At 59.0% G+C, this 55955-nt stretch carries 57 protein-coding genes and 2 tRNA genes; 24 read left to right on the top strand and 35 right to left on the bottom strand.

Features of this window, described 5'->3' with window-relative positions; genetic code table 11:
* Positions 1-162: 162 nt before the first annotated feature.
* The 9 genes from ACEW8J_RS10515 to aroA all read right to left on the bottom strand — a co-directional run bounded on the left by ACEW8J_RS10515 (position 163) and on the right by aroA (position 8778).
* Positions 163-1650: an ABC transporter substrate-binding protein gene (locus tag ACEW8J_RS10515; RefSeq protein WP_373491587.1), complete on the bottom strand. Its 1488-nt coding sequence runs from the start codon at positions 1648-1650 to the stop codon at positions 163-165.
* Positions 1650-3191: an ABC transporter substrate-binding protein gene (locus ACEW8J_RS10510; RefSeq protein ID WP_373491586.1), complete on the bottom strand. Its 1542-nt coding sequence runs from the start codon at positions 3189-3191 to the stop codon at positions 1650-1652. The genes ACEW8J_RS10515 and ACEW8J_RS10510 overlap by 1 nt, the downstream gene beginning before the upstream one ends.
* A 155-nt stretch (positions 3192-3346) precedes the next feature.
* Positions 3347-3820 carry a TspO/MBR family protein gene (locus tag ACEW8J_RS10505; RefSeq protein WP_373491585.1) on the bottom strand — a complete coding sequence of 158 codons (474 nt, stop codon included), beginning with the start codon at positions 3818-3820 and terminating at the stop codon, positions 3347-3349.
* 108 nt (positions 3821-3928) lie between these two features.
* Positions 3929-4015, bottom strand: a tRNA-Leu gene (locus ACEW8J_RS10500).
* A gap of 96 nt (positions 4016-4111) precedes the next feature.
* Positions 4112-4393 carry an integration host factor subunit beta gene (locus tag ACEW8J_RS10495; RefSeq protein WP_373491584.1) on the bottom strand — a complete coding sequence of 94 codons (282 nt, stop codon included), beginning with the start codon at positions 4391-4393 and terminating at the stop codon, positions 4112-4114.
* A gap of 229 nt (positions 4394-4622) precedes the next feature.
* The gene (gene rpsA, locus ACEW8J_RS10490) at positions 4623-6326 is read right to left on the bottom strand and encodes a 30S ribosomal protein S1 (RefSeq protein WP_373491583.1); all 1704 of its coding nucleotides are present in this window, start codon (positions 6324-6326) and stop codon (positions 4623-4625) included.
* Between the two features lie 204 nt (positions 6327-6530).
* Entirely contained in the window at positions 6531-7175 is a 645-nt protein-coding gene (locus tag ACEW8J_RS10485) for a d(CMP) kinase (protein WP_373491582.1), read from the bottom strand.
* Positions 7172-7432, bottom strand: a complete 261-nt coding sequence (locus ACEW8J_RS10480) for a hypothetical protein (RefSeq protein ID WP_373491581.1) — start codon at positions 7430-7432, stop codon at positions 7172-7174. Before ACEW8J_RS10480 ends, ACEW8J_RS10485 begins: the two co-directional genes overlap by 4 nt.
* Positions 7432-8778, bottom strand: coding sequence for a 3-phosphoshikimate 1-carboxyvinyltransferase (aroA, locus tag ACEW8J_RS10475; RefSeq protein WP_373491580.1), 1347 nt, complete (start codon positions 8776-8778; stop codon positions 7432-7434). Before aroA ends, ACEW8J_RS10480 begins: the two co-directional genes overlap by 1 nt.
* Positions 8779-8961: 183 nt before the next feature.
* On the opposite strand from aroA, the gene ACEW8J_RS10470 reads away from it, so the two are divergent.
* The 5 genes from ACEW8J_RS10470 to ACEW8J_RS10450 all read left to right on the top strand — a co-directional run bounded on the left by ACEW8J_RS10470 (position 8962) and on the right by ACEW8J_RS10450 (position 10829).
* Positions 8962-9288 (top strand): TIGR02300 family protein, encoded by a 327-nt coding sequence (locus ACEW8J_RS10470; protein ID WP_373491594.1) that lies wholly within the window; start codon positions 8962-8964, stop codon positions 9286-9288.
* A 50-nt stretch (positions 9289-9338) separates the two neighbouring features.
* Positions 9339-9414 (top strand) — tRNA-Ala (locus ACEW8J_RS10465).
* A gap of 401 nt (positions 9415-9815) precedes the next feature.
* Positions 9816-10289, top strand: a complete 474-nt coding sequence (locus ACEW8J_RS10460; protein WP_373491595.1) for a helix-turn-helix domain-containing protein — start codon at positions 9816-9818, stop codon at positions 10287-10289.
* Positions 10172-10699, top strand: coding sequence for an ATP-binding protein (locus ACEW8J_RS10455; RefSeq protein WP_373491593.1), 528 nt, complete (start codon positions 10172-10174; stop codon positions 10697-10699). Before ACEW8J_RS10460 ends, ACEW8J_RS10455 begins: the two co-directional genes overlap by 118 nt.
* Complete coding sequence (locus tag ACEW8J_RS10450; protein WP_373491579.1) at positions 10683-10829, top strand: hypothetical protein; 147 nt, start codon at positions 10683-10685, stop codon at positions 10827-10829. The genes ACEW8J_RS10455 and ACEW8J_RS10450 overlap by 17 nt, the downstream gene beginning before the upstream one ends.
* Positions 10830-11437: 608 nt before the next feature.
* Here ACEW8J_RS10450 and ACEW8J_RS10445 read toward each other — a convergent pair.
* On the bottom strand, positions 11438-12598 hold the full coding sequence (locus ACEW8J_RS10445; protein WP_373491578.1) for an AI-2E family transporter: 1161 nt from the start codon (positions 12596-12598) through the stop codon (positions 11438-11440).
* A complete protein-coding gene (locus ACEW8J_RS10440; protein WP_373491577.1) occupies positions 12591-12827 on the bottom strand; it encodes a hypothetical protein in 237 nt (78 codons plus the stop codon). Before ACEW8J_RS10440 ends, ACEW8J_RS10445 begins: the two co-directional genes overlap by 8 nt.
* Positions 12828-13039: 212 nt before the next feature.
* Here ACEW8J_RS10440 and ACEW8J_RS10435 point away from each other — a divergent pair, with 212 nt between their 5' ends.
* The 3 genes from ACEW8J_RS10435 (at position 13040) to ACEW8J_RS10425 (ending at position 16776) form a co-directional block, all read left to right on the top strand.
* Entirely contained in the window at positions 13040-14224 is a 1185-nt protein-coding gene (locus tag ACEW8J_RS10435) for an NAD(P)/FAD-dependent oxidoreductase (protein ID WP_373491576.1), read from the top strand.
* Positions 14225-14326: 102 nt separating this feature from the next.
* Complete coding sequence (locus ACEW8J_RS10430; RefSeq protein ID WP_373491575.1) at positions 14327-16300, top strand: DEAD/DEAH box helicase; 1974 nt, start codon at positions 14327-14329, stop codon at positions 16298-16300.
* Between the two features lie 20 nt (positions 16301-16320).
* A complete protein-coding gene (locus ACEW8J_RS10425; protein WP_373491592.1) occupies positions 16321-16776 on the top strand; it encodes a YaiI/YqxD family protein in 456 nt (151 codons plus the stop codon).
* Here the strand turns inward: ACEW8J_RS10425 and ACEW8J_RS10420 are convergent.
* Positions 16773-18671, bottom strand: coding sequence for a DUF11 domain-containing protein (locus ACEW8J_RS10420; RefSeq protein WP_373491574.1), 1899 nt, complete (start codon positions 18669-18671; stop codon positions 16773-16775). The two genes, ACEW8J_RS10425 and ACEW8J_RS10420, sit on opposite strands and share 4 nt — an antisense overlap.
* 216 nt (positions 18672-18887) lie before the next feature.
* Positions 18888-19658: a 16S rRNA (uracil(1498)-N(3))-methyltransferase gene (locus ACEW8J_RS10415; RefSeq protein ID WP_373491573.1), complete on the bottom strand. Its 771-nt coding sequence runs from the start codon at positions 19656-19658 to the stop codon at positions 18888-18890.
* A gap of 107 nt (positions 19659-19765) precedes the next feature.
* Here ACEW8J_RS10415 and ubiA point away from each other — a divergent pair, with 107 nt between their 5' ends.
* The 4 genes from ubiA to ACEW8J_RS10395 all read left to right on the top strand — a co-directional run bounded on the left by ubiA (position 19766) and on the right by ACEW8J_RS10395 (position 23915).
* Complete coding sequence (gene ubiA / locus ACEW8J_RS10410) at positions 19766-20683, top strand: 4-hydroxybenzoate octaprenyltransferase (RefSeq protein WP_373491572.1); 918 nt, start codon at positions 19766-19768, stop codon at positions 20681-20683.
* Between the two features lie 95 nt (positions 20684-20778).
* The gene (locus ACEW8J_RS10405; protein WP_373491571.1) at positions 20779-21795 is read left to right on the top strand and encodes an aldo/keto reductase; all 1017 of its coding nucleotides are present in this window, start codon (positions 20779-20781) and stop codon (positions 21793-21795) included.
* 24 nt (positions 21796-21819) lie between these two features.
* Positions 21820-22755, top strand: coding sequence for an NAD(P)H-dependent flavin oxidoreductase (locus ACEW8J_RS10400; RefSeq protein WP_373491570.1), 936 nt, complete (start codon positions 21820-21822; stop codon positions 22753-22755).
* 26 nt (positions 22756-22781) lie between these two features.
* Positions 22782-23915 carry an NADH oxidase gene (locus tag ACEW8J_RS10395; protein WP_373491569.1) on the top strand — a complete coding sequence of 378 codons (1134 nt, stop codon included), beginning with the start codon at positions 22782-22784 and terminating at the stop codon, positions 23913-23915.
* Positions 23916-24200: 285 nt separating this feature from the next.
* On the opposite strand, the gene ACEW8J_RS10390 is transcribed toward ACEW8J_RS10395, so the two are convergent.
* Positions 24201-24581 carry a VOC family protein gene (locus tag ACEW8J_RS10390; RefSeq protein WP_373491568.1) on the bottom strand — a complete coding sequence of 127 codons (381 nt, stop codon included), beginning with the start codon at positions 24579-24581 and terminating at the stop codon, positions 24201-24203.
* Positions 24578-24979, bottom strand: a complete 402-nt coding sequence (locus ACEW8J_RS10385) for a VOC family protein (RefSeq protein WP_373491567.1) — start codon at positions 24977-24979, stop codon at positions 24578-24580. The genes ACEW8J_RS10390 and ACEW8J_RS10385 overlap by 4 nt, the downstream gene beginning before the upstream one ends.
* 362 nt (positions 24980-25341) lie before the next feature.
* Here ACEW8J_RS10385 and soxR point away from each other — a divergent pair, with 362 nt between their 5' ends.
* Positions 25342-25767 (top strand): redox-sensitive transcriptional activator SoxR, encoded by a 426-nt coding sequence (gene soxR / locus ACEW8J_RS10380; RefSeq protein ID WP_373491566.1) that lies wholly within the window; start codon positions 25342-25344, stop codon positions 25765-25767.
* Here the strand turns inward: soxR and ACEW8J_RS10375 are convergent.
* The 6 genes from ACEW8J_RS10375 to ACEW8J_RS10350 form a co-directional block, all read right to left on the bottom strand.
* On the bottom strand, positions 25764-26045 hold the full coding sequence (locus ACEW8J_RS10375) for a BrnA antitoxin family protein (protein WP_373491565.1): 282 nt from the start codon (positions 26043-26045) through the stop codon (positions 25764-25766). The genes soxR and ACEW8J_RS10375 overlap by 4 nt on opposite strands.
* Positions 25996-26277: a BrnT family toxin gene (locus tag ACEW8J_RS10370; RefSeq protein WP_373491564.1), complete on the bottom strand. Its 282-nt coding sequence runs from the start codon at positions 26275-26277 to the stop codon at positions 25996-25998. The genes ACEW8J_RS10375 and ACEW8J_RS10370 overlap by 50 nt, the downstream gene beginning before the upstream one ends.
* Before the next feature lie 322 nt (positions 26278-26599).
* Positions 26600-30037, bottom strand: a complete 3438-nt coding sequence (gene smc, locus ACEW8J_RS10365; protein WP_373491563.1) for a chromosome segregation protein SMC — start codon at positions 30035-30037, stop codon at positions 26600-26602.
* Positions 30038-30109: 72 nt separating this feature from the next.
* Entirely contained in the window at positions 30110-30853 is a 744-nt protein-coding gene (locus ACEW8J_RS10360; protein ID WP_373491562.1) for a thioredoxin domain-containing protein, read from the bottom strand.
* A gap of 32 nt (positions 30854-30885) precedes the next feature.
* A complete protein-coding gene (locus tag ACEW8J_RS10355; RefSeq protein ID WP_373491561.1) occupies positions 30886-31578 on the bottom strand; it encodes a DsbA family protein in 693 nt (230 codons plus the stop codon).
* Positions 31575-32258, bottom strand: a complete 684-nt coding sequence (locus ACEW8J_RS10350; RefSeq protein ID WP_373491560.1) for a DUF721 domain-containing protein — start codon at positions 32256-32258, stop codon at positions 31575-31577. Before ACEW8J_RS10350 ends, ACEW8J_RS10355 begins: the two co-directional genes overlap by 4 nt.
* Positions 32259-32285: 27 nt before the next feature.
* On the opposite strand from ACEW8J_RS10350, the gene ACEW8J_RS10345 reads away from it, so the two are divergent.
* Genes ACEW8J_RS10345 through ACEW8J_RS10330 form a run of 4 tightly spaced genes read left to right on the top strand, consistent with a single transcriptional unit; the run spans position 32286 to position 36683 of the window.
* Complete coding sequence (locus tag ACEW8J_RS10345; RefSeq protein WP_373491559.1) at positions 32286-33353, top strand: A/G-specific adenine glycosylase; 1068 nt, start codon at positions 32286-32288, stop codon at positions 33351-33353.
* The gene (locus tag ACEW8J_RS10340) at positions 33350-34693 is read left to right on the top strand and encodes a serine hydrolase domain-containing protein (protein ID WP_373491558.1); all 1344 of its coding nucleotides are present in this window, start codon (positions 33350-33352) and stop codon (positions 34691-34693) included. The genes ACEW8J_RS10345 and ACEW8J_RS10340 overlap by 4 nt, the downstream gene beginning before the upstream one ends.
* Positions 34694-34753: 60 nt before the next feature.
* Positions 34754-35659, top strand: a complete 906-nt coding sequence (nudC, locus tag ACEW8J_RS10335) for an NAD(+) diphosphatase (protein WP_373491557.1) — start codon at positions 34754-34756, stop codon at positions 35657-35659.
* On the top strand, positions 35646-36683 hold the full coding sequence (locus ACEW8J_RS10330) for a glutathione S-transferase C-terminal domain-containing protein (RefSeq protein ID WP_373491556.1): 1038 nt from the start codon (positions 35646-35648) through the stop codon (positions 36681-36683). The genes nudC and ACEW8J_RS10330 overlap by 14 nt, the downstream gene beginning before the upstream one ends.
* Here the strand turns inward: ACEW8J_RS10330 and ACEW8J_RS10325 are convergent.
* On the bottom strand, positions 36680-37093 hold the full coding sequence (locus ACEW8J_RS10325) for a DUF1489 family protein (RefSeq protein WP_373491591.1): 414 nt from the start codon (positions 37091-37093) through the stop codon (positions 36680-36682). The two genes, ACEW8J_RS10330 and ACEW8J_RS10325, sit on opposite strands and share 4 nt — an antisense overlap.
* A 153-nt stretch (positions 37094-37246) precedes the next feature.
* Here ACEW8J_RS10325 and ACEW8J_RS10320 point away from each other — a divergent pair, with 153 nt between their 5' ends.
* Positions 37247-37663, top strand: coding sequence for a hypothetical protein (locus ACEW8J_RS10320; RefSeq protein ID WP_373491555.1), 417 nt, complete (start codon positions 37247-37249; stop codon positions 37661-37663).
* On the opposite strand, the gene mgtE is transcribed toward ACEW8J_RS10320, so the two are convergent.
* Positions 37653-39062, bottom strand: coding sequence for a magnesium transporter (mgtE, locus tag ACEW8J_RS10315; RefSeq protein ID WP_373491554.1), 1410 nt, complete (start codon positions 39060-39062; stop codon positions 37653-37655). The two genes, ACEW8J_RS10320 and mgtE, sit on opposite strands and share 11 nt — an antisense overlap.
* 161 nt (positions 39063-39223) lie before the next feature.
* Between mgtE and ACEW8J_RS10310 the strand changes: the two genes are divergently transcribed.
* Both ACEW8J_RS10310 and ACEW8J_RS10305 read left to right on the top strand, forming a co-directional pair.
* Entirely contained in the window at positions 39224-39673 is a 450-nt protein-coding gene (locus tag ACEW8J_RS10310) for a peptidylprolyl isomerase (protein WP_373491553.1), read from the top strand.
* Positions 39674-39681: 8 nt separating this feature from the next.
* Positions 39682-40245 (top strand): carboxymuconolactone decarboxylase family protein, encoded by a 564-nt coding sequence (locus ACEW8J_RS10305; protein ID WP_373491552.1) that lies wholly within the window; start codon positions 39682-39684, stop codon positions 40243-40245.
* A gap of 3 nt (positions 40246-40248) precedes the next feature.
* Here the strand turns inward: ACEW8J_RS10305 and ACEW8J_RS10300 are convergent, their stop codons facing one another.
* Positions 40249-41127, bottom strand: a complete 879-nt coding sequence (locus ACEW8J_RS10300; RefSeq protein ID WP_373491551.1) for a LysR substrate-binding domain-containing protein — start codon at positions 41125-41127, stop codon at positions 40249-40251.
* 392 nt (positions 41128-41519) lie between these two features.
* Between ACEW8J_RS10300 and ACEW8J_RS10295 the strand changes: the two genes are divergently transcribed.
* Positions 41520-43799 (top strand): CDC48 family AAA ATPase, encoded by a 2280-nt coding sequence (locus ACEW8J_RS10295; protein WP_373491590.1) that lies wholly within the window; start codon positions 41520-41522, stop codon positions 43797-43799.
* Here the strand turns inward: ACEW8J_RS10295 and ACEW8J_RS10290 are convergent.
* A complete protein-coding gene (locus ACEW8J_RS10290; protein ID WP_373491550.1) occupies positions 43796-45157 on the bottom strand; it encodes an MFS transporter in 1362 nt (453 codons plus the stop codon). The genes ACEW8J_RS10295 and ACEW8J_RS10290 overlap by 4 nt on opposite strands.
* Positions 45158-45175: 18 nt before the next feature.
* Complete coding sequence (locus tag ACEW8J_RS10285; RefSeq protein WP_373491549.1) at positions 45176-45496, bottom strand: antibiotic biosynthesis monooxygenase; 321 nt, start codon at positions 45494-45496, stop codon at positions 45176-45178.
* Between the two features lie 105 nt (positions 45497-45601).
* Between ACEW8J_RS10285 and ACEW8J_RS10280 the strand changes: the two genes are divergently transcribed.
* The 3 genes from ACEW8J_RS10280 to ACEW8J_RS10270 all read left to right on the top strand — a co-directional run bounded on the left by ACEW8J_RS10280 (position 45602) and on the right by ACEW8J_RS10270 (position 49590).
* A complete protein-coding gene (locus tag ACEW8J_RS10280) occupies positions 45602-46228 on the top strand; it encodes a class I SAM-dependent methyltransferase (protein ID WP_373491548.1) in 627 nt (208 codons plus the stop codon).
* 109 nt (positions 46229-46337) lie between these two features.
* Complete coding sequence (locus ACEW8J_RS10275; RefSeq protein ID WP_373491547.1) at positions 46338-49250, top strand: M16 family metallopeptidase; 2913 nt, start codon at positions 46338-46340, stop codon at positions 49248-49250.
* Between the two features lie 43 nt (positions 49251-49293).
* Positions 49294-49590: a hypothetical protein gene (locus ACEW8J_RS10270; RefSeq protein ID WP_089134483.1), complete on the top strand. Its 297-nt coding sequence runs from the start codon at positions 49294-49296 to the stop codon at positions 49588-49590.
* Between the two features lie 75 nt (positions 49591-49665).
* Here the strand turns inward: ACEW8J_RS10270 and pal are convergent, their stop codons facing one another.
* From pal to ACEW8J_RS10225, 9 genes are all read right to left on the bottom strand, one after another.
* Positions 49666-50163, bottom strand: a complete 498-nt coding sequence (gene pal / locus ACEW8J_RS10265; protein WP_373491589.1) for a peptidoglycan-associated lipoprotein Pal — start codon at positions 50161-50163, stop codon at positions 49666-49668.
* 96 nt (positions 50164-50259) lie between these two features.
* Positions 50260-51600 carry a Tol-Pal system beta propeller repeat protein TolB gene (tolB, locus tag ACEW8J_RS10260; RefSeq protein ID WP_373491546.1) on the bottom strand — a complete coding sequence of 447 codons (1341 nt, stop codon included), beginning with the start codon at positions 51598-51600 and terminating at the stop codon, positions 50260-50262.
* Positions 51601-51610: 10 nt separating this feature from the next.
* On the bottom strand, positions 51611-52447 hold the full coding sequence (locus ACEW8J_RS10255; protein ID WP_373491545.1) for a cell envelope biogenesis protein TolA: 837 nt from the start codon (positions 52445-52447) through the stop codon (positions 51611-51613).
* Positions 52448-52462: 15 nt separating this feature from the next.
* The gene (tolR, locus tag ACEW8J_RS10250; protein ID WP_373491544.1) at positions 52463-52903 is read right to left on the bottom strand and encodes a protein TolR; all 441 of its coding nucleotides are present in this window, start codon (positions 52901-52903) and stop codon (positions 52463-52465) included.
* A gap of 14 nt (positions 52904-52917) precedes the next feature.
* Entirely contained in the window at positions 52918-53565 is a 648-nt protein-coding gene (gene tolQ, locus ACEW8J_RS10245) for a protein TolQ (RefSeq protein ID WP_373491588.1), read from the bottom strand.
* 64 nt (positions 53566-53629) lie between these two features.
* Positions 53630-54106, bottom strand: a complete 477-nt coding sequence (locus tag ACEW8J_RS10240) for a YbgC/FadM family acyl-CoA thioesterase (protein ID WP_373491543.1) — start codon at positions 54104-54106, stop codon at positions 53630-53632.
* 135 nt (positions 54107-54241) lie between these two features.
* Entirely contained in the window at positions 54242-54751 is a 510-nt protein-coding gene (locus ACEW8J_RS10235) for an SRPBCC family protein (RefSeq protein ID WP_373491542.1), read from the bottom strand.
* The gene (locus ACEW8J_RS10230) at positions 54738-55097 is read right to left on the bottom strand and encodes an ArsR/SmtB family transcription factor (RefSeq protein ID WP_373491541.1); all 360 of its coding nucleotides are present in this window, start codon (positions 55095-55097) and stop codon (positions 54738-54740) included. Before ACEW8J_RS10230 ends, ACEW8J_RS10235 begins: the two co-directional genes overlap by 14 nt.
* A 117-nt stretch (positions 55098-55214) precedes the next feature.
* On the bottom strand, positions 55215-55955 hold a 741-nt coding region (locus ACEW8J_RS10225; protein WP_373491540.1), incomplete at its 5' end, for a M20 family metallopeptidase.

The raw sequence follows: 55955 nt of genomic DNA, 5'->3' as shown, positions 1-55955 counted from the left end.
CCGGGAATCACAAAGGCCCGCTCCAATATTTTTTCCATCGCCTCGACGCGGGTTCGGATGGCCTGCGGATCGCGGCTGACGCCGGGTGCCTGTTCGGCGAGACGCCTCAGCTGTTCTTCGGAAATGGCCATGGGCACTCTCTGTTATATACTGGCAATACAGTCAGGATATGGGGATGCCGACCAACGGGTTCAATGGGTGCCAGCCGCGCGGATTGACGGCAAAGCCGCGCTGGCCTTGCCGGGCAATCGACCAGCGGATCGGGACGCCGATCGGGATGAAATTATAGTGATCGACCAGTATAATCTCGACTTCGGCATATAGTCTCGCCTTGATCTCCAGATTCGTCGCAGCGTCGGCTTCGGCGATCCGTGCATCGGCGTCATTCAGGCAGACCGAGGTTTTGGCGCAGGTGAACTGCTTTAAAAACCATTGGGCGCTGTCATAGGGCGCAATCTCGTCGATCAACTGCACATCGGCATCTTCATCGCTGCTGACCTTTCTCGCGTCGAGCCCCACTCGTCTAAGGTCAGACTGGATACGCTTGAACAGGATCGCAGCGCCAGGGGCATCGTGCAGTGCGATGGTCAGCGGGATGATCGGTCCCTCGGACGCCCTCCACCGGCTCACATGGTTTCTGGCAAAGCCGATCCGGTCCTGCATCGTCATGCCGGCCCAGTCGGGATAGGTGTTTATGCCCTCTACATCCAGCGCTTCGGGGATGATCTTGAGCCGGCTCTGCCAGGCGCTGACCCTGGGGAAGGATGTGAGCAAGGCAGGCCGGTTGATTGCCATCGCCAATATTTCCCGGTTGGCTGGAACCGCCCAGAAATCATTTGCGCGGATGAACCGCAGCCCGAACAATCCGGCGACCGGATCCAGCCGCAAGTCGCCGCTGCTGATGCCTGCAGCATCGATCAGCGGCAGATGATGATATCTGCCGTTCAGGACGATCTGGGCGCCGCCAGCGCGGTAGCGGGCGATGGCGGTTGCGGCCGTCTCGGCGCGCAGCGAAACCCAGCGGTCCTCTTCTTCCTCGTCCGCTTCCTGCTCGTCTTCCGAGGGTTCGTCAAACTGACCGAGCTTGATGCCATTTTCCTCATCCAGCAAGCGCATCGGTCCGGCCCCGTGGCCGGCTCTGAAAAGGCCCATTTCCGGCTGGGCAAGCAGCTGCAGGAAATTGGGGTGGGGGGCGTCCAGCTTGATCTCGATAACGCGACCGGTCATCGAGACGACCTCGTCCACGGCAGCGACATCATCGCGCAACCGGCTGTTGCGCAGTTCGGCAAAGCGCTCGCGGAGCAACCGGGCCACGCGTTCGGCGGTGACCTGTCGGCCGTCATCCCATCTGGCGTCAAACAAGCGGAAAATATAGCTCAGCCCGTCATCGGTGACGATCCAGCGCGCGGCGAGTGCCGGGACCACCCGGCCTTCCTCGTCGAGGCCGACCAGGCCCTTGGCGACGGCCGAGCGCATGGTCGAGGAAGCGAAACTCAGGCGGGTCCCGACCGGATTGATTCGCGTATCGCCCTCTTCCACCACGGTTACTCGCACCTGATCCTCGTCGCCCGCGAAGCCGCAGGCCCCGAGCATGGTAACGGCAGCGGCTGCTGCGACGCTGTTCAGAAGGAATCCGGGACGAAAGATCATCACGGCCTTATACGCAAGGTACGGCTGGGATGCACATTGGAAATATTATCTTCCCATCCGCCAATCCGCTCCGCCACCAGACTGCGGGTGACGTAGAAATAGAGCGGCAGGATCGGCATGTCGGCGATCAGCTGTGCCTCTGCCTGGCGCATCAGTTTCTGGCGTTGCTGCGGGTCCGGCTCGGCAATCGCCTGTGCCAGCATCCGGTCAAAATCTGCATTGGCATAGCCCGAATAATTGCCGGCACCATTGGCCTGCTGATGCACCAGCAGGAAATTTTCCGCGGTGGGCAGATCGGCAATCCAGCCCGACCGGGCGAGGGTAAATTCGTGCCGGCGCAGGGCCGCAAAATGCAGCGCGGCCTCGCTGTTGAACAGGCTGGCCTCGACCCCGAGCGGTTTCCACATCGCGGCAAGCGCGACCGAGACACGGCGATGCTCGGCCGAACTGTTGAATCGGATTTCGAAGCGCAACGGATTGTCGGGGCCATGGCCGGCCTCCGCCAGCAAGGCGCGGGCCTTTTGCAACCGTTGTTCCCGCGTCCAGTCGGCCCAAACGGGTCGCACCATTGCGGATCCGGCCAGTCCCGGCGGCAGCAGACCCCATGCCGGGATATTGCCAATAGCGATCACCTGGTCAGCAATCCACGCGCGTTCGACCGCCATCGAGAGTGCTGTCCGGACCCGAGCGTCATCAAACGGAGCGACGCGGGTGTTGAAGGCAAAATAATAGCTGCCGAGATAGGGTACGCTATGGGCAATGTCGGGATGATTTTGAATGAGCCACTGGTGACGGCTGGCCGGATAGTCCGCTGCAACATCCGCGCCGCCGGACAGGAACAGGCGCAGCGCCGAGAGGCTGTCGTCCATCGGCTTCCAGATGATCGTCGCGGTGGGGGCCTCGCCGCCCGCCCATTCGGGGTTGCGTTCCAACCTCGCGTGATCGTTCAGTTTCCATGCGATCAACCGATAGGGGCCGCTGGTGATCATCGGGCGGTCCGAGGTCCAGATGTCGCCTGCGTGCCGGATCCGGTGGAGTGGTATTGCCGCCATCGCCGGATGCGCCAGCAAGGCGGGCAAGGACGGATCGGGGGAGGCGAGGCGGATGGTCACGCTGTTGCCATCGGCAGCCTCCACCGCGAGGATATTGCCGAACAGCGCCTTTGCTGGTGCCGCCGTCTCGGGAGCATGCAGGCGTTGCAGCAGCGCCGGAAACAGCGACGCATCAAATGTCTTGCCGTCGGAAAACCGCAAATCATCGCGCAGGTCGAAGGTCCAGGTCAGGCCATCTGGTGCGATTTGCCAGCCGCTGGCCAGTCCCGGCTCCGCCCCGCCCCTGGCGTCGAGACGGGTCAGGCCCTCAAACTGGTCCGCCGCCACTCTCAGCGATGAAAGATCGGATATTTTCTGTGGATCGAGCCCTTTGATTTCCGAGTCCGACAGCCTGACAATCTGCGCCGGGCCGGGAGCCAGATCAACCGCGGGTTTGCGCTCGCAGGAAAACAGCAACAAGGCGGTGCAGAGAAGGACGAAATAGCGCATCACGCCGGCCTAGACCCAGTTTCGGACAAGGGGAAGCATCGGCCTGCCCCTGACCGGTCGCGGGGCGATCGAGGGCCCAGCGGGCAGCCGCTCAGGCCGCACGGGCTGGCCAGATGCTGCTCGATCAACCGGCAGACATGGCGATGCCCTGATCGTCAGCCGAACGGACGGTTGAGCTGTACGATCTTGGCATTGAGGACGGAGGCAAAGGACACCCAGAGGAAATAGGGCAGGATCATCGCGCCAGCCAGCGGATCAAAATTCCAGGTGACATACAGCATGGCGACCACCGACAGCCACAAGAATATAACCTCGACCAGAGCCCAGTCCGGCCGCTGATATTTGAAGAACAGCGGCGACCAGAGCAGATGAAACAGGAAATTGGTTGCGTAAACCGCGATCAGCGTTGCCTGCTCAGATTCGCTGTTGGCCTGATCCCAGGACAGGATCGCTGCCCAGGCAGCCAGTCCCAGGATGATCGTCCATGCCGGCCCGAACAGCCAGTCCGGTGGTTGCCAACTCGGTTTTTTCAGGTCCCGGTACCACGAACCGATGTCCGTCAGCAGCCCGCCCGCAGCGCCGAGAAGGACGGCCCAGACGATGGCTGCTATGATTGGGGAGTCGAGCATGGATTTGCCTTGCTGATCGGCCGACGAAATTGTCTGCTGCTGTCGTTCCGCATTAGTAGACAGAATTGCGATCGACGCAATCGCATCCTAAAAAACGTTGCGGGCAACTGGTGCGGACGGCGGGACTCGAACCCGCACACCCATTTCGGATAGCAGATTTTAAGTCTGCTGCGTCTACCATTTCGCCACGTCCGCACCGGTAGCTCCAACATGCAGTCGGAGCCTGTCGACAAGCATTATTGCGCGCGCGCGGTCAAGTGCGCAGACGTAAAATATCAGATTATTTCGGGACTAGCCCTTGTTCAGCCGCTCGCGGATTTCCTTGCCGGGCTTGAAATAGGGCACGCGTTTGGCCGGCACTTCCACCGATTCTCCGGTGCGCGGGTTGCGTCCGGTGCGGGGTTTCCGCTGGCGAGTCGAAAAAGCGCCAAATCCACGCAGCTCGACGCGACCGCCTTCGGCCAGTTTCTGGCTGATCTGGTTGAAAAACAGGTCGACGATCTTTTCAATCTCATCCGGTTTCAATTCCGGATTCTCTGCCGCAAGTTTTTCCAATAATTCAGAACGTATCATCGGTGCGCCTTTCCGATTCCCGGTCGATCCAGCGGTTTCCCAAGAAAGAGACTCCAAGAATCCTGTTGTCTGTTATTTTTTAGAGCCTCTAGATGCCAGAAATTGCGTCTATTTTCAATGGTGTTGGGAGATAATTGCAAAACAGGTGTGAATTGGAGCCAGCCATAGAAAAAGCCCACCCCGAACAAGGGGTGGGCTTTTTCTTGAATCCGTATCTGGGGTTGGAAGACTATTCTTCCTTCTTCTTCAGTGCAGCACCGAGAATGTCGCCGAGGCTTGCGCCGGAATCGGTCGACCCAAATTGTTCCACAGCCTGCTTCTCTTCTGCCAGCTGATGCGCCTTGATCGAGAAATTCGGCTTCTTCGAACGGTCGAAACCGGTAATCATCGCGTCGAGCTTCTGGCCAACCTGGAAGCGGTCCGGACGCTGCTCGTCGCGATCGCGGCCCAAATCGTTGCGCTTGATGAAGCCGGTCGCGCCATCGTCGCCCATCTGGACTTCGAGGCCGCCATCGCGGACCTCGAGCACGGTAACAGTCGCAACCGAACCCTTTTTGAGGCCGCCGGTATCGGCACCGCCCATTGCAGGCGCACCTTTTTCGAGCTGCTTCATGCCGAGCGAGATGCGTTCCTTTTCGACATCAATGTCGAGAACGATCGCCTTAACCTGCTCGCCCTTGTGGTGGAGGTTGAGCGCGTCTTCGCCGGAAATGCCCCATGCGATGTCGGACATGTGAACCATGCCGTCGACGTCGCCTTCAAGGCCGATGAACAGACCGAATTCGGTCGCATTCTTGACTTCGCCTTCAACCGTGCTGCCGACCGGATGCGTATCGGCAAAATCGGTCCACGGGTTGGACTGGGCCTGTTTGAGACCCAGGGAGATCCGGCGCTTCTCGGTATCGACTTCGAGAACGATGACTTCCACTTCCTGCGAGGTGGAAACGATCTTGCCAGGGTGGACGTTCTTCTTGGTCCAGCTCATTTCGGAAACGTGCACCAGGCCTTCGATGCCGGGCTCGAGTTCGACAAAGGCACCATATTCGGTGATATTGGTGACCGAACCGGAAAGCTTTGTACCAACCGCATATTTTTCGGTAGCGCTGTCCCAAGGATCGCTCTCGAGCTGTTTCATGCCGAGCGAGATCCGCTGCGTGTCCTTGTTGATCTTGATGATCTGGACTTTCAGCGTGTCGCCGATGTTGATCATTTCATTCGGGTGATTGACCCGCTTGTAGCTGAGATCGGTAACATGGAGCAGACCGTCAATGCCGCCCAGATCAACAAAGGCACCATAATCGGTGATATTCTTGACCACGCCTTCGGTGACCTGACCTTCGGCCAGGCTCTCGATCAGACCCGAACGCTGTTCGGCGCGGGTTTCTTCGAGGATGGCGCGGCGCGAGACGACGATATTGCCGCGCTTGCGATCCATCTTGAGGATCTGGAAGGGCTGGGTGATGTCCATCAGCGGTGTGACGTCGCGTACCGGACGGACGTCGACCTGGCTGCCGGGCAGGAAGGCGACGGCACCATCAAGATCGACGGTGAAGCCGCCCTTGACGCGTCCGAAGATAACGCCTTCGACGCGATTGCCTTCGTCATGTTCTTTTTCCAGCTTGTCCCAGCTTGCTTCGCGGCGAGCGCGGTCGCGGGACAGCATGGCTTCGCCATTCACATTCTCGATGCGGTCGACATAGACTTCGACTTCGTCACCGACGGAGATATTGGCTTTCTGACCGGGCGCAGCGAATTCGCGGAGCGCCACACGGCCTTCGGATTTCAATCCTACATCGATGACAGCCATGTCATTTTCGATGCCGGTTACGGTGCCTTTGACGACGCGGCCTTCAAAGCCCTGGTCTTCGCCACCGAGTGATTCGTTTAACATTGCCGCGAAATCGTCGCGGGTTGGAAATGCCGTTGAGGCCATATGGTATAATCCTTGATAGTCAATTTTTCTGGCCAGGCGGTTGGTTCCGCCGGTCTTGGACCAAAATTGCCGCGGCCACCCCATGTGACCGCCGCATTCACCAGAAAACCGCCATTTTTGGTGGATACGAATTTAAGCGCCAACAACAAAAGCTACGCCACAGCCGGGCCGGTTTGCCAGCCCGTCTAGCGCATCATTTGTCTGCTATGCCGGATCTTTGTCGCGCCGGCCGCTTATCTTCGCATTCACCATGGCAATTGCCTGCTGAACGGCGGCGTCTATAGTCAAATTGGTGGTATCAAGCAAGTCTGCATCTTCAGCAGCCTTGAGCGGTGCCGTGGTGCGGTTTTTATCCCGCTCGTCGCGTTGCAAAATCTCCGCCAGAATATCTTCAAGGCCAACCTGCTCGCCCCGCCGCTTCATTTCCTCGAAGCGGCGGACCGCGCGCGCCTCAGGCGAAGCGGTGACGAACAGTTTGACATCGGCGTCGGGTGCGATGACCGTGCCGATATCACGGCCATCGAGCACGGCGCCCGCGGGTTGATAAGCGAAATCCTTCTGGCGCTTGTCCAGTGCCCGCCTCACTTCGGGATGCACCGAGACGCGGCTGGCCAGACCGCCGACCGCCTCGCTGCGCAAACCCGGATTGTCGAGCAGGGAGCTGTCAAACACGCAGGCGGCCAGTGCATCGGCCGCATGGTCGGCGTCGCCGCCCTGTTCGCTGACTGTCCATCCGACCGCCCGATAGAGCAGACCGGTATCGAGAAAGGGCAGGGCGAAATATTTCGCCAGTTCCTTGGAAATCGTGCCTTTGCCTGAGGCGGTCGGGCCGTCGACGGCGATGATCATGGCCGAAGCCTCGCCTGATCCCGCAAGGCCTTCACGAGGCCGCCAAGCGCGATCATGATCCAGACGATTTCGAGCAGCAGAGATGCCAGATTAAAATGCACCATCAGCGACAGGGTGAGCAACAGCGCGCCGATCAGATTGGTGCCGTTATAGACAAACGGATTCACCGTCTTGGCATAGACATTATAACCATAAGCAGAGACGATCAATGCGCTGCCCACGACCCCGATTACATTGGCGGAAAATCCATCGATCATCAGGAAGCCAGCTGCTGCAAAAGATCGGCAAAGCCCGGAAAGCTGGTTTCGACTGGTCTGATATCATCGATCGTCAGACCGGATTTTGTCACCAGGCCGGCGACGGCGAAGCTCATCGCGATCCGGTGATCCAGCGCGGTTTCGATCACCGGCCTGGTGCGTCCGCCGGTCAAAGGCTTGCCGCCGCTGCCTTGGATCGTGAGCCCGTCCTCTTTCTCGGTCACTTCCACGCCGAGGAGACCGAGGCCCTTGGCCATTTGCGCCAGGCGGTCGGACTCCTTGACCCGCAGTTCATGCAGGCCGCGGGTGCTGGTTTCGCCGCTGGCCATTGCCGCAGCGACAAATAAAATCGGGAATTCGTCGATCATGCTGGGGGCGATCTGGGCGGGCACATCTATGCCGGTGAGCGGGCTGTGCCTGACATGGATATCCGCAACCGGTTCGCCGCCCACCTTGCGCTGTCTGGCAAAGCGAATGTCACCGCCCATCTTCTGCAATATTTCGTACAGGCCGCTGCGGGTCGGATTGATGCCGACATTTTCGATGATGATATCCGATCCGGGAATGATCAGCGCCGCAACCACCAGAAATGCAGCAGATGAGGGGTCGCCCGGCACCTTGATCTTTTGTGGCTTGAGTTCCGCTTCCCCGGTCAGCGATATGATTCGGCAATCGTCGGCATCGGTTTCCACGTCGATCTGCGCGCCAAATCCCTTGAGCATGGTTTCGCTGTGATCGCGCGTCAGCACCGGTTCGATGACCCGGGTGATCCCCGGCGCATTGAGGCCCGCGAGCAGGATCGCCGATTTGACCTGCGCCGAAGCGACCGGCAGGCGATAGGTAATCGGCACCGCCGGACACAGGCCTCGCACGGTGAGCGGCAGGCAGGATTTATGATCTGATGTCTCGCGCGCCCGGATGTCCGCGCCCATTTGCGAAAGCGGTTCGATCACCCGGCCCATCGGCCGCTTGGTCAGGCTGGCATCGCCGACAAAGGCCGCGCTGATGCCGTGCGATGAAATCAAGCCCATCAGCAATCGCGTCGAGGTGCCGCTATTGCCCATGTCGAGGACATTTTCCGGCTGCATCAACCCGCCGACACCGACGCCCTGAACGGTCCAGACATCGTCCTTTTTCTCAATCCGCGCGCCCATCGCTCTCAGCGCTTCAGCAGTTGCCAGCACATCCTCGCCCTCCAGCAGCCCGCTGATCCGGCTTTTGCCAACGGCCAGGGCTGAAAATATCAGTGCCCGGTGCGAAATGGATTTATCGCCTGGAACGGAAATTTTACCGCCGAGCGGGCCGGACGGCTTGAACGTCGCAGGCTGAGGTCTATTGCTGATCATGACAAAACTTTGATTGTGGAACGCACGAATGATTCGTGCAGGATTATGAAACGGCTTTTGACAGCGCTGCAAAGCTATGGCAAGGCGCGCCGGATTTCGCGGCTGATTTCGACAATGGTTGAATCGCCGCAGAGCAGACTGACCTATCAACGAATTGATTTAGACAGGATTTGGACACCAGCCATGGTTAAACCGGAATGGGGCACAAAACGCACATGCCCGAAATGTGGAACGCGCTTTTATGATCTGGGCAAGGAAGACCCGGCAACCTGCGTCGAATGCGGGGAAAGCTTTGTGCCGGAAGCCGTGCTGAAATCCAAGCAACCGACGCCGTTCGAGGCTGCGCCAAAGAAAGATGCCAAGAAGGATGCTGATTCGGTTGACGATGATGATCTGGATATCAACATCGACGATGACGAACCGTCTCCGGACAATGAAGTGGATCTGGGTGGTGACGATGATCTGGGCGTCAGCAAAGGCAAAGGCGACGACGAGCCGGCAGATACCTGATTTTTGATTTGCATATTGGAGGGCGTCTGGACTAAAGGCGCTCTTCAAATGGGGCCTTAGCTCAGCTGGGAGAGCGCTTCGCTGGCAGCGAAGAGGTCAGCGGTTCGATCCCGCTAGGCTCCACCAAATTTTCCCTTATAAAACAAGTACTTATCTCCCAGTTTCATGAAGTGCTGTTTTTCAGTTTTGCATCGCGTTTGCATCGCCCGTCTAGATTTTGACGAAATTCGTTATCCACATATGTCTTTGATATATAGTCAAAATATACCTGTAAAGCGTGTGTTTGCCTGTATATTGTTGCTAATTTTTAGCAGACTAAATCTGGTCGAAGTGCTTCTTAGCTCTCTATGGTTTCAATATTCGCGGTATTAGCGGGTTATAGCTATGGATTCTGCGGATTTCCGCTATAACAACCGGACTTCGCAAGGTATTGATGATAGCATGCGATCGCGATCTGCGTTATCTGGTATCGCAGGCAAGCGTTTAACCTACCGAAGGGCTAACGTCTAAACACAAGGGCTAGGGTGATGAGTAGCTACTCATCACCCTCATTTAGTATGGCAGAAGAACAGTTATCATTGTGGGGTTATAATGCAGACCATGCCGCGACATGGTCGCCAAGGGAGTTATGGCTAAAACTTGATCGTAGTTCGATCGAACAGTTTAAAGAAGACAAGCGGATTGAACGAAAGTCCGCAATGTCAGTGCGTTGGGATCAATATTCCGAATATCTTAGTATGTGGTCCAACACCGTTGAAGGTGGGATAATGCTCTATGGAGTAGAAGACAATGGTGCCATCACTGGATGCGCCCATTGGTGCACAGGTCATATAGTTTTAGCGGGTCTGAAATCACGGTTAAGTTTTTTTCAGACAGACTGGAGATCGAAAGTCCTGGTGGATTTATTCCACCGGTTAATGCACAAAACGTCTATTCCCAAAGAGGATCGAGAAATCCACACCTCATGGAAGCTCTCCGATTTTTGGGCTATGTCCAAATGACTCGAGAAGGCACACGGCGCATGAGAGAGAGCATGGAGAAATATAACCTTCCAGAACCAACATTTTCTCAGGAGGCTCTCAATGGAGTTTCTGTGCGGGTCGTATTGAGAAACGACCATCAGACTCGTAAACGGTCCACTGATGCTGATGTGGCCGCGTTCTGTGGAGTAGAAATGTGGAAGCAATTGCAGGAGCATGAAATCCAAATCATGGGCTATGCCTTCAATAATGAGGCCGTGCAGGTTAATGAAATGTCACGCCTAACAGGCCGAACTTGGAACACTACAAAACGGGATTTGGATAAACTGGTCAACAAAGGCCTGCTATTATTCTCACCCCCTAAAAAGCTCCGAGACCCTAACGCTCATTACAAAATTCGAAAGAACAAAGGCGATGAAGATGATTTCTAATGAGAAGGAAACCCAATCCGAGAAATTCAAACGCGTAGCCCGCGAGCTTGAATGCGACGACGATGAGCAACGCTTCAAAGAGCGCCTGAAAAAGATCGTGAAGCAAAAGCCAGTGGATAAAGTAGAGTGACCACGGGCGTCTGTTGCTTTTGCTCTACGTCTGTTGATAAGAACGGCCTTGACCCCTGCACCCTGTCAATCGCAACAAATGGCGAAGGCGAACAGTCTTGGCCATGTCACGCCGCATGCTATTTGGAGCGGCTCGGTGATCTACCTTATGGTCGCGAATTGTTTGAGCGTGACAATTAAAGCGGGTTTGTAAAGTGCGTAATCGCCAAAAAAATGGAAGCAGGTTTAGGTGTTATTTTCACTATACATTTTGCGCGAAAATGGGTAAAAATGTCTGCGATACTTTACATAGTTTTTGCATCGCGTTTGCATCGCTGCGCTGCGGATTTACATATTCATGAGGCTTTCAGGGGCGGAAATCATACTCTGTAAAACATTTTTTCGCTGATTTTTCAACGATGCCTGTGTGCTGGCAGCGAAGAGGTCAGCGGTTCGATCCCGCTAGGCTCCACCAAATTTTTTCCCAATCTCCCGGCAGCTATCAAAAATATGCAATATGACCAGATTCGCGGACCGGCAGATGGCTGGCCGGATCGGGCATTGGTCTCCATCATGTCCCGCGCGCCGTGCTTTTTGCCTCTGGATTGAAGAGCCAAGCCGGCGACGCATTCACGCCCCGTCGGGGCGTTGCGGCGGCGGATCGAACAGCGGCTCGCCCAGCATGAAGCCGATGATATTCGGACTGCCGAGTTGATCCACCAGCGCCTTGCCGACAATCAGCAGCGGCACCGCGATCAAGGTCCCCGCCAGTCCCCAGATCCACGTGAAATAGCTGATCGCCAGCAGGATGACGACCGGGTTCATCGAGAAACGCCGCCCCAGGATCGACGGTGTCACCAGATTGGCTTCGACTGTCTGTAGCGCGATATAGGCCGCCGTCGGCATCAGGCCTCCGCCGAGATCGCCGGTCGAGGCCGCGCCGAAACCGAACAGTAGCACGGCCATCAGCATGGGCCCGAGATAGGGTATGAAATTCAGGATTGCCGCAATACCGCCCCACATTAAGGGTGACTCGATATCGAGCACCCAGGCGCCAAAGGCGACCAGCACCCCGACCCCGATATTGATGATGGTGACGGCGCCGATATAGTGGGACAGATCCTCGGTGATGCTCCTGCCGGTTCGGGCCGCCTTCAGCGTCGTGCCGAACGTCGAGCGGTTCAGCAATATGATTCGCTTCACCCGAAGGCGGGATTCGAGCATGAAATAGACCAGCAGGACGACCAGCAGGAATTCGAGAAGCGCCGCCGGCGTCGCATAGGCGGCTTCTTCCATGACATTGGGGCTGGCGAGAACCACTTCCTGGCCTTTGGATTCGCCGATGGTCGAGGAGAATTCCGCGCCCATCTGGGAGACAGAGGAGGTGAACTGGCGGATATCCACGAGCCGCTCCTGCAGGATATTGGTGATATCGGGGAATCGCTGTGCCAGTTCCAGGGCCGGTTGCAGGATTATCATGAAGCCAAGCGCCAATATGGCCAGAAACACCAGCACTGCGATGAAGGAGGAGACCGGATTGGGGATGCCAAGCTTGGTCAGGCCGGCGGTCAGAGGCAGTAGCAGAAGCATGATCACGATCGACGCGAACAGCGGACGAAAGAAGACCGCCCCGGCTGACAGGGCAAAGGGCAGGGCGAGGACCAAGCCAAGCGACAGAAGGAATATTGTCGTCGAGAACAATCTGATCAAGGTTGTTTTCGAACCGGCATTGCCGGGTTTGCCGGTCAGTGTCTCGGGCTCGGCCGGAACCGGGATAATTTCGTCAGCCAATATCTGCTACGCCTGTCTCTGCAAAATTTTCACCGCCCGCCATGCACCTTGTTGCGACGACAGGATAGTCACTTTCCAGCGCGATATCGGATTGCAGGGCATCGCTCTGGGCCTTTTCGCATTCCCGCAGCATGGCCCTGATATTCCTGTCCCTGACCGCGTTCGTGCACATGGTCATATCGTCCGAACAGCCCATCAATATCAGGGCATAGTCAAGGCCAGTGACCATCTCCGTCTCCATCTGCTGTGGAGGGGAAACGCCGGCCCATTCGAAAGGTTGCGAGCCATCAAGGGCTCGGCCTGCAGTCCACTATTGTCGGGACGCGCGCCGGCCGGGCTGTTTTTTCTGCTGAAACGCTTTACAGAGGGATGAGCCGGGTTTTTCGAACCTCGGCGGCGCCTTCGCAAATCCTCCTCCATTTGAAAGTTTTCGACAATCTGATGTCCAGACCGTCCATCCATTATGATGCGATCATCCTTGGCGCCGGCGGGGCTGGCCTGATGTGCGCCGCCGTCGCGGGGCAGCGCGGGCGCAAGATATTGCTGATCGATCATGCCGATGAGCCGGGCAAGAAAATCCTGATCTCGGGCGGCGGACGCTGCAATTTTACCAATATTGGCACGGTGCCGGACCGCTATCTTTCCCAGAACCGGCATTTCGCAAAATCGGCTCTGAGCCGCTACACGCCGGCTGATTTCATCGGGCTGGTCGATCGATATCGCATCGACTGGCACGAAAAAACGCTGGGCCAGCTGTTCTGCGACGGATCCGCCAGGCAGATTGTCGCGATGCTGATGGACGAATGCCCTGCCGATTCGGTCAGTCTGTCGCTGGGCAAGGCGATTACCGATGTCAGCCACAGCGATGGTCGCTATCGCGTGGAATATGGTGGAGAAACCGCCTTTGCCCCTTCGCTGGTGATCGCCACGGGCGGGCCGTCCATCCCGAAAATGGGAGCAACCGGATTCGCCTATGATCTCGCGCGGCGGTTCGGATTGAAGATTGTCGAGCCGCGACCGGCGCTGGTTCCGCTGACTCTTGGCGGCGAAGAAACCCTGTTTCGGTCCTTGTCGGGCGTGTCGGCCCCGGTTGTCGCCCGTTGCGGCAAGACCGCTTTCCGGGAAGCCGCGCTGTTTACGCACAAGGGCCTTTCTGGCCCGGCGATCCTGCAGATTTCCTCTTACTGGCAGCATGGCGAGCCAGTGGAGATTGATTTTCTCCCCGATTTGTCGGACGCGTGGCTGACCAAGGCGAAGCAGCAAATGCCTCGGCTTTCGTTGAAAAAGGCTGTCAACGCCCATTTGCCTGCACGCTTGACTGAAACGCTGATCGAACGGATTGCACTAGACGGTGAACTTGGTAATCTGACCGACAGGACGCTCGATGAAGCGGCAAGGCGCCTGTCGCACTGGCGCTTCATGCCCAATGGCACCGAAGGGTTTGCCAAGGCCGAAGTCACCGCTGGCGGGATCAGCACGGCGGATTTATCATCCAAAAATATGGAAGCTAGGCAAGTGCCCGGATTCTATGCTATTGGGGAAGCTGTTGATGTCACCGGCTGGCTCGGTGGCTATAATTTTCAATGGGCTTGGGCAAGTGGCCATGCTGCCGGTAAGGCAATATGATCCGCAGCACAGACCCTTTAATAAACACAACATCATCTTCATAAACCGCAGGCGACTGGCATTTCCGCGCGGCTTTCACTTTTGCCACGGAATTAAAATCTTATGCCTTTCTCCAAAATTTCTCCGCTTCTTGCTGAGGCGCTCACTGCGCGCGAATATGACAAACCGACGCCCGTTCAGGCCGCCGTGCTGGAAACCAAAGCGGAAGGACGCGACCTGATCGTGTCCGCCCAGACCGGTTCCGGCAAGACCGTGGCCTTCGGACTGGCGATGGCGCCGCAATTGCTCGATGAAAACGGGCGCTTTCCGTTTCTGGTCGAACCACTTGCGCTGGTGATCGCCCCGACCCGCGAACTGGCGTTGCAGGTGAGTCGCGAGCTGACCTGGCTCTATCAGCCGGCTGGTGCCCAGATCGCGACCTGTGTCGGCGGCATGGATGCTTCGAAAGAGCGGCGCACCCTGCGGCGCGGCGCGCATGTCATTGTCGGCACGCCCGGCCGGCTGCGCGACCATCTCGAACGCGGCGCGCTCGACCTGAAAAATCTCCGCGCTGCGGTACTCGATGAAGCCGATGAAATGCTCGACATGGGCTTCCGCGAAGATCTGGAAGAAATTCTCGACGCCACCGGTGAGCAGCGCCGGACATTGATGTTCTCGGCGACGATCCCGAAACCGATCATCAATCTCGCCAAACGCTATCAGAATGATGCGCTGCGTATTTCCACGGTGGGAGAAGATCGCGGCCATGGCGATATCGCCTATCAGGCGATCACGGTTGCTCCGGCCGACACCGAAAATGCGGTGGTCAATCTGCTGCGTTTTCATGAAGCGGAATCGGCGATGCTGTTCTGCGGCACCCGCGAGGCGGTGCGTCGTCTGCACGCCAGTCTTGTGGACCGCGGGTTTAGCGCCGTGGCGTTGTCCGGCGAGCATACCCAGAGCGAACGCAACCAGGCGATGCAGGCCTTGCGCAGCAAACGTGCGCGCGTCTGCGTCGCGACCGATGTCGCGGCCCGCGGTCTCGACTTGCCGACATTGAGCCTTGTCGTGCATGTCGATATGCCGCGCGATGCGGAAACCTTGCAGCATCGGTCCGGACGGACCGGACGTGCCGGCAAGAAGGGCACGGCGGTCATCATCGTCCCTTATCAGCGGCGCAAGCGGGTCGAATCGATGTTGCGCGGCGCAAACATCAACGCCGAATGGAAAGACGCACCGACCCGCGGCGACATTCGCAAGAATGATGCCGAGCGGCTGATCGAAACCCTGTTGCAGCCGGTCGAGATCGACGAAGACGATATGGCACTGGCAAAACGTCTGATGGCGGAAAAAACGCCGGAAGAAATCGCGGCGATGCTGGTGCAGTCGCACCGCGCCAAAATGCCCGCTCCGGAACAGATGCTCGATCGTGGTGCCCAGTCGCAAGCCGCTCCAGGCGGCCCGCGCCCGGGATTTGAGGACACGGTATGGTTCAAGATGAACGTCGGCCATAACCAGCGCGCGGATGCCCGCTGGCTTTTGCCGGTGCTGTGCCGCCGGGGTCATATCACCAAGAATGAAATCGGCGCGATCCGGATCAATGGCGACGACACATTGTTCGAAATTCCTCGCCGCGTGGTCGACAAGTTTACCGCTGCCATTGCCGAGAAAAGAGAGGCTGGCGGGGATGATACCGACGATATCATCATCACCCAGTTTGACGGCAAGCCGCGCGATGAAGCCAAGCGCAATCGCAAGAGCGGGCGAAGCGACAATGCTGGCGGTCAACGCGATTACAGCAATGCCAGCAAGAAGCATGGCGGCAAGCAGTTCGGCAAGAACAAGTTTGGTGACAAGAAATTCGGCGACAAACCGGCAGGCGGCAAGCCTTATCAGAAACGCAAGGCTGAAGGTGAAGGCGGCTCTGACGGCAGTGCACCCAAGCGGGAATTTGGCGGCGGTTTCAAGAAGAAATCCGACTTCAAGGGTGACCGCAGCAGCGGGCCGAAAGGCAATTTTGCCGGCGGCACCAAAAAGCCGCATCGCGGAAAACGCCCGTTTGAAGGCTCCAGACCCGGCGGTCCCAAGGCCGACTGACAGGATTGATGCCAGACGCAATCACCATCCTCGTTGATGCGGACGCCTGCCCGGTGAAGGAGGAAATCTACCGCGTGGCCGAGCGCCATGACGTGGCGGTTGTGATCGTCAGCAACAGCCCGTTTCGGGTGCCGGATCACCCGCTGGTCAGCCGGGTGGTGGTCAGCGACAGTTTTGACGCAGCCGATGACTATATTGCGGAGCAAACTGGTGCCCGCACCGTGGTGGTCACGTCGGACATCTTGCTGGCGGATCGCTGTGTGAAGGCGGGTGCGGCGGTGGTCGCATCCAATGGCAAGCCGTTTACCGCCGACTCGATAGGTGCGGCCGTGGCGACACGGGCGATCATGGCCGACTTGCGCGCCGGAATGGGCACGGAGAATATCGGTGGACCGCCACCGTTCGGCAAAGTTGACCGTTCCCGGTTCCTTTCGTCTCTGGATGAAATTCTCGTGCGCCTGAAGCGTCTCGGCTAGTCTACAGTGACCCGGAAAGTCAGTGCGAAGCCGCTGGCCGCGGCCAATGTTGTGGCGGTCGCGGTGATGGTAGAACCGGCGCGCGATGCACCATAAGGGTCGCTTTCATCGGTACCCGTCGCATCGTCATCTTCCACCGTTGCCGCAGATCCGCAATTGCTGCCGCTTCTCATTGACCCCGCTGTGTAGGTGAACGGACCGGACAGAATGTCCGTTGCGACAACCGAATTGGCGGCGGATGCGCCCGTGTTGCTGATCAGGATGCAATATTGGACGACGGCACCCGGGATGCGTTTGGGATTGCTGCTGCCATTGACCGGGTCGCTGATGATCGAACTGACCTTGGTGACACTCAAACTGGTCGACGGACGACAGAAAGTGATGTCGTGGATCGACATCGCCTGATTGCCCGATGATGTCGGCGTTGTTGGGAAATGATTGCCATAGACCACCGTCACCGAGTCTACAGGAGAGGTGAAGGTCACGACTACATTGCCGAAAGGTTCGGTTGGACCTGAAGCTCCGTCACCAATCACGCTATTGCCGCTGACATAATTGGCCGTGTTGTTCGACAAAGTCGGCAACACTGTCGCTCCATTATAGGTGCCGGTGACCGTCACTTTGTCGGTGAACTGGTTGGCAGCAAAATCGATATCAAATATCTTGAACTGGAGCCCTGGAACCGCGACCGGCAAGGTGAACGTCGTGCTGGAAACATGCGTTTCATTACCATTGTTCATATAGAAATAGAGCGCCTGGGTACCCGCCGGGCCGCCGCCGCTATTGTCGGTCGTGATGGCAGGTGTGCCGTTGGTGAAGCCGCTGGGTGGCTGCGTGACGGCGAAAGCGACATTGCCGAGCCCAGGGACAGTATAAGTTTGCCCGAGCGAACCCGACGGCGACCAGGTGGTTGGCGCGGCCCAGCTGAAGATGATCTGGTTGCCGAGGGAACATACCGAAGTCAGTGGCGGCACGTAACCGGGTAACCGCCCGCCGGCGGTAAAGCTGACGCTGGCATAATCATCTTCGCTGGTGACGCCGTTATTCGGAGTCGAATCAGGATCAAGCGCCGACGAACTGCGTATCTGGGCAATATTGGTAATGATACCCGATGTCGCGGTGATGGTGACGCTCAGTTCGATTGATATCGTCTGGCCGGGCGCGATCGCCGTGCCCAATGTCCAGATACCGCCGCTAAAACTTCCTGTCCCCGAAATGCCAGTCAATGTGACGCCAGCGGGCAGATTGTCGCTTACCGTCACGCCGGTTGCGGTTAGCGTGGATTCAGATGCGTTGGTCACCGACAGGGTGTAAATGCCCGTGTTGGATCCCGTTGCCCCGAAAGTCTTGCTGAGCGACAGGTCGGCAAAATTGGCCGGGAGTTCCGTCAGCCAAAGATCGGCCCGCAAAAAATTGCCATTGTCGGCACTTGGAAACATGTCGCAAATTTCCATACGCCAGGTGCCGGCGGCGTTCTCGCCGTCAAAGGCACTCAAGGGATTGTTGGGAGCCAATTGCCGTTGATAGGGGGTTGGCGTGGGGGTTATGCTGTCATTTCCATGCCCCCCGCTATTGACCATCGGACTCGATTCATCACTCAGGTGAACGTTCAGGTTGCTATTGCCGCCTACCGTAGCACCGACAATGGCGGTGACCCTGGTACCGGCAGGGGATTGCAGGATGACATTGATGTCGGTGCGATAGCTGTGCGACGCGAGAAACCCCAGATCGACATCGCTGACGATGAAATTCGTTCCGACACTGAAATTCTTTACCAGCGGAGAGCCACCCGCCCCGCAAGTGCGTGCCGCGACGATATCATTGGGACCGCCAGGTTCGCTGATCGTATATTGATTGACCGTCTGCGCTTCAGCTTCATCCACCGGATATAGCATGGCCAGACCCAGACACAGACATCCCCAAAGGAATGTGTGAAACGTCCATCGGATCTGGCCCCCGAGAGATTTCCCCAAATTCATCGCTTTTCCCTACCCAGAATGGGCTAAGGAATGATTAACCAAACCGCTGGAATGATCTGATTATAAAGGATTTCACGATGGTCGCAGGGCCAGCGTCCGCTGGTTTCTTAGGCCTTTGAAATATACCAAAGACTAGGCGTTGGCGGGGTTCCAGTCACCACGACCCGCCATCCACAGGCTGATCGCCGCGATCGCTGCGGTATCGGCACGCAATATTCTCGGGCCAAGCGAAACTGCGACGGATTGGGGCAGGGCGCGGATCATTTCATTTTCGCTGTCGGAAAAGCCGCCTTCTGGGCCAATCAGAATGGCTGCCGGTCCGTCATGGGCGACCAGCGCCTTGCGAAAACTGCCTTCGCCGGTCGCGTGGATGCGCTCATCGGCGAAGAAGAGATGGCGCTCCGCCGGCCATTGTTCCAGCATTGCGGTCAATTTGGTCAATGGATCGAGCGAGGGCAGCGCCGTGCGTTCACATTGTTCCGCCGCCTCGATCATATGGGCGCGGAGTTTTTCCGGCTTGATCGCCGGACCCTGGGTGCGCTCGGTTTGCACGGGCAAGATTTTCGCGACGCCCAGTTCGGTGGCTTTTTCCGCGATCCAGTGGAAGCGGTCCTTCTTGATCGGCGCTGCGCAAAGCCACAGGTCGGGGACGGCTTCCCGGTCGCGGGCCTTGCCATCGATCAACAGGGTGAGATCGCGTTTGGCCACTGTCGTCACATGGGCCAGATATTCGCCGGTACGATCATCGAACAGCTTGACCGGATCACCCTGTTTTATCCGCATGACCTTGAGCAGATAATGGGCGTGGCTGCCATCGAGGCGGATCTCGGACCCGTCGTTGAGTTCAACATCAACGAACAGACGCGGAGCGCTGTGCGGGGGATAGGCAGGGGTAGCGGGCATGGCAGTTCTCGGATCTCCAGTAACCGTTAGCGCTGAGCCTGTCGAAGTGCGGCTATCGGTCGAAAAACGCCCTTCGACAAGCTCAGGACTAACGGTATAAGCCGCTGATGTCATCCGACTTTCAAAATGTCGTTCCGGATACGGAGCATAAGGGTCTGGTCGGCCTGTTGCCTGCCGTAGCCCGGCCCTTTGCCGTGCTTGCCCGCTTTGATCGCCCGATCGGCTGGTGGCTGCTGTTCTGGCCCTGCGCCTGGGGCATTGCGCTGGCTGGCGGTGCGATCGATCGATGGGATTTATTGCTCTGGCTGCTGCTCGGCGCGATCGCGATGCGTTCGGCGGGCTGTGTCTATAATGATATTGTCGATCGCGACCTCGACCGTCAGGTGGAGCGGACCCGCTCCCGGCCTCTGGCCAGTGGTGCTGTATCGCTCAAGGCCGCCTGGATCTGGCTGGCGATACTCTGTCTGATCGGGCTGATCGTCTGGTTGCAGATCAATGGCGTCGCCAAGCTGGTGGCGCTGGGCAGCCTGGCGCTGGTTGCAGCCTATCCTTTCATGAAACGGATCACCTGGTGGCCGCAGGCCTGGCTGGGGCTGGTGTTCAGCTGGGGAGCGCTGGTCGGTTGGCTGGCGATTGTTCCGGAATTTCACTGGGCGATGGCTTTGCTGTACCTCGGTTCGATCTTCTGGGTGATCGGCTATGACACGATTTATGCGTTGCAGGACCGTGAAGATGACGCACTGGTCGGGATCCGATCCAGCGCTCTGCGACTGGGTGACAATGTCCATTTTGGTGTCCTGAACTTTTACCTGATGGCGCTGTCCAGCTGGGCAGCTGCCTTCTGGATGCTGCGTCCACACTGGCTTGCTATCGTAACTCTCGCACCGATCAGTCTGCATCTTCTGTGGCAGGTGACAACATTGAAAAGCGCCGATGGCGATGATGCACTCGCCAAGTTTCGATCCAATCGCTTTGCCGGTTTGCTGATGTTTCTCGCCTGTCTGGTGCTCGGGCAGGCGGGCTAGCCGACCAGCAAATTGGATTGCATTTCGCAACCCTTGACGGCTATGCTACTTAACCGCACAGTTAATCCCACCTCTTGTTTCCCGGAGCCATTTGCATGAAAAAACGCCGTTTGGGCCGAAGCCCGATATATGTTTCCGAAATCTGCATGGGGACGATGACCTTTGGCAGCGGCGCCGATGAAGCCATGTCGCACCGAATCCTCGACGAGTCGGTCGAGGCCGGGATCAATTTCTTCGACACCGCGGAAAATTACCCCGTGCCGCCAAAGCGGGAGTGGGCCGGAGAAACCGAGAATATCGTCGGCCGCTGGATGAAAGGCAAGGACCGGGACAGCCTGATCATCGCCACCAAGGTTTCCGGACCCAGCCATGGCTGGATCGAATCATCGCAGCGCGCCGGCATGACCGCGATCGACCGCCACAATATCGTGCGCGCTCTCGATGCCAGTCTCAAGCGGTTGCAGACTGACTATATCGATCTTTATCAGACCCACTGGCCCGATCATGGCACCGCCTATGACGAAACGATGGAAGTGCTGGACGAGCAGATCCGGGCCGGAAAAATCCGGGCGATCGGCTGTTCCAATGAAACCAGCTGGGGACTGATGAAATCGCTGGAAGCTTCGGAACGGCTGGGCGTCGCGCGCTATTGCACGATCCAGAATAATTTCAGCATGAACAACCGCCGGTTCGAGGATGAACTGGCGCAGGTCTGCCGTCAGGAAGGGGTCAGCCTGATTCCTTATTCGCCTCTGGCCGGTGGTGCCTTGTCCGGTAAATATAATGATGGCGCAACGCCGGAAGGCGCGCGTTTCTCCGCCTATCTCAATCTGGGTGGCCGACAGAAGAAAATGGCGGAACGGTTCGTCAATCCGAAGTCGGAGGAATCGACCAAGCGTTTCATGGCAATCGCCGACGAACTGGGAGTCGCACCGGTCACGCTGGCAACCGCCTGGTCGAAACAGCATGATTTTGTTGCCTCGACCATCGTCGGCGCGACGCACACCGACCAGCTCCCCGAAATATTTGCGGCGGCCGATCTGGTGCTCAGCGACGAGATGATGAAGCGGATCTACAAGATCAGCCGGGAAATCATGTACCCGATGGGATGATCAGCCAATAGTGAAAGACAGATTATGAACCGTTTCCTCGAACATACAGGCGCGAAATATCCGATCGTGCAGGCACCGATGGGCTGGATCGCGCGGTCGCAGCTGGCTTCCGCCGTGTGCAACGCGGGCGGGTTCGGTATTATCGAGACCAGTTCCGGCGAGACCGAAGCCTGCATGGCCGAGATCGAGAAGATGAAGGATCTCACCGACGCCCCATTCGGGGTGAACCTGCCGATCATGTTCCTCAAGGACCCCGCGATACTGGATCATATCTGCGGTTCGGGTGTGAAATTCGTGACCACCTCGGCTGGCAGCCCGCGAAAGTTTGTCGGGCCCCTGCAGGAGGCGGGTATCATCGTCTATCATGCCGTTCCTACCGTCGCGGCAGCAATGGGCTGTGTCGAGGCCGGAGTCGATGGCTTGGTTGTCGAAGGGTCAGAAGGTGGCGGCTTCAAGAATCCCGAAGAGGTTTCCACCCTGGTGCTGCTGCAGGCGATCCGCCGGCAGACCGATATTCCGATGGTGGCGGCTGGCGGGATTGTCGATGGCCAGGGCATGGCGGCGGCCTTTGCGCTGGGCGCGGAAGCGATCCAGATGGGGACGCGCTTTGTGTCCAGCGCCGAAAGTCCGGTGCATATGAATTACAAGCAGGCGATACTCGATGCCAAGGAAACCGGAACCTATGTCCTCAACAAGAAAGCCTCGCCCTGCATCCGCGCGCTGAAAACCGAACGCACGGCAAAGATATACGAAGACGGTCTGATGCCGGCTGACACGTTCAAGCGCATCATGGACGTCTATTTTGGCGGGGATATGGAAGCATCCGTGGGTCTCGCCGGGCAATCTTCCGGTTTGATTGACGAGGTAAAAACTGCCAGACAGATTATCGATGAAACGGTGACCGAATTTTTCGCGATCACTGGAAGACTGGGCGCGCTGAACGCCGCCAAAAGTTTCTGAAAACAACAAGAGAGAGAGAATTTCTGATGAGCCAATTTCCCGATGCAAAGCAACTGTTCACCACCGTAACCGAAGACGGAAAATCGATCCTGTCGATCGAACCCTATGATGTGCCCGAGCCGAAGGAGCATGAGGTCGTCGTCCGGATGGAGGCGGTGCCGATCAATCCTTCCGATCTCGGCCTACTGACCGCTGCGGCCAATATGGACACGGTGCGCAGTGAAACGGTCGATGGTCATCCGGCGCTGGTCGCCGATGTCGAACCGGCGATGCAGCCCTTCTTTAAGGGCCGCGCGGGCAAGAAGCTGGCTGCAGGCAATGAAGGTGCCGGTACCGTCGTTGCGGCCGGGTCATCCGATGCCGCGCAGGCACTGATGGGCAAGGTCGTGACCATCGTGGGCGGCGAAATGTATCGCACCCACCGGGTGATGCCGGCGATGATGTGCGTGCCGCTGCCGGAAGGCGCACCGGCCAAGGAAGGCGCTTCGCTGTTCGTCAATCCGATGACCGTCCAGGGCTTCCTCAACACCATGCGCGCCGAAGGCCATGAAGCGCTGGTCCATACTGCTGCCGCGTCCAATCTCGGGCAAATGCTGGCCAAGCTCTGCCTCAAGGAAGGTGTGGACCTGGTCGCTATCGTGCGCAGCGATGCGCAGAAGAAGATCCTCACCGATATCGGCCTCACCCATGTCATCGACAGCAGCAAGAATGACTTCATGGACAAGCTTATCGCCGCGCTGGCGGAAACCGGCGCAACACTTGGCTTTGATGCAATCGGCGGCGGCAAGATGGCGAGCTATATCCTGACCGCGATGGAAAAGGCCGCGGCGGTGCGCGGCGCGGAATTCAGCGTCTATGGCTCGACGGTCAACAAGCAGGTCTATATCTACGGCCGTCTCGACACCGGCGAAACCATCCTCGGCGGCGGTCTCGGGCTCTACTGGGGCGTCGGTGGCTGGCTGCTCACCCCGCATCTCGAAAAGGTCGGCGGCGAGCGGATGATGGAAATGCGCATGTACACCGTCGAGGAGCGCAATGGCATTTTCCACAGCGACTATTCGAGCGAGATCAGCCTGATGGACATGATCGATCCGGAGACTGCCAAGGGTTACGAGAAGAAGGCTACCGGCGAGAAGGTGCTGGTTAATCCTAGTTTGTAGAAACGATTGTTAGGCGGAAAAGTTGAGCGCGGTTGCCGCTCTGGATTCTGAAACAAGGTCAGGATGACGGAAAATGCTGCCGCCCCCTCAAACTCAATCTCCCTCTCCCATGGCGGAGAGGGATGCAGGAGCTTGGCGAGGAACGAGCCCAGCGGCAGCTGGGTGAGGGTGTTCAGGCGGTGGAATGTTGCGCTTTATTCGCAGCTTGGTACACCCTCATCCAACTGCGCCTAGCTTCGTTCCTCGGCAAGGCTTCGTATCCTTCTCCCTTGAGGGAGAAGGGCGTTACCGATAACTCACCACCTCGAATTCGATGCCGTTCCAGTCGAAGAAATAGAAGCGCCGCCCGGGATCATAATCGTCATGGCTAAAGGTCTTCAGCCCCGCCGCAACGATCCTGGCCTCCACGGCATCCAGATCATCGACGGTCACGCCTATATGGTTCATCGGGCAGCCCTTGTTGAAATGCGGATCCGCGGCCTTCACATCCGGATTGGTATAGAGCGCGATATATTGCTCATCCGTGCCGACGTGGATCGTGTGGCCATCCGACATTGATGGCCCCTCCCACCGGATATGCCAGCCAAACAGATCGCGCAGCAGGTCGGCGCTCCTTTGGGGATCGCTGACCGTTATGTTGGCGTGCTCCAGTTTTCCGATGGTCATTGTTCATTTCCTTTCTCCGTTGTTGATAGGTTGATCCGCCAAGGCGGGAAGCGGCGGTTGTTGCCGCCGTAAAACAGGCAGATCGGATTACCCGCCGGGTCGCGGAGCCTCGCTTCGCGCCAGCCCCAGCTCTGGTCCGTAGGTTCCTCGTCGAAGGCCAAACCCACGGATTGCAGCCGCGCGACGGTTGCGTCCAGATCATCGAGTTCGAAATAGATCAGAGTCGTTGGCGCTCCGATCTTCTCCACCGCGTGGATCGAAAAAGTCTCGCCGGTCTCTGTCTCGAACCGGGCATAGCGGGGCGCGGAGCCGACGATCTGGGTGAGGCCAAGCCTTTGATAAAAAGCGAGTGATTGATCATAATCGAGGCATCCGACGGTGACCTGATTGAGCTTCATCTATTGTTTCCTCGCTGTGCTGGCGTCCATTCGATGGAAGAACTGGAAGCATGTTTTCCGTTTTGCAGGCGACTGTCTGAGCCCGCCAGTTCTCCATGCTTGCGATTCGTACAACCTCAAGCTAAGTTGAGGTCAAGATATTATTTCGGGAGAGCGAATGTTATGCTGCTGCGCAGGCAGCAGCCCATCTCCTGAAGGACCGCAGGGACGCCAGGGTCGCTAGCGATCACTATCTTTGCAGCCCGCCCGGAGTTCTCGAGATGGACCCCGGCCTTTGCCGGGGAACAGGATAAGCAGCGCGAAGAAGTGCCGAGCACATATTGAAGAAAGAAGTAAAATGCCGGAAACAAAAGCCCTGACCATTGGCTCGCTTGCCGCCCGCACCGGTCTCTCGGTATCCGCGATCCGCGATCCGCTTCTACGAGGAAAAGGGCCTGGTCGAGCCGTTCCGCTCCACCGGCGGGCAGCGGCGGTTCTTGCGGTCGGACATCAGGCGACTCAGCTTCGTCCTGATCGCCCAGCAGTTGGGCCTGACGATCGGCGAAATCAGCCGCCAGCTAGCCAGCCTGCCGCATGGACGCACCCCGACCCAGGCCGACTGGACCCGGATCAGCAAGGCGATGCGCGGGGTGATTGATGCGCGGATCGCCGAACTGGAACGCACCCGCAACCGGCTGGACGGCTGCATCGGCTGTGGCTGCCTCAGCCTGAAGAAATGCGCTCTCTACAATCCCGACGACCGGGCGGGGCTGAGGGGAGCGGGGCCGCAGCTGATTTTGGGGGACTAGAGTCCGAGCGCCTTGCGGAGCGTCTCGTTGATCCGCGTCTGCCAACCGGCACCGCCAGCCTTGAACTTCTCCAGTACCGCCTGGTCCAGCCGCAACGTCACCTGCTGCTTGGGATTTTCCAGTTTCGGCCGGCCCGGCTTGGTGAGCGTGCCATCGGCGGGGCGGAGCAGCTTGTTTCCTTCCCAAATGGCCGCACGGTCGAATTGATCGTCTGTCCATTCCGGCGCATCATCGGAATTTACCCAAGGCTTCTCTGACTTTTTTTTGCTCTCGTTCATTGGCTTTCCGCAGTGAAATGATTCTCCGAGTGGATTCTCGTTCGGTCCAGACCAAGGCGACTATACGATCCTCGATATATCCGTATGTTATGAATCGCTTTTCTCCATAATTTTGCCGGTCATCAAGTTGTGAAATATGACGCGATCTAAAAATCGCGACAGCATCCGCAAAATCTAGCCCCCGGGCTTCCAAGGTACGTCGGCGCTTGTCCGGGTCGAACGATATCTTCATTCAAGATATTTTGGCGAACCGGGATGATTTTGTCCTCGATTTTCATGCCTGTGGCCCCATCTGCCAAATAGACATGGTTTTTGTAGTTACACATATTGAGTAAGTCAATACTGCTCCGCTACCATAAACTCTATCAGTACAGGCGGGAGAGCTGGTTCGTTTCTAAGGTTTCCGGGAACTGAGATGGCTGGGAAGTCGAGCAAGTATGCGCAGACGATAGGCGGGGTTGGACAAGCTCACCCCTGACGGGGGTATGGCAGCGATTGCATTATACCGTTAGCCCTGAGCTTGTCGAAGGGCGCCTATCGGTTGAAAGCTTTGCTCACTCCGCCGCGAGCAATTCTTCCGCCGCATCCAGATCCACCGAGACCAGCTGCGAAATCCCGCGTTCCACCATGGTGACGCCGAACAGCCGGTGCATCCGGCTCATGGTCACGGCATTATGGGTGACGATCAGATAGCGCGTGCTGGTTTCCGCGACCATCTTGTCGAGCAGGTCGCAGAAACGCTCGATATTGGCGTCATCGAGCGGGGCATCGACCTCGTCGAGGACGCAGATCGGGGCCGGGTTGGTCAGGAACAGGCCGAAGATGAGGGCGACAGCGGTCAGCGCCTGTTCGCCGCCCGACAGCAGGGTCAGCGAGGTCAGCTTCTTGCCCGGTGGCTGCGCCATGATTTCGAGGCCCGCCTCCAGTGGATCATCGCTGTTGATCATTTCGAGATGGGCCTTGCCGCCGTCAAACAGGGTGGCGAACAGCCGCTGGAAATGCCGGTCCACTTCCTCGAAGGCAGCGAGCAGACGCTGGCGGCCCTCGCGGTTAAGACTGCCGATCGAGCCGCGCAGCTGGTGAATCGCCTCGTTCAGTTCCGCGCTTTCCTTCGTCGATTTCTCCCATTCGGCTTCCAGCTCCGCCAGTTCATCAGCGGCGACCAGATTGACCGGGCCGATCCGCTCGCGGCTAAGCGACAGGCGTTCCAGCTGGGCTGATTCCTGTGACGCATCGCCAACCGTGTCTTCGTCAAATTCGAGCTTTTTCGGCAGCACCGGAGCGGGGCATTCAAATTTTTCGGCCGAAATCCGGCCCATCTCCATCCGGCGCAGATCCTGATTCTCGGCGCGCGCCCTGGCGCCCGCGCGCGTTTCGCGGGCCTGGCTAAGCATTTCGCTGGCTTGGGCGAGCCGGTCTTCATGGTCGCGCTGGGCCAGTTCGGCAGCCTGCAGAGCGCTGTCCTTTTCGGCGACCTTCGCGTTCAGCCCATCCCGCTGTTCCGCGAGCCTGCCGACCTCTACCTCGATCACCCGCGGGCGGTCGGCGAGATTTTCGATTTCGGCCTCGATCAGGGCGCCGCGCTTGGCCATTTCCTTCATCCGCGCCTCGGCCTCGCCGGAGCGGTCCTGCCACGACCGGATCTGCGCGCTGGCAACAGCTTTCTGTTCCTTCACCTGCGCCAGCTTCTGGTCGATCGCGGAGAGCGCTGCCTGCGCCGACATCACGCGGCCGCGAGCGGCATCGCGCTGGTCCTGAAGCGCCGATCGTGCCCGTTCCTGCGCCGCGCCATCAGGCTGGCTGCTGCGCTCCTTCTGTGCCTCTTCCAGCTCTGCCAGCGCGGTCGCGGTTTCTATCTTCAGCGCCGCATCCCGTTCGGCCAGGCTGGCGGTGCGCTTCTGCAGCCAGGACAGGGCCTCCTCCGCCTGATCGGCTGCGCGCAGCGCGCGGCGCAGCGCTTCCTCGGCCTCGCGCCGCGCATTGCGGGCTTCCCCCAGCTGGGTTTCGATCGCCGCCATCGCATCGCGTCCGGCGACAAGCGCTGATTCGGCTGCGGCAACCCTGGTCTGAGCCGGGGTCAGCATGTCCTGCAGTTCGCGCAGGCGATTGGCCCGGACCAGCCGTTCGGCGCTGGCGTTGCCATCGTCCCGGGCGACAAAACCGTCCCAGCGGCGCAGCGCGCCGACTCTGGTCACCAGCCGCTGCCCGACGGCCAGAATTTGGCCCTCGTCGCGGTCGGCAATGAAAATCTGGGACAGGCGAGCATGCAGTTCGGCCGGGGCCTGGACATGGTCGAGCAGGGTTTCGGTTCCTGCGGGTGCGTCGCCGGTTGAACCGCTGTTGCCGCCGCCCCAATAGCGGTCGCCATCCGCGCCAATGGCAGCGAGCAGATCATCGCCCAGCGCCGCCGCCAAAGCCCGTTCGTAGCCTGCTGCCGGTTTGACCTGATCGATGGCCTTGCTGCTGCTTTCGACCCTGGACAGTTCGCGGTCCAGCGCATCATGTTCCGATTGCAGCCCGGCCAGCTCCGCCTTCAGTGTGGCGAGACTGGATTGGGCGGCATCGCGCGCGGCGTTTGCTTCTATTCGCTGCTCCTCAAGCGAAGCAATTTTGCCGCCGCTGCGATCCGCTGCGGCCTGGGCAGCTTCCCGCGCCGCAATTGCATCGGCCAGCGCCGTTTTCAGCTCGTCTTCATCGCCCATTTCGGCGCGTTCGGCATGGAGCCGACCCAGTTCCACAGCCAGCCGGTCGTGGCGCGCCTGCGCCGCATCAACGGCGGCATTGGCGACCTTTATTTCGGCCTGAATGCGCGCTTCCTCGGCGACTGCCTTGGCGAGCTCTACCTCGGCCTCGCTGGCCGCGCGGTCGGCGCGTTCGGCGGCCCGTTCCAGGTCCGGTCGCTCTCTGTTGAGATCGGACAGTGAAGTGGCAAGCCGCTTCTCATCCTGTTCCAACTCCGCCAGCGCCGCCATCGCATCGCGGGTCAGCTGGTCCTCGCGAGCATTGTCATCATGGATGCGCTGCGCCTGGGCCTGCAGATCGAGCAGGCGCGATTTCAGATTGTCGCGTTCGTTGGTCAGGGTCAGCAGACGGTGGCTGGACTCGCTGGCTTCTTCGCGCGCGCGCTGAACCTCGGCACGCAATAGGCCGAGCGCTTTGGCGCTTGCATTTTGCGCCGACACCGCGGCCTGCTGTTCATTCTGTGCCGCATTGACCTTGGCCTCGGCTGCTTCCGCTTCGGCCTTGGCCAGGTCGGCTGCGGCTGCGGCTTCCTGCCAGCGGGCATAGATCAGCCGTCCCTCGACGATTGTGATTTCCGCGCTGAGCTTCCGGTAACGTTCGGCCTGCTTGGCCTGTCGCCGCAGATTGGCGGCCCGCTGTTCCATATCGCCCAATATGTCGTCGAGGCGAGACAGGTTTTTTTCCGCTGCGCGCAGTTTCTGTTCGGCATCCCTGCGGCGGACATGCAGGCCGGAAATGCCTGCGGCTTCCTCCAGCATCTCCCGCCTGGCTTCAGGCTTCGAGGAAATGATATTGGAGATCTTGCCCTGGCTGACCAGCGCCGGGCTGTGCGCGCCGGTGGCGGCATCGGCGAAGATCAGGGCGATATCCTTGGCCCGGACATCGGTGCCATTGGCGCGATAGGCCGACCCGGCACCGCGCTCGATCCGGCGGACAATTTCCAGCTCGCTGTCATTGTCGCCGACGTGCAGCGACGACACATCGTCGGTTTCCCGTTCCGCGGTCAGGGCGACTTCGGCAAATTGCCGTTCGGGCCGGGTCTCGGTGCCGGCGAAGATCACATCTTCCATGCCGCCGCCGCGCATCGACTTGGCGGAATTTTCGCCCATGACCCAGCGGATCGCCTCGAGCAGATTGGATTTGCCGCAGCCATTGGGGCCGACGACGCCGGTCAGCCCCTTTTCAATGCGCAGTTCGGTGGGATCGACAAAGCTTTTGAAGCCCGAGAGTCTGAGCTTCTTTATCTGCATGAAAAATATCCCATGCGACGCTTGTCAGTCACCCTTTTCAAATCGCATCCCCTCTTGCGATCGGTCCGGCACCTATTTCGCGCCAGCCTCCTTCAGCTTCGCCTCGACCATCGCCCAGTTGGTCCCGTCGATTTTCTGCCCGTTCAGCAGGAATGTCGGGGTTCCCTCGATATTATGGTCCTCGATCGCTTTCTGGGTCGCGTCCATCAGCGATTCCGCCGCTGCTGTATCCGCCAGACAGGCCTTGGCCTGGTCTTCGGAAATCCCGCGCTGCTGGAAAAAGGCGATCAGGCCGAGTTGCTCGGCGAGTCGAACGAATCTGGAATCAGGGGGGGATTGCAATATGTCGCTATAGGTTGCTTCGCCCATCGACTGCGCTTTTTCAAACATGGTGGCCTGATAGCTCAGCGCCTGTTCGGTCAGCGGGAAGAACGGCGCTTCACCGCCGCAACGGGACAGGATCGCCGCGGACAGATCCAGCGGATCGCGAACGAAATTGCGGATTTCAAAGCTGACCTGGCCGCTCTCTACATAATTGTCGCGCAGCGGCAGAAAGGCCTGCTCGCCGAAATCCTTGCAGTGCGAGCAGGTGATCGACATATATTCGACCAGCTTGAGCGGAGCATCGGGATTGCCCATGACAATACCGCCGGCGTCAGTCTTCGATACCGTCTCGGACCATTTCTGCCCGGCCGGGGCTTCGACGGCTTCGACCGAACCGGAAGCATTTGCGCCGGTCTCGCCTTCGGTTGCTTCCCCGCAGGCGGTCAGCGCCAGAGCAAAAGCCAAGGGTGCAATATAATGTAATTTACGCATATTCTGATCCTGCTTTCTAAAATGATCGATGGTTATCGCGGAAGGACCGCCAATTTGGGTTGCAGTGCCGACCAGCTGTGCACTTTGGCCAGCGGTTGATCGCCAATCGTGAAGCTGGGCGTTCCGGTCAGCTTGAGGGTGGTTTTGGCATATTCCGTCATCGCCAATATCTGATCCTGTTCCGTCTTGTCGGCCAAGCAGGCATTGATCTGGGTTGGGGTAAAGCCGCGCTTTGCCATCAAAGTGTCGAGGCCTGCCGCCTGGGAAATTTTCTTCAATCGCTGCGGAACCGTGCCGTCGTTGATCGTCTTCATGACTTCTGGGGGCGTGGACTGGAATTTTTTCAGCCACACCGGCTGCTGCAGCAGCAGCGCGTGATGATTGCCGAAAAATTTGGTGCGTCCGCCGCACCGTGCGAGCATCGCTGCGGTCAGATCGATCGGATTGAGGATCAGGTTGCGGATCTCGAAGCTGACATGGCCCTTGTCGACAAAATTCTTGGTCAGGGCGCTGTGGGACTGGGTTTCAAATGCCGCACAATGATCGCAGGTATAGCTCATATATTCGGTCAGCTTGTGCGCAGCGAGGGGGTTGCCCATCACATGACCGCCCATCGCGGACAGGGTGACGCGCTTGGACCAGTCGGTCTGCTGCGCCGATGCTGGCGAGATCACCACCACTGCTGCCACCAATGCCGAAGCAAGATAGGCGTTGCCCAATTTCATGACTGATCCTTCTTCTTTTCGTGGCCGCCGATCTTGCCGACGATCTTGATACTCGACTTCACATCGTTCTTAGGGTCCGCTTCCGCCTTTGCAACTGCCGATGCCAGCGATTCGAGCACCCGGTTCAGTTCCGCGTCGCCGATATCGCGCAAATTCTCGCCCAGCTTGATCGGCGCGGGCTTGAGCGAGGCGGGCAGGGCGACGCGCTTTTCCTTGTCTTTCGCGGGTGTTACGACGCCCTGCCTGAATCTTATCTGACTGATCGCGCCATAGCCGAAGAAGCGATTGACCCGCTCGATGATGTCCGGAGCGATATGCTGCATCATGGTCGCATAGGCGCCGCCAACCAGCAGATGCAATGTTCCGCCCTCTTTCTCGCCGCGCGGGAATCGAATCGATTCGGGCAGGGAGACCGCAGCATAGCGCTCGCCGACGATTTCGGCCCAGCGGCTGACCACCGAGCTCTGGATGAAGCCATAGCGGCGAAAGGCGGCGCGGCCGATTTCGGGCATCAGGTCGGATATGCTTTTCGCCGGACCACCGCGCGGACGCTGGTATTTCTGATATGGACGGGCCGATGATTTTCCCGGCGATCTCGGAGCCACTTTTTTGGCCGCAGGCGTGCCGGTGGCGGCGTTTGTCGCCTTTTCATCACCATCATTGCCTATTTTCTTCGCCATTGTGACCATTTATGGCATGGCACGGCCATGGCCGTCGATAGTTTCCCCGCCAGGGCACGAAAAATATCTGCCAATATCGGTGCACATTATGTGGATAAGGCGCGAAAGCTGCCCTGGCGGATTCCGCCGGGCGGGAATTTACCCGATCCCTATCATGTCTGGCTGTCCGAAATCATGCTGCAGCAGACGACGGTCGGCGCGGTCAAGGCCTATTTCGAGAAATTCACCCGGCGCTGGCCGACGGTCCAGAGCCTGGCGCATGCGAGGGAAGCAGATGTGCTCGCTGCATGGGCCGGGCTCGGCTATTATGCGCGGGCAAGAAATCTTCACAAATGCGCCGTGCAAATCACTGAGCAAATGGGTGGAATCTTTCCTCGCAAAGAGTCTGAACTGCTGAAGCTTCCGGGCGTGGGCAGCTATACTGCAGCCGCGATCACCGCCATTGCCTTTGGCGAGCGTGCGGTCGTGGTGGATGCCAATATCGAGCGGCTGGTGGCGCGGCTGTTCGCGATCGACACGCCGCTGCCGAAGGGCAAGGCCGAAATCCGGACGGCGATGGATGCGATCACGCCGAAAAAGGGTGCCGGGGATTTTGCCCAGGCCTGCATGGATATCGGCGCCACCATTTGCACATCGAAAAATCCCAAATGCCCTATCTGTCCGGTGCAGAAACAATGCGCGGCCTTTGCCGCCGGGACGATGGAATATTTTCCGGTCAAGCCGCCGAAAAAGGCAAAGCCGCTGCGGCGCGCACGGTTTTTCTGGATCGAGCGGCACGACCGGATATTGCTGGCGACCCGGCCGCCGAGGGGCATGCTCGGCGGGATGCGGTCGCTGCCGGATGACGGCTGGGCAGCGGGCAATGACGGCCACGCGCGGCCGCCAATCGCAGGCCGATGGATGGTGCACGACAATATCCTGCAGCACAGCTTCACCCATTTTTCGCTTGCGGTCGATTTGGCAGTTTATCAGGATGAAAAAATCGCTACTGATAGGGATTCCGATATCTGGTGGCCGCTCGACAATATTGCGGAAGCCGGTCTGCCAACCCTTTATGCCAAGGCGGTGCAATGGAAATTGAAGGAAGAAATATGATCGCTGAACAACGTGCAACCCGGTCACCTGGATCATCCTTTTCACGCCGCTCGGTGCTCGGCGGCATCGGGGCCGGGACTTTTCTGGCCGGCATGCCCGCTATTGCCCTTGCCCAGCCAATGGGGACGAGCTTTCCGGGCCTGACCAAGATCATCAACGAATATGTCGCGAGCAAGAAAGTCGCCGGCATGCTGGCGATGATCGGTTTCGGCCAGGCGGCGCCGCAGGTGATTGCCGCCGGTTCTCTCAGGCTTGGCGGTGACAAGCTGGTCGACAGCAATACATTGTGGCGGATGTATTCGCAGACCAAGCCGGTGACCGGCATGGCGACCATGATGCTGATCGAAGACGGCCTGATCTCGCTGGATCAGCCGCTGTCCGACTTTTTTCCCGAATTCGCCAATATGCAGGTGCTGGTCGATCCCGAAGGCGCGCTGGACCAGGTCGAGCCGGCCAGGACACCGATCACCATCCGCCACCTGCAGACCCATACGGCTGGTCTCGGCTATACGATCATATCAAAGGGACCGATCCAGAAAGCCTATCTGGCCGCCGGACTGACTCCGGGGCGGATCAGCCGCAGCCCGATCCCGGGTCTCGATGTCGGCGCGCCGACTCCGGACATCATGACCTTCGTCAAACGGCTTGCGGAAATGCCCCTGGTCTATCAACCCGGCACGCAATGGAGCTATTCGCTCAGCCATGACGTGTTGAGCGCGGTGATCGAGAAAGTGTCGGGCAAGCCGCTCGACCAGTTTCTGCAGGAGCGGATGTTCGGGCCTTTGGGCATGACCAGCATCTTCTACAATGTCCCGGCGGAACGGGCGTTCGATCTTGCCGACAATTACGCCCCCTTTGCCGGATCGCTGATTCCGGTCGATCCTGGCGCCACCAGCATATTTCTCGACAGGCCGCCCTTTGCCTTTGGCAGCACCGGTCTGGTTGGAACGGCGGGTGACTATGACAGGTTTCTGCAGATGCTGCTGGGCTTCGGCAAACTCGGTGATGTCCAGGTGATGCAGCCGGATACGGTCAAGCTTGGCATGTCCAACCTGCTGCCGGAAACCGCCAATACGAAAGGGACATGGGTCGCCAATCATGGCTTTGGCGCGGGCGGACGCTCCGGTCTTGGTACCGAGATCAGCCCGGCAGGCACGTTTGGCTGGGGCGGTGCGGCTGGGACGTCAGCCTTCGTCGATACGGTGCGCGGGCTCCGTGCCGGCGGCTATACCCAATATATCCCGTCGAACAGCTATCCCTTCCAGTCGGACTTTCCGAAATATGTCTATGCAGACCTGATCGGCAATGCTCAGGCAGGCTCAGGCAATACCAGCCCGTAGCCCGGACCGCGATTCCCTCCGCACGGAAAGGGACCAGACTGGAAAATATACCGGAGACAGATGCTGACCGACCGAAATAACATAGTGCCAACCTTTGCTGGCGGGACCCTTGACCGCACCGATCAGGTGCGGGTCAACCCCGACAGATTGCGCGCTGCGATGATGAACCCGCGGGCCAGACTGCTGAAACTGGATGGCCTGAATCCGGTATTTGACGATCATGGCGATCTCGCCTGGGGTGCCGCCTATGAAGCATCGCCGGATAATGATCTGCTTCTGCTCGGCATTGACAACGACACGCCGTTATTTGCGGAACTCAATGGCGCAGGCGATGCCGGTCCCGCCGCCAATCGGGCGCTGTGGCAGACGCTGGGCAGCTTGCCGGCGGATCAAGCCGCGATATATGCCACATCCCGCAGCTTGGTCGACTGGCACGCGCGGCATCGCTATTGTGCGCAATGCGGCAAGCCGACCCAGTCGCGCAAGGGTGGCTGGGCGCGGCTATGCGATCCCGAAACCGGCGGTTGCGGAGCGGAACATTTTCCTCGCACCGATCCGGTGGCGATCATGTTGTCGGAATGCGAAGGCAAGATATTGCTGGGCCGTCAGCCGCGCTTTCCGCCAAAAAGCTTTTCTGCGCTGGCCGGGTTTGTGGAGCCGGGAGAAAGTATCGAGGGCTGCGTGAAACGCGAATTGTTCGAGGAAGCCGGCATCAAGGTCCGGGATGTGCGCTATGTCGCCAGCCAGCCCTGGCCCTTTCCCTCGTCGCTGATGATCGCCTGCACCAGCGTCACCGATGATCCGACCCTGACTATCGACGAAGACGAAATCGAGGAAGCGGCCTGGTTTTCGCTCGACGAGATCAAGGCGGCCATGGCCGGTGATGCGGATGCCCTGTTCGTCGCACCGCCGCCCTTTGCCATCGCCTATGATCTGCTCCGGCACTGGCTGGATGAAAAGGGCTGAATTGACCGACCGGCTGGAACTTATGGGCGTGCCGGGATCGCCTTACACGCGAAAAATGCTGGCTTTACTGCGCTATCGGCAGATTCCGCATAACATCTCGTGGAGCGGCATAATGGGAGTACCGAGGGGTTATCCCAGGCCAAAGGTGGCATTGCTTCCGACCTTCTATTTCCGCGACAGCGCCGGCAATCTGGAAGCCGCAGTGGACAGCACGCCGATCATCCGGCGGCTGGAAAAAGACTTTCCCGGACGTTCGGTGATTCCCGAAAAGGAAGCGCTGTGTTTTCTGGATCTGCTGGTCGAGGATTATGCTGATGAATGGCTGACCAAGGCGATGTTCCATTTTCGCTGGGCGTTTCGGGATGATGCCGACCATGTCGGACCGCTGCTGATCCATTGGACCAATCCCAATCTGCCGGACGAACAGGTCACCGCCATGGCTGCGCAATTTTCCAAGCGCCAGATTGACCGGCTTTATGTTGTGGGATCGAACAAGATTACGGCAAAAACGATCGAAGACAGCTTTGTCCGGTTGCTTGGCTTACTGGACAGGCTGATCCGGGAGCAGGGCTTTGTGCTGGGAGGGCGACCTTCTGCCTGTGACTTTGCCCTCTATGGTCAATTGACACAGCTCACCGAGGTCGAACCAACATCGATGGCGCTGACCCGAAAATATGGTCAGCGGGTCCGCGCCTGGGTGGATCGGATGGACGATCTGTCCGGGCACAGGGGCGGTGAATGGCTGGCCGAGGATCAATATGGTTCTCTGCAAGGCCTGTTGTCGGAAATCGGCCGCACCTATGCGCCATTTCTGATCGCCAATGCAGCGGCGGTCCAGTCGGGCGCCGAGAATGTTGAATCCGAAATTGATGGGCGGAGTTGGCAGCAACCGCCATTTCCCTATCAGGCAAAATGTCTGGTCGCATTGCGCGATGCCTATCAGACGCTGTCCGGGGACAGTCGAACACGAATCGATGAGTTGCTGGCGGGAACGGGTTGCGAAAGTCTGTTTGCGAAGCGCTAGACCAGTCCGAGGCTCGCCAGTTCACCCAGCATCTCGGCTGGCATCTCTTCCGCTCCTTCCGCCCCCTCGGCGAGGTCGGCTGGCGCGTCCTTTTCCTCGAGATAGCGCCAGCCCTGATGCGCCCGCTTGGGAATGGGCTGGACGGCGACCAGCCTGGGTTCCAGCCTGATCCACTGTCGCCCCTGGCCATTGTCCATGAAGCCGATGATCGGCGAGCGGCCAACGATCTTCTTGGCGTGGATCCAGTAGAGCGAACCGCCGACCATTTCTTCGTGGCGCTTGGGCAGATAGCGGGTGGTGAGTCTCGCTTCGCCACCGGTCTGCTTGTCATTCTGATGGGATTCGAGCCATTTCCGCAGCGTTGCCGGGCTTTCGCTACGATAGGCAATCTTGGTCATGTTGAGTGGCATGGATAGCATTTGTGGGGGCCGACCGGTTTAGTCAAGTCCATTGGCTCTGGCCTGCCTAGCGACCGAGCCAGATTTTACATCGCCCCAGATTTCTATTGCAAATGATTATCAATAGCATAAAACGGTAAGAATCAAATATTGAGGAGAGACAGTTTGGGCGAGATACTGGAAAAATTTTCATTACCCCTGCCGGACATCAGGACGATGCCGGCGGTCGAGGCACGATTGATCATCGCCTTTCGGCTGGCCGTGCTCGCCCTGAAGAATGAATATGATGGTAGCGAGCAACTGTCCGACCGGCTGGGCGGAAAGCTGGCTGCAACGCGGATATTGATCCTGGCGGAAACCATCGGCTTCGCCTGGCCGGAACCCTTTCAGATCGGTCGCCCCTGCTGTTCGCAGACCACCCCGGATGAAATTTGGCTGGCTGCGGCCATCAGACTGGCGGCTGGCGGAAACCGGCCCGCCTTCGATCTGCTCAGTTGCGAGATGATCGGCGACAGCGAACGCGAACGGATCTATATCGACCTGCGCAATTTTGTCGCCGCCTATGTCGGTGCTAGAAGCTGACCATCCCGCTGGCCACGGCCAGGCTGAGGAAGGCGAGAAAGCCCATGGTGTCGGTAATCATCGTGACAAACACCGACGAGGCCAGCGCCGGATCCTGATCGAGCCGGTCGAGCATCACCGGTACAAATATGCCGGCGAAACCGGCAATTACGATATTGATCAGCATGGCGACGCCGATGACCCCGCCGAGCATCGGATTGGCGAAGACCAGTCCGGTGCCCAGTCCGACCAATATGGCGATCGTGGCGCCGTTGAGCAGGGCAATCCGGAATTCCCGGCCGATGATCCGGCGGGTATTGGACCGGGTCAGTTCGTTCATCGCCAGCGCGCGGACCGAAACCGCCATGGTCTGGGTGCCGGCATTGCCGCCGATCGAGGCCACGATCGGCATCAGCACCGCCAGCGCAACCATCTGCTCGATCGCCGCGCCGAAGATCGAGATGACGAAACTGGCCACCAGCGCCGTCGCCAGATTGGTAATCAGCCAGCGCACCCGGGCCTTGTAGCTATCCCGGATCGGCTCGTTGATGTCGCCGTCGCCGGCGCCGGACAGCAGCAGCACGTCCTCGCTCGCCTCGTCCTCGACGATATGGAGAATGTCATCGACGGTGATCATCCCGATCAGCCGGCCGTCATCGTTGATCACCGCGGCCGAGATCAGATTATATTTCTGGAAGCGCAGAGCGACTTCTTCCTGGTCCATATTGACCGGGATAAGCGACTGCTCGCGCTTCATGACATCGGCAATGGCAATGTCGCGCGGGGTTCTGAGGATCCAGCTCAGCTGGCAGGTGCCGATCGGCCGGAAGGCCGGATCGACCACATAGATTTCCCAGAATTCGGTGGTCAGATCGTCATTCTTGCGCAGATAGTCGATCAGGTCGCCGACCATCATATGTTCGGGCACCGCGACAAATTCGCGCTGCATGATGCGTCCGGCGGTCTCCTCCTCATAGGTGAGGGCGCTTTCGATCGCGGCGCGGTCCTCGGCGTCCAGTTCGGCCAGAACCGCCTGTTGCTCGCCTTTTTCGAGATCCTCGATAATCGCCACCGCGTCATCGGTGTCCAGCTGTTCGGTCAGTCCGGCAATCTGGCCGGCATCCAGCGCCTCGATCACGTCCTCGCGGACATGCTCGTTCATCTCGGCGAGTACATCGGCGCTGACCAGATCGCCCAGCGCTTCGGCCAGCGGCGCGCGTTCGTCCGCATCGATCAGCTCGAACAGATCGGCGATGTCGGCATTGTGGAGCGGGTTGACCAGCTCCTGCGCCAGAGCGGAATTATTATCCTCGACCGCGTCGGAGACCGAACGGACAAATTCGTCGGTCAGCCGGTTGTCTTCGTCAAGGACATCTTCGCGTTCGACGTCAGGATATGGAGCGTCGTTGATCTCGGTCATCGCGATGCTCCCTGTTTGTGCACGTTCGGCTGCTTACTAGTCTTTGCAACGTTGCAATTGCAATCTTTTGTGACAATTATCGCAAGGCAGGGTGATTTTTCCGGGCGGCTTGCCTATATGCGCCCCAAGAACGATTCATCGAACGAAAAGGAACCAGCCTGATGGCCCACGAAAAAATGACTCTCCACCTCGAAACCGGCGATGTAGAAATCAAGCTGCGCGCCGATCTTGCCCCCAATCATGTCGCGCGCATCACCGAGCTGGCATCCGAAGGCTTTTATGACGGCGTCGTGTTCCACCGCGTCATCAATGGCTTCATGGCCCAGGGTGGCGATCCCACCGGCACCGGCATGTCCGGCAGCGACAAGCCCGATATCGCTCAGGAATTTTCCAAGGAGCCGCATGTCGAAGGCACCTGCTCGATGGCCCGGACGATGGACCCGAACAGCGCCAACAGCCAGTTTTTCATCTGCCTCGACGATGCCGGCTTCCTTGACGGTCAATATACCGTCTGGGGCGAAGTGACGTCCGGCATGGAAGCGGTTCACGCGCTTCCCAAAGGCGAACCACCGGCGAAGCCGGGTGCGATCAAGTCCGTAACCCTCGGCTGATCGACCCCATGCGTCTCGATAAACCCAGGATCGCCCCGCTCGCCGAATCGGAACTCGACGAGAACAGCCGGGCGATGCTGGGAGATCGTTTCCAGTCCGGCAAGATCCTCAACATCTTCCGGACCCTGATCAAGGCACCAAAGGCTTATAAGGCATTCATGTGGTGGGGCGGTTATATCCTGTCCGACCATAATGGCCTGCCGGCGCGCGAACGGGAGATCATCATCCTGCGCACCGGTTTCAACTGGAAGTCCGGCTATGAATGGGCGCAGCATGTCCGCATCGGCAAGGACTGCGGTCTGACCGATGTCGAGATAGAACGGATCAAGACCGGACCGGATGCGCCGGGCTGGACGCCGTTGGAGCGCGCGATGCTGCAGGCTACCGACGATCTGACCGGTGATGGCCATGTGGCGGATGCGACTTGGGCGGCGCTCGCCGACCTGACCGAGAAACAGCGTATGGATCTGGTGATGACGGTGGGCCAATATAGCCAGGTCTCGATGATGCTGAACAGCTTTGGCGTGCAGCTTGACGATGATCTGGAGCTTGACCCCGACCTGCGGGCCTAGGGTCTAGAGACCCGCCTGCACCACCCAGTCATGGAATATCCGCACTGCGCGGTTTTTCATGTCGCGTTTGCGACAAACGAACCAGTAGCTATAGGGGCTGTCGACCTGATAGTCGAACAGCCGAACCAGCCGCGGATCATTGGCATCGGAAAAATGCCCGCCGTGCATGATCGCAATGCCGAGGCCCTGCGCCGCGGCTTCCAGCATCAGCGCGCCGCTGTCGAGATGATCGATACCGGCCGGCTGCAGGTCCGGCAATCCGACCGCTTTCTTCCACTGGTCAAAGGCCCGGGTCATGTTGCTGTGGATCAGGATATTGTGGTTTTTCAGATCTTCCGGATCGCTGATCGCGTTCGGCCCTTTGGTCAGTTCGGCCGATGCGATCGCGTAAACCTTGTTGCTGTCCAGTTTCACCGCATAGAGGTTGGGATCGACACTGTCGCTGATGATGATCGCCGCGTCGACGGCATCGCCCAGCATATTTTCAGCATGGGCCGATGTATCCACATCAATATGCAGTTTGGGATATAATCGTTTCAGTTCCGGTAACCGCGGCAGCAAGCGCGTCGCTCCGAACAGCGCCAGCACGCCGAGACGCAAGCGCATGTCGCCGCCGGTGACGGTCATCTGGTCGACCGCTTCGCCGATGGTTTCCATCGCCGGGGCGACCGCTTTCAGCAAGGTCCGGCCATCATCGTTCAGCACCATCGACTGGTTCCGCCGTTCGAACAAAGGCTTGCCGATATGGTCTTCCAGCGACTTGATTCGCCGGCTGAGCGCCGGCGCGGACAATGCCAGTTCGGCCGCCGCTGCCTTGGAAGACCCCAGGCGGGCGACGCGAATGAAGGCCTCTAGGGCGCGTAGGGGAGGAAGACGGCGCATCGGATGATCAATATTGTGGCTAAATGAGCTTTGTGCAACGCAAAAATGTAGGATAGTTTTTTAAACTGGCGGAAAACGGTCGCTAACAATATTGTTAAGTTGCAATATGTGCAATCTATAATGTTCTTTTCGCACTTGCACAATAACCTGATTCGATGCATTCAGGATGAGCCTTTCAGGCATCCTCTCCTAAAAACTTTTCAGGCCAGTTCTTCGGAACTGGCCTTTTTTTTTGGCCAAAACCCTCCTGACTGCCGCGCATTCGAAAATCAGGGTCGTATATCGTCCCGTTGATCCCTATCTTGTTGGAAACAACCAAAACGATATTGAGGAGATAGGTCCCTGTGTCCGATCCAGCACCAGCAAAAGACAAGCCCGAAGACGATCGCAAGCTGCTGAAACTGCAAGTTGCCAATGCCCGGCCCGAAGACAGCGGGCGCGGACTGGCGCGGCTGTCCCGCGACAATCTCGGCAAATTGGGACTGATCGAGGGTGATGTCGTCGAGATTCTCGGCAAACAGACCACTCCGGCGCGAGCGGTCCTGCCCTATCCGGAAGACGAAAGTCTGGATTTTGTCCGGCTCGATGGCCTGCAACGCGTCAATGCCGGGGTCGGTGCTGGCGATTTTGTGGAAATCCGCAAGGTCGAATCGAAGCCGGCCAAGAAAGTCGTGTTCGCACCGGCGCAGAAGGACCTGCGGCTGCAAGGCAATGGCGGCGGACTGAAGCGCAGCTTCATGGGACGGCCACTCAAGGCAGGCGATTTTGTCGCCACCCATGGCCAGCAGCAGGTCGATCGCGGCGACATGCCGCCGCAATTGCGGCAGATGCTGGCGGCTCCAGCCTTTTCGCTGACCCAGATCCGGCTCAATGTCGTGTCGACCCAGCCCAAGGGCATTGTCCATATTGACGAGGAGACCGAGGTCGAGCTGCGGCCGGAATATGAAGAATCCACCGAGCATCGCCGCGCCGATGTCACCTATGACGATATCGGGGGCCTGCAGGAAACGATCGACCAGCTCCGTGAGATGGTGGAATTGCCGCTACGCTACCCGCAACTGTTCACTCGGCTGGGGGTTGATCCGCCGCGCGGGGTGCTGCTGCATGGTCCTCCGGGAACCGGCAAGACGCGGCTCGCCCGGGCCGTTGCCAATGAAAGCGAAGCTGAATTTTTCCTGATCAACGGACCGGAAATCATGGGCTCAGCCTATGGCGAGTCGGAAAAGAAGCTGCGCGAGATTTTCGAAGCCGCGACCAAGGCCGCACCCTCGATCCTGTTCATCGACGAGATCGATTCGATCGCACCCAAGCGTGGACAGGTGCAGGGCGAGGCTGAAAAACGGCTGGTGGCGCAGCTGCTGACGCTGATGGACGGACTCGAATCACGGGTCAATCTGGTGGTGATCGCGGCAACCAACCGCCCGGAAGCCATTGATGAAGCCTTGCGTCGCCCTGGTCGCTTTGACCGGGAAATCGTCGTCGGCGTGCCGGATGTAGCAGGCCGCCGCCAGATCCTGGGGATCCACACCCGCGGCATGCCGCTGGACAAGGCTGTCGACCTGATGGAGCTCGCGCGCACGACCTATGGTTTTGTCGGCGCCGATCTGGCGGCGCTGACCCGCGAGGCGGCGATCGAGGCGGTGCGCCGGATCATGCCGAAGCTGGATCTGGAGTCGGAAACCGTTCCGCCGGAAGTGCTCGAGGAACTGGTCGTCTTGCGCCATGATTTTGTCGAAGCCCTGAAGCGTGTGCAACCCTCCGCCATGCGCGAAGTGATGGTCCAGGCGCCCGATGTGCGCTGGGAAGATATCGGCGGGCTCGACGATGCCCAGCTACGGCTGAAAGAAGGCATCGAGCTACCGCTGAAAAATCCGGAAGCCTTTGCCCGACTGGGGATTCGGCCGGCGAAGGGCTTTCTGCTTTACGGGCCGCCGGGAACCGGCAAGACCTTGCTGGCCAAGGCGGTGGCGCGCGAGGCCGAAGCCAATTTCATCGCGACCAAATCCAGCGACCTGCTGTCCAAATGGTATGGCGAGAGCGAACAGCAGATCGCCCGCCTGTTTGCCCGGGCGCGTCAGGTGGCGCCGACGATTCTGTTCATCGACGAGATCGACAGTCTGGTGCCGGCACGCGGTGGCGGCATGGGCGAACCGCAGGTGACCGAACGGGTGGTCAACACGATCCTCGCCGAGATGGACGGGCTGGAAGAAATGCAGTCGGTGATCCTGATCGGCGCGACCAACCGCCCCGGTCTGGTCGATCCGGCCTTGCTGCGTCCGGGCCGCTTTGATGAGCTGATCTACGTCCCGGTTCCCGGCAAGGCGGGTCGGCGGCGCATCCTGGCCATTCACACGTCGAAAATGCCGCTCGCCAAGGATGTCGATCTCGACGAAATGGCCGAGAGTACGGATCGCTATTCTGGTGCCGATCTGGAGGATCTGGTTCGCCGGGCCGGGCTGCACGCGCTGCGCGAATATGGCGGTCTGGTCGAGACCGTCCAGATGAAACATTTTGAAAAGGCGCTGGAGGACAGCCGGGCATCGGTGACGCCGGAAATGGAGGAAGAATATGCCAAGATGGAATCGCAGCTGAAGCAGAATGCGATGCGCGTCGAGCCGATCGGCTTTGTCGCCCCGGGCATGTTGACTCCGGTAAACGGCAGCAAGCACTAACTATCGGTAACGTTCTGGTCATCCAGCTTCAGGGTCTTGTAGCCCCAGCCGAACAGGAACACGCAGATGCCGGTCGCGAGCCAGAATGGCAAGGGACCGGCATAGGTGTATAGCAGCACGCCGAAGGCTGGCGACACGATGAAGGCCATGCCGTTCACCGAAGCGACGATGCCGGCTACGCCATTTTGTTCGGACCGGCGGACGGCGAGCGAGGCCCCCGCGGTAAATCCCGGACGGAACAGGCCGAAGCCCAGCGAAGCAATCGCAAAGCCGATGATGATGCCGTGCAGGTCATGCGAAAAGCCGATCAGCAGGCAGCCACAGGCGCCCAGCACCATGCCCCACAAGATCGAGGCGCGCGGACCCATTTGCAGCAACGGGATCAGCCCCCATTGGGCGAGCAAAGTGGCCGCGGCACCCGACATCAGCACGATGCCGGTCATCTGGATACCCATCTCGGGATCCGCGCGCAGGTCCAGCCGGTCGAGCACCAGGAACCCGACAACGCCCAAGATCAGGGCATGGGCATTGCCGCCCAATATCCCGGTGATCAGCCACGGTTTTACCCGCTCGTCGCCCCAGCGCAATCGTGGTGGCAGGCTGTTATCCTCTTCGCTGTCATCATCCCGGTCCTTCAGACTGTTGGAGGAGGGCGCCGAACTATAGGGTTCCGAGGTGACCACGCCGCGCGCGGCATAGCCCGGATTGTCATTGGGCAGTTTCCACGCGAGCGCTACCATCACCAGGATGCCGATTGCGGCAAAGGCGAACATCGGGCTGGACAGGCCAAGGAACGGAATGATCAGCAAGGGGGCGATCGCCGGGCCGACGATCGTGCCCAGACCGAAGGATGATGAAATCAGCGAGAGCGCCTTGGTCCGGTCGGCGCGCGCGGTGCGGGACGCGACATAGGCCTGCACCGCAGGCGGAGCGGCGGATCCGAGGCCACCGTAAAGGCTGCGGAAAAAAGCGAACAGGATGAAGGTCCACAGCGCGCTATACCAGCCCAGCAATCCCAGAAACAGCGCCAGCCCGGCGAGCGCGAAAGAGGTGGTAAAGCCGATCATGCCCAGACGCATCAGCGCCTTGCGCCCGCGATGATCCGATTGGCGCGCCCATATCGGCGCGGTATAGACCCACAATAAGGCGGACCAGCTGAACGCCGCGCTGACCCAGAAGTCGGGAATATCAAGCTGCGTTCCGATCGTCGGCAATATCGACTGCATGGCAGTATTGCCGGACGCCGTGACCAGCATCACCGAGAACAGCACGGCCATGCGGGTGCTGTCGATCGGCTTGGCATCGGGAAAGGATGAAACCTCTCGGTTCAGCGGATCAAAGTTGGGAGAATCGGCCATTGGCGTTCCTATGCCACGCTATTTCTGCCAGTCATAGCTGCGTTCGACGCGGGCGACATGAAGGCTATATTCGCTATACCATCTGTCTCGCCCCTGGTCGCGAATAACGGCATGGTCGGGGTGGTCGCGCCAGGCTTTGGCACTGGTGTCATCACGCCAATAACTGATCGTGATCCCGAGACCCTCCGCAGACCGGGCATGATCCTCGCCGAGATAGCCGGGCTGCTGCGCTGCCAGAGCGCTCATCGCAGCAGCGGCAACCTGATAATCCGCCTCGGCACTCCCCGTACGCCGGGCGCAGAAAATGACAGCGATGGAGTCTTTCGGATGCAGCTGCATGACAGGCTTCTACCCAGTCGATTGCATCTGGCAACCGCTATTATATTTGTCACCGGCACTGTGATGTCCTAGTAAGACAGATTGTGTTGCCACCGGAGGTTTGAGTTGACTAACAGCATTGCCAAAACGAAGATTTTAGACCGCATCAAGATTGGACTGGAACGACGGCTCGGCCCCTGGGGCGTTTTCTTCAAGGGATTCCTGAAGCATCCCGTGATGGTGGGCTCGATCATGCCCTCGTCGGACAGCACGATCAGGAAGATGCTGGAACCGGTGAAATGGGATGAATGCGAGCTGTTCGTGGAATATGGTCCCGGTGTCGGCACTTTCTGCCGTCCCGTGCTCGAGCGGATGAAGCCCGGTGCCACTTTGATCGTGATCGATCTCAATGCCGATTTCATCGACTATCTCGACAAATCGATCCGCGACAGCCGTTTCTACCCGATTCACGGGTCCGCCGCCGATGTGCAGAAGATCATTCGCGAATTGGGCTATGACAAGGCCGACTATATTCTTTCCGGCCTGCCTTTCTCCACCTTGCCCGACCAGCTTGGTCCAAAAATCGCCCGGGAGACATTCAACGCCCTCCGGCCAGGCGGTGCCTTTCTGGTCTACCAGTTTGTCAAAAAGGCGCGGGACTATATGACCCCGCATTTTGACCATATCGACAGCGGCTATTCCCTGTGGAATATTCTGCCGTGCCATCTGTTCTGGGGGTGGAAGGCAAAATAGCCGTTCGTCGACGGCTGTACGGCGTTTGTCGAAGCCGGTGATCCGTCAACCCCCGATTACCGGCATGTCTGGCAACATATGATTAGATTTGATTGAGAGGAATATCCCGATGACCCGATTGTCTTGTACCCTGCTGCTGGCGCTGACCACAACCGCATTGACGGTGAGTGCACCAGCGCTGGCCCAGTCCTATGCGCCAGGCGAGCCCGCACCGGTCAGCGAACTGGTGGCGGCGGTCGATATTCCCTACGAAGAATTCACCCTCGATAACGGCTTGAAAGTCCTGATTCACACCGATCGCAAGGCCCCGATTGTGGCCGTTTCGATCTGGTATGGCGTCGGCTCGGCCAATGAGCCGGAAGGCAAGACCGGCTATGCGCATCTGTTCGAACATATCATGTTCAACGGCTCCGAAAATGCACCGGGCGATTTTTTCGAGCCGCTGCGACAGATTGGCGCCACCGATCTCAACGGCACGACCTGGCTCGACCGGACCAATTATTTCCAGACCGTGCCGACCTCGGCGCTGGAAGTGGCGCTGTTCCTCGAAAGCGACCGGATGGGCTATTTGCTCGGTGCCGTGACCCAGGAGAAGCTCGACAATCAGATCGGCGTGGTGTCGAACGAAAAACGGCAGGGCGATAACCAGCCTTACGGCATGGTCAGCTATCGCCAGACCGAATTGCTGTTCCCGGAAGATCATCCCTATGGCCATAGCACGATCGGCTCGCTGGAAGATCTCGAAGCCGCCTCGTTGGACGACATGAAACAATGGTTCACCGACCATTATGGCCCGAACAATTCGATTCTGGTGCTAGCCGGCGATATTGACGCGGCGACCGCCAGGCCTCTAGTCCAGAAATGGTTTGGCGCGATTCCCCGCGGCAAGCCGATTGAAGACCTCAATCCGGTGCTGCCGACGCTCGATGCGCCGGTGTACGAGGTGATGAAAGACAAGGTCGCGACCACCCGCATTTACCGCAACTGGGTGGTGCCGGGCCTGAACGACCCCGACTATACTCCGCTCGATGTCGGGATGACCGTGCTTGGCGGCCTGGCCAGTTCGCGGCTCGACAATATCATGGTGCGCGGAGAGAAAAATGCCGTCGCCGTGTCGGCCTTTGTCATTCCCTTCGTCCACGGCAGCCTCGTCAACATCCAGGCCGACGTCAAGCCGGGCGAAGATGCGGATGAAGTGGCCAGGCGGCTCGATGAAATCATCGCCGACTTCATTGCCAATGGCCCGACCGCAGACGAAGTGCAGCGGGTAGCGACCCGCGATGCCGCAGCGCGGATTGCCGGGCTGGAACAGGTTGGCGGTTTCAGCGGCAAGGCGGTCGCTCTTGCCGAGGGCAAGCTCTATTCGGACGATCCGGAATTTTACAAGAAGGAACTGGCGCGGCTGGCCTCGACCACTCCGGCCGCGGTCACCGCAGCCATGAAGAAATGGCTGACCCGCCCCGTGGTTGGCATCATGGTCGAACCGGGCGAGCGCGAAGAATATCAGGAAGTGGGCGCTGGCCAGGGCATGCGGACCGGCGTGCTGACCGCCCCTGCCTTCTATATGCAGGATGGCGAAGGCACGACCGTGACCGCTCCCGACCGGTCTGCACTGCCGCCGGTGGGCGAGATTCCCAATGTCGATTTTCCGGATGTCGAGACAGCCACCCTGTCCAACGGCATCAAGGTCTTTTTTGCGCGCCGCGACGCGGTGCCGATGACCCGGGTGACCCTGTCCTTCAACGCCGGCACCAGTGCGGATAGTGCCGACACGCTCGGCCTGCAGAATTTTGTCACTTCGATCCTGAAAGAAGGCACGACCAGCCTGACGTCGATTGAAATTGCCGAACAGCAGGAACGGCTGGGCGCCAATATCAGCATCGGCGGTGGTCGTGATCGTACCGATGTCGATCTGAGTGCGGTCAACCCCAATCTCGATGCCTCGCTCGACCTGATGGCGGATATCGTCAAGAATCCGGCGTTCAACGATGATGATATCGAACGGATCCGCGTCCAGCAGTTGACCGCGATCGACCGCGAGGAAAGCGATCCGTTGAGCATCGCCAGCAACAGTCTGCCGCCACTGGTCTTCGGGCCGGAACATCCGTACGGCCGCGGCCTGTCGGGCAACGGCACCAGGGAAACGGTATCGGCGATATCCCGCGACAATCTCTCGACCTTCCATCAACAGTGGATGCATCCGGAAAAGGCGACGATCTTTGCCGCTGGCCAGATCGACAAGCAGGAACTGTTCGACAAGCTCGAGATGCGTTTTGGCAAGTGGAACGGGACCGGAAATGCAGCTCCGGCAAAGAATTTTGACGCTGCCATTCCGGACGGGACCGGCCGCATCGTTGCCATCCACCGCCCCAATTCGCCGCAGTCGATCATATTGGCCGGACAGGTGCTGCCCTATACGGGCGCGGACGATCTGCTGATATTGAACGCCGCCAATGAAATATTGGGCGGCAATTTCCTCTCGCGGATCAACATGGATCTGCGCGAAACCAAGGGTTGGAGCTACGGCACCCGCAACACCGTGCTGCGCGGCGAGGACCGGGCGCTGTACACGATGCGGGCCCCGGTGCAGACCAACCAGACCGGACCAGCCGTCGCTGCGATTGATGCACAGGTCCGCGACTTTCTCGGCGAAAAGGGCGTAACGCCTGCCGAACTGGAGCGCACCGTCAATGGCAATGTCCGCCAGCTGCCCGGCCAGTTCGAGCGTACGCCGAGCATCCTGGGACAGATGCAGGCTGACGTGATGTTCGGCAGGCCGACCAACTATGCCGAAACCATCGCCGATCGCTACCAGGCGCTGACCGCAGAGGATTTGAACAAGGCGATGGCGGAAGCGGTTGACCCGGACAAGTTCACCTGGGTGATTGTCGGCGATGTCGGGAAGATCAAGGCCCAGCTCGACGCGCTCGCCATGCCGGTCGAATATCGCGGCTATGAAGCTAGTGACACTGCTGTTAATAGTGATGGCAGTTCGAATGATTCGGTTGAGAGTGACGATTGATTGTCAGCGCCGAATCAGGGCTTTGATATAAAAGGAGAATGGAATGTCTATTGATGGAACTTATACCTGTGTCACGAAATCCCCGATGGGAGACCAGACTTCGGAATTCACCATCGTCACCGACGGTGACACGTTCACTGGAACCAATGCCGGTGCGATGGGATCGATGGACGTCGAAAATGGCAAGGTCGATGGCAATCACATCACCTGGGAAATGAACATGACCGTACCCATGCCGATGAAGCTGGAAGGCGACGCGACGATCACCGATGGCCAGTTGGCCGGCTCGGTAAAGGCAGGTGCCTTTGGCGAAATGGCGATGACCGGTACCAAGAAATAATCGATCTTCAGATCAGAAAAAGGGCCGCTACCTGATCAGGTAGCGGCCCTTTTTTATTTCCTATCCCGGTGGATACTAGCGGACGACGATACTCACCGCGCGGCGGTTCTGCGCCCATGCGCTTTCGTCGGAACCCAGTGCTTCCGGCCGTTCCTTGCCGTAGCTGACCGTGGTCATCCGGGCCGGGCTGACGCCCAGCGACGCGAGATAGTTTTTCGCCGAATTGGCCCGGCGTTCACCCAGCGCGAGATTATAGTCCCGCGTACCGCGTTCGTCGGCATGGCCTTCGATGGTGATCCGCGCATTCGGATTTTGTGCCAGCCATTGCGCCTGGCTCTGCAAAATCGCCTGGTCCCGAGCGTCAATATTGAATCGATCGGTATCGAACAGGATCCGGTCGGACATCGTATTGGCCACGAAATCGCCCTGCGAACCTGGCTCATAGCCCGGCCCGCTCGGTCCCGTGGGCTGCTCTGTACCAATCGGGGGTGGCGGCAGTTCTTCCGGTGCTTTCTTGGCGCAACCGGCCAAAACCAGGCTGGCGGTAATCAGAAGGGGGGTCGCATATTTCATCATCATTCTGCTCCTATTCAATTTTTCACTTCAACCAAATAATTTTGCCCTGTGGCTAGTTATAGTCTTTTTCCAGTGACTTGTCGCGTTTCTAATTTACGGCAACAATGGTCCCCATGCCGGATCCGAACCATTGACCGGAGTCGGCAACTGGCGTTCGTTGCTGCCAGTCAGGTCAACTTGCCAGATACCGGTGCCGCCGCTCCCCCGGGTCGTCCGGAAAAACTGGATCACCCGGCCGTTCGGTGCCCAGGTTGGCGCTTCGTCCTGCCAGCTGTTGGTGAGCAAGCGCTCGCCGCCGCCGCTAGGGGTCATCACCCCGATGCGGAAATTGCCCGCCATCTTGGTGAAGGCGATCAGATCGCCGCGCGGGCTCCACTCGGGTGTGGCAAAGCGTCCGCCGCCAAAGCTGATCCGCCGTTCGTTGCCGCCGTCTGCGTTCATTACATAGAGCTGCTGGCTACCCGAACGGTCGCTTTCAAAGACGATCCGGCTGCCATCGGGGGAAAAGCTGCCGCCGATATCGATGCCCGGGGAGAAAGTGAGCTGCTGCGGCTTGCCACCACCCGCTGCCGAGATCTTGTAGATATCGGTATTGCCGGCAATGGCCATGGAATAGAGTATCCACTTTCCATCCGGTGACCAGCGCGGCGCGAAGGTCGGGTTGGTGCTCTGGGTGATCAGCCGCTGCTGGCCTGTACCAATCTCATAAATATAGATGCGCGGATTGCCATCCAGGAAGCTCAGATAGACGATGCTCTTGTAGTCGGGCGAAAAGCGCGGGGTGAGGGCTGTCGCCTGACCATTGGTGATGAAGCGGTGGTTGGCCCCGTCGCTGTCCATGATCGCCAGTCTTTTGACCCGGTTCCCCTTGGGACCGGTCTCGGCGATATAGGCGATGCGGCTGTCGAAAAAGGGCGACTCGCCACTCAGCCGCGAATAGATGGCATCGGCACATTTATGCGCCGCTCTTCGCCACTCGCGCGGTTCGACAACAAAACCCTGACGGGTCAGTTCGGTTTCCAGTGCGACATCATAGAGATAACAGCCAACCGTCAGCTTGCCGTCAGGATTGGCCCGCACGAACCCCTGGATCAGCGCAGAGGCGTTGGTTCCGCTCCAGTAAGGGAATTGCGGCGCGGTCACTTCGGGATAGCTGATCCCGCGGACCTGATTGCGCCCGATCGGCCTGAACAGCCCGCTCGATCGCAGGTCGCTGACGATGACATCGCTGATCTTGCCGCCCAGTTCGCTGGTGCTGCCGGCCTGTGTCTCGACATTTTGCTGCGTGGGCAGGCCGGGAACGGCGATCACCAGATCTTCCCCGGCGCTATTGTCGACATCGACGGTCAGCTGGGCGTGCGCGGTTGCGGTCAGCCCGACAGCGGCGACAAGGCCAAGGATCAAGGTTCGGATATAGGGGAGGGCGCATTGCATGATTGGTCTCCTAGACACCAAGATAGAGGACAGGTTTGATAACCTTCCATTCATCGTAAAATTTTTCTGGAAATGTGGTGAAAGGCGCGGCTAGCCGGACAGCAGCGATCGCGCGCTCCTGATGGATTTCGACCTGTGACCGGTTGCTGGCGGTGATGCCGACGGTCGTTGCGGTCGGTGTGCCGACGATACGGCCATTGCTGTCAAGCTGCGCGGTAACCGTGGTTCGCAACAGCTCTGCGTCGGCACCGGTCGGTGGACGCCATTTCTGTTTGACCAGCCGGTAGAGTTCACGCTCGAGGGAAGCGACCGCCGCGGGCGAAGCCCTTTCCGCTGCGATATTCTGGTTGCGACTGACCGAGGGCGCGTCGGTCACCCCCTTCAGGAAATCATCACCCAGCCGGGAGCCGCGCGGAGTGGTTTCGGCTTTCGGCGCAGGTTTTGGCGCCGGTCTTGTCGCGGCTTTCGGCGCGGGTTTTGGCTCTGGCTTGGCAGCGACGCTGGCCGGTCTGTCCGGCCGTCGGCGTGGTTCTCTGGATACAGGAGCGGGCCTGACCGCAGGGGTTGGCCTGGCTTCGGCTTTCGGCGGCTCGGGCAGCGGCTCCGGCTCGACGAAGCGGCTCTCTTCCGGCGCACCCAGTTCCGGTGCCACGCTGGTTGCCGGGGTGATTTTAGCGGGATCGGGAGCGGCGCTTTCCAGCCCCACCTCATCGGCGATCATCACTTCGATCGGCTTGTTGCGAAAAGCCTCATTGGTACTGCTCAGGACACTCAAGGAGAGCACGCCAAACAGGGCCACATGACCCGCAGCCGCTACTCCCAAGCCAATTTTTTCAGCTCTCTCCATATCAGATGTCCACTCTTATGGCGTCTCTGATGAACCTGTAGTGACCAGGGACACCCGGTTCAACCCGGCCCGGTTGAGTTCGCCCATCACGTTCATGATCAGCCCGTAATCGAGGGTCCTGTCGCCGCGCAGCATGATCTGCCGCGGATCTTCCGGATTCTGGTCGGCAGCAATATCGCGCAATCGTGTCTCCAGCGCCCCGCGACTGAGCTCCTCGTCCTCGATAAAGACGCGGCCTTCATTATCGATTGAAATCTGCACCGGCTCCTGTTCCTGTTCCAGCGCATTGGCCCGGCTTTCCGGCAGGTCGACGGGAACACCGGTGACCAGCAGGGGCGCGGTGACCATGAATATGATCAGCAGCACCAGCATCACGTCGACAAAGGGGGTGACGTTGATTTCTGCCATCGGCGCGCGGCCACGGCTGCTGCCGCGCCGACCGATTCCGGATCCCATATTCATCCCCATGCTCAGTCTCCCAGTTCCAGTTCGCGGCTGAGCGTGGCGTGGAACCCGTCTGCAAAGCGGCCCATGCGGGCCTCCAGCTTGTTCAGGCGATGGGAGAAGCGATTATAGGCGATGACCGCCGGAATGGCGGCAAACAGACCAATGGCCGTGGCGAACAGCGCCTCGGCAATACCGGGCGCGACCACCGCCAGCGAGCTGTTCTGCTCTGCGGCAATCGCCGAGAAGCTGCGCATGATGCCCCAGACGGTGCCGAACAGGCCGACAAAGGGTGCGATGGCGCCGACCGTGGCGAGAAAATTGAGCCGGTCAGCGATCCGGTCCAGTTCCTGGGCGATGGTCGAGTTCATTGCGCTGGCCAGCCGTTGCCGCGTGCCCTCCCGATCGATCGGACCCTTGGCGGTCGAACGGCGCCATTCCTTGATGCCAGCCACGAATACCTTGGCGCTAGGCAGGTTCGACTTGCTATATTCGTCATAAAAGCGGTCGATATTTTCTGTCCGGGCGAAATCCCGTTCAAAGCTCTCCGATTTTCTACTGATTTGAGCAATGTTCATGGCAAAGCTGACAATGATCGCCCAGGTCCACACGCTCGCCAGCAGCAGGCCGATCATGACCGTCTTGACGATAATATCGGCTTCCAGGAAGAGCATGAAGGGTGAGAAAGTGCCGGTGGTCGCTCCCACCGTAAGTTGGTCTAGCAAGATGAGATATCCTTCATTTCGTATCCGTCTGTTCCATGACGCTGGTAAATGCTTTTGTCCACGCTTTCGGTTGCCGTCGCGGGCGTCCGGCGGGGCTAAGAAAGGCTGCATGAACGGAAGCTGACGTAAGCTGGTCCGGACCGCGCATAATATTCTGGTCGATGATGACGCTAGCCGCACGCACCGTCCTCACCGTGCTGATGCACACCAGATCATCGTCGAGCTTGGCCGGCAGCAGATATTTCATCGACAGATCGACCACAGCATAGACGCCTTCACCGCTTTCATAGGCTGCATTCTGGTCCATTTCCAGCTGGCGGAGCATGTCCGAACGGGCCCGTTCCATATAGCGCAGATAATTGGCGTGATAGACGATGCCGGAAAAGTCCGTGTCCTCGAAATAGACGCGGCAGGCGAAAAAATGCTGCCCACCGGCAAAGCGTCCGTCATGCGGCTTGATGTCGGGGGGAATGGAGTTCGGGAGGGCCATCTCGAGACTCTAGGCGGTTGGATTCCCGGGTGGAAGAGGGAATGTTTGAACCACGCGCCTCTGATCGCAATTTTGAGTCCGTTTGACGGCGCTTGGCCGGTTACCGAAAACAGGCTTCACCCCTGCATGCACCAACTAATTTGCGCTCGGCCATTCGCCTTCTGACAAAGTCTCTCCGGTTTCCAGCAGGGACTTGAGATTGCTGAGGACCGCTGGCCAACCTTCCCGGACACCGGCGTCCATCGGGGAATCTGGTTCCAGCTCGCTATGGGTTACGATCAGCTTGGTATCGGGGCCCAGGCTGATCAGTTCGTAGGTCACTCGCGACAATTTTGTCGCATGATCTGATTCCGAATCACGCGCCCAGCTCCAGACCATTTTTCGCGGCGGGTCCATTTCGATGATCCGGCCGCTGATGTCCACTTCTCCGCTGCCATCGCTGCGGACATGCGCCCAGCGCGAACCCGGCTGCCAGTCCGATTCGTTATAATGGCCCCAGTAAGCCTTGGTAATCTGCCGTTCGATCAGGCCGTTCCACACGGTTTCCGCATTTGCCTTGATGAAGATCGTATAGACAAAATCCGGGGCACAGGGCTCTCCGGTCGATGCGCGGGTTTGTGTTGCTGCAATTTTACTGGCCGACACGACGTTTCTCCTCTGATCCGCTGTTTTGCGACGGGCCGGCTGCGCTTTCGATCTGCTGTTTGAAATCGCTCAGCGCCTCGATCCGGGCGTCTTCGAACTTGCCGATCCAGCGATGCACGATATCGCCAAGCGGCACGACATTGAGATAATGCAGCTTCTCCCGGCCCTGCCAGTGGACAGAGACGAGATTGGCGGATTCGAGAATATGCAGATGTTTCGCCACCGCCTGGCGCGACATGGTCATGCCATTGTGCAAATCGCTCAGATTCTGACCGTTTTTGATGAACAGCCGGTCGAGCAGAGCACGGCGGGTTTCATCGGCAAGGGCGGCAAAGACATCGGACATGCCGCCTTATATGCAACCAAATGGTTACATATCAAGCTCTCAAAAGGCGTCATAGGCCCAAACTTTGACAAACTTTGGATGAAAGGGACGACGATCGTGACCGCGATCAGGCCAAGTCTAGTTCGCTCCCGGTGCCAGCAGTTCCAGCGCCGCAGCGGTCATCGCTTCGGTACCCAGCGTGACCGATTCTCGCGGTGCCACTTTGAAAAAGGGCGAGTGATGCGAGGGCACCGGTGCACCTCCCGCTTTCTCCCGATCAAAGTCTGCCTGGGGTGTGCCGCCAACGGAGAAATAGACGCCGGGGACATCGGTGTTGGGCTGGACAAAATAGGCAAAATCCTCTGCCCCCATGCCCTCGCGCGGCTTGCTGTCGAACACCGTTTCGCCAAAGCGGGCGGCGAACACATCTTTCACCCGCTTGGTCAGCGCGGCGTCATTATAATTGGCTGGAGTGGATTCGTGCGACACCCGTACTTCCGGCAACCTGTCTTCCGCCAGACCGTTCATGCGGCCGACATTGGTCGCAATGCGCTTGATCCCTTCGAGCAGCTTTGCCCGCGTGTCCGCGTCGTCCGAGCGGACCGTCAGCTGCATGACCGCCTTGTCCGAAATGATATTATGCTTGAATCCGCTGTGGAAGGATCCGACGGTGATCACGGCGGGCCGGAGCGGGGCGATTTCCCGGCTGACAATCGTCTGCAAGGCCATGATGATTTCTGCGCCCATCACGATCGGATCCTTGCCCCGATGCGGCGACGCGCCGTGCGCACCGACCCCGTGGACAATGATATCGACGCTGTCGGACGAACTGCTCTTGATGCCTTCGTCGAGCGAAAGCTTCCCCGTCGGGGTGTCGGC

The organism is Parasphingorhabdus sp. (assembly GCF_041748495.1).
Classification (GTDB): domain Bacteria; phylum Pseudomonadota; class Alphaproteobacteria; order Sphingomonadales; family Sphingomonadaceae; genus Parasphingorhabdus.
The sequence above is the reverse complement of the archived record's forward strand: the minus strand, read 5'-3'. Positions and strand labels throughout refer to the sequence as shown.

Bases quoted from the DNA above. Each gene is read 5' to 3' on its own strand.
- ACEW8J_RS10515 (WP_373491587.1), bottom strand. From the start codon at position 1,650: ATGATCTTTCGTCCCGGATTCCTTCTGAACAGCGTCGCAGCAGCCGCT.
- aroA (WP_373491580.1), bottom strand. From the start codon at position 8,778: ATGATCAGCAATAGACCTCAGCCTGCGACGTTCAAGCCGTCCGGCCCG.
- ACEW8J_RS10395 (WP_373491569.1), top strand. From the start codon at position 22,782: ATGAGCCAATTTCCCGATGCAAAGCAACTGTTCACCACCGTAACCGAA.
- ACEW8J_RS10470 (WP_373491594.1), top strand. From the start codon at position 8,962: ATGGTTAAACCGGAATGGGGCACAAAACGCACATGCCCGAAATGTGGA.
- ACEW8J_RS10405 (WP_373491571.1), top strand. From the start codon at position 20,779: ATGAAAAAACGCCGTTTGGGCCGAAGCCCGATATATGTTTCCGAAATC.
- ACEW8J_RS10495 (WP_373491584.1), bottom strand. From the start codon at position 4,393: ATGATACGTTCTGAATTATTGGAAAAACTTGCGGCAGAGAATCCGGAA.
- ACEW8J_RS10305 (WP_373491552.1), top strand. From the start codon at position 39,682: ATGCGTCTCGATAAACCCAGGATCGCCCCGCTCGCCGAATCGGAACTC.
- ACEW8J_RS10480 (WP_373491581.1), bottom strand. From the start codon at position 7,432: ATGATCGATGGATTTTCCGCCAATGTAATCGGGGTCGTGGGCAGCGCA.
- nudC (WP_373491557.1), top strand. From the start codon at position 34,754: ATGCTGACCGACCGAAATAACATAGTGCCAACCTTTGCTGGCGGGACC.
- ACEW8J_RS10310 (WP_373491553.1), top strand. From the start codon at position 39,224: ATGGCCCACGAAAAAATGACTCTCCACCTCGAAACCGGCGATGTAGAA.
- ACEW8J_RS10505 (WP_373491585.1), bottom strand. From the start codon at position 3,820: ATGCTCGACTCCCCAATCATAGCAGCCATCGTCTGGGCCGTCCTTCTC.
- ACEW8J_RS10270 (WP_089134483.1), top strand. From the start codon at position 49,294: ATGTCTATTGATGGAACTTATACCTGTGTCACGAAATCCCCGATGGGA.
- ACEW8J_RS10435 (WP_373491576.1), top strand. From the start codon at position 13,040: ATGTCCAGACCGTCCATCCATTATGATGCGATCATCCTTGGCGCCGGC.
- ACEW8J_RS10275 (WP_373491547.1), top strand. From the start codon at position 46,338: ATGACCCGATTGTCTTGTACCCTGCTGCTGGCGCTGACCACAACCGCA.
- ACEW8J_RS10355 (WP_373491561.1), bottom strand. From the start codon at position 31,578: ATGAAATTGGGCAACGCCTATCTTGCTTCGGCATTGGTGGCAGCAGTG.
- ACEW8J_RS10510 (WP_373491586.1), bottom strand. From the start codon at position 3,191: ATGCGCTATTTCGTCCTTCTCTGCACCGCCTTGTTGCTGTTTTCCTGC.
- ACEW8J_RS10485 (WP_373491582.1), bottom strand. From the start codon at position 7,175: ATGATCATCGCCGTCGACGGCCCGACCGCCTCAGGCAAAGGCACGATT.
- pal (WP_373491589.1), bottom strand. From the start codon at position 50,163: ATGAAATATGCGACCCCCCTTCTGATTACCGCCAGCCTGGTTTTGGCC.
- ACEW8J_RS10450 (WP_373491579.1), top strand. From the start codon at position 10,683: ATGAAGATGATTTCTAATGAGAAGGAAACCCAATCCGAGAAATTCAAA.
- mgtE (WP_373491554.1), bottom strand. From the start codon at position 39,062: ATGACCGAGATCAACGACGCTCCATATCCTGACGTCGAACGCGAAGAT.
- ACEW8J_RS10430 (WP_373491575.1), top strand. From the start codon at position 14,327: ATGCCTTTCTCCAAAATTTCTCCGCTTCTTGCTGAGGCGCTCACTGCG.
- tolQ (WP_373491588.1), bottom strand. From the start codon at position 53,565: ATGCTCTTCCTGGAAGCCGATATTATCGTCAAGACGGTCATGATCGGC.
- smc (WP_373491563.1), bottom strand. From the start codon at position 30,037: ATGCAGATAAAGAAGCTCAGACTCTCGGGCTTCAAAAGCTTTGTCGAT.
- ACEW8J_RS10420 (WP_373491574.1), bottom strand. From the start codon at position 18,671: ATGCTATATCCGGTGGATGAAGCTGAAGCGCAGACGGTCAATCAATAT.
- ACEW8J_RS10400 (WP_373491570.1), top strand. From the start codon at position 21,820: ATGAACCGTTTCCTCGAACATACAGGCGCGAAATATCCGATCGTGCAG.
- ACEW8J_RS10370 (WP_373491564.1), bottom strand. From the start codon at position 26,277: ATGAAGATATCGTTCGACCCGGACAAGCGCCGACGTACCTTGGAAGCC.
- ACEW8J_RS10290 (WP_373491550.1), bottom strand. From the start codon at position 45,157: ATGGCCGATTCTCCCAACTTTGATCCGCTGAACCGAGAGGTTTCATCC.
- ACEW8J_RS10415 (WP_373491573.1), bottom strand. From the start codon at position 19,658: ATGCCCGCTACCCCTGCCTATCCCCCGCACAGCGCTCCGCGTCTGTTC.
- rpsA (WP_373491583.1), bottom strand. From the start codon at position 6,326: ATGGCCTCAACGGCATTTCCAACCCGCGACGATTTCGCGGCAATGTTA.
- tolR (WP_373491544.1), bottom strand. From the start codon at position 52,903: ATGGGATCCGGAATCGGTCGGCGCGGCAGCAGCCGTGGCCGCGCGCCG.
- ACEW8J_RS10360 (WP_373491562.1), bottom strand. From the start codon at position 30,853: ATGCGTAAATTACATTATATTGCACCCTTGGCTTTTGCTCTGGCGCTG.
- ACEW8J_RS10255 (WP_373491545.1), bottom strand. From the start codon at position 52,447: ATGGAGAGAGCTGAAAAAATTGGCTTGGGAGTAGCGGCTGCGGGTCAT.
- ACEW8J_RS10385 (WP_373491567.1), bottom strand. From the start codon at position 24,979: ATGAAGCTCAATCAGGTCACCGTCGGATGCCTCGATTATGATCAATCA.
- ACEW8J_RS10325 (WP_373491591.1), bottom strand. From the start codon at position 37,093: ATGCCACTCAACATGACCAAGATTGCCTATCGTAGCGAAAGCCCGGCA.
- ACEW8J_RS10375 (WP_373491565.1), bottom strand. From the start codon at position 26,045: ATGAACGAGAGCAAAAAAAAGTCAGAGAAGCCTTGGGTAAATTCCGAT.
- tolB (WP_373491546.1), bottom strand. From the start codon at position 51,600: ATGCAATGCGCCCTCCCCTATATCCGAACCTTGATCCTTGGCCTTGTC.
- ACEW8J_RS10240 (WP_373491543.1), bottom strand. From the start codon at position 54,106: ATGGCCCTCCCGAACTCCATTCCCCCCGACATCAAGCCGCATGACGGA.
- ACEW8J_RS10330 (WP_373491556.1), top strand. From the start codon at position 35,646: ATGAAAAGGGCTGAATTGACCGACCGGCTGGAACTTATGGGCGTGCCG.
- ACEW8J_RS10340 (WP_373491558.1), top strand. From the start codon at position 33,350: ATGATCGCTGAACAACGTGCAACCCGGTCACCTGGATCATCCTTTTCA.
- ACEW8J_RS10230 (WP_373491541.1), bottom strand. From the start codon at position 55,097: ATGTCCGATGTCTTTGCCGCCCTTGCCGATGAAACCCGCCGTGCTCTG.
- ACEW8J_RS10460 (WP_373491595.1), top strand. From the start codon at position 9,816: ATGAGTAGCTACTCATCACCCTCATTTAGTATGGCAGAAGAACAGTTA.
- ACEW8J_RS10440 (WP_373491577.1), bottom strand. From the start codon at position 12,827: ATGGTCACTGGCCTTGACTATGCCCTGATATTGATGGGCTGTTCGGAC.
- ACEW8J_RS10350 (WP_373491560.1), bottom strand. From the start codon at position 32,258: ATGGCGAAGAAAATAGGCAATGATGGTGATGAAAAGGCGACAAACGCC.
- ACEW8J_RS10300 (WP_373491551.1), bottom strand. From the start codon at position 41,127: ATGCGCCGTCTTCCTCCCCTACGCGCCCTAGAGGCCTTCATTCGCGTC.
- ACEW8J_RS10390 (WP_373491568.1), bottom strand. From the start codon at position 24,581: ATGACCATCGGAAAACTGGAGCACGCCAACATAACGGTCAGCGATCCC.
- ACEW8J_RS10345 (WP_373491559.1), top strand. From the start codon at position 32,286: ATGGCCGTCGATAGTTTCCCCGCCAGGGCACGAAAAATATCTGCCAAT.
- ACEW8J_RS10285 (WP_373491549.1), bottom strand. From the start codon at position 45,496: ATGCAGCTGCATCCGAAAGACTCCATCGCTGTCATTTTCTGCGCCCGG.
- ubiA (WP_373491572.1), top strand. From the start codon at position 19,766: ATGTCATCCGACTTTCAAAATGTCGTTCCGGATACGGAGCATAAGGGT.